General features: G+C 71.5%; 50 protein-coding genes (1 of these 50 cut by a window edge). 34 read left to right on the top strand and 16 right to left on the bottom strand.

Going from position 1 to position 57,268, the window contains the following annotated elements:
- Window positions 1-455: 455 nt before the first annotated feature.
- On the bottom strand, window positions 456-851 hold the full coding sequence (locus tag ABZ621_RS31335) for a hypothetical protein (RefSeq protein WP_360609933.1): 396 nt from the start codon (window positions 849-851) through the stop codon (window positions 456-458).
- A gap of 348 nt (window positions 852-1,199) precedes the next feature.
- On the opposite strand from ABZ621_RS31335, the gene ABZ621_RS31340 reads away from it, so the two are divergent.
- Window positions 1,200-1,382 carry a hypothetical protein gene (locus tag ABZ621_RS31340; protein WP_360609822.1) on the top strand — a complete coding sequence of 61 codons (183 nt, stop codon included), beginning with the start codon at window positions 1,200-1,202 and terminating at the stop codon, window positions 1,380-1,382.
- Between the two features lie 215 nt (window positions 1,383-1,597).
- Here ABZ621_RS31340 and ABZ621_RS31345 read toward each other — a convergent pair whose 3' ends face one another.
- Complete coding sequence (locus tag ABZ621_RS31345) at window positions 1,598-1,975, bottom strand: nuclear transport factor 2 family protein (protein ID WP_360609823.1); 378 nt, start codon at window positions 1,973-1,975, stop codon at window positions 1,598-1,600.
- Between the two features lie 537 nt (window positions 1,976-2,512).
- On the opposite strand from ABZ621_RS31345, the gene ABZ621_RS31350 reads away from it, so the two are divergent.
- Both ABZ621_RS31350 and ABZ621_RS31355 read left to right on the top strand, forming a co-directional pair.
- Window positions 2,513-2,746, top strand: a complete 234-nt coding sequence (locus ABZ621_RS31350; RefSeq protein ID WP_360609824.1) for a heavy metal-binding domain-containing protein — start codon at window positions 2,513-2,515, stop codon at window positions 2,744-2,746.
- Window positions 2,747-3,614: 868 nt separating this feature from the next.
- On the top strand, window positions 3,615-5,069 hold the full coding sequence (locus ABZ621_RS31355) for an FAD-dependent oxidoreductase (protein ID WP_360609825.1): 1,455 nt from the start codon (window positions 3,615-3,617) through the stop codon (window positions 5,067-5,069).
- Between the two features lie 194 nt (window positions 5,070-5,263).
- On the opposite strand, the gene ABZ621_RS31360 is transcribed toward ABZ621_RS31355, so the two are convergent.
- Window positions 5,264-6,256, bottom strand: a complete 993-nt coding sequence (locus tag ABZ621_RS31360) for a hypothetical protein (RefSeq protein ID WP_360609826.1) — start codon at window positions 6,254-6,256, stop codon at window positions 5,264-5,266.
- Between the two features lie 303 nt (window positions 6,257-6,559).
- Between ABZ621_RS31360 and ABZ621_RS31365 the strand changes: the two genes are divergently transcribed.
- Together ABZ621_RS31365 and ABZ621_RS31370 are read left to right on the top strand one after the other, a co-directional pair.
- Window positions 6,560-7,651, top strand: coding sequence for a S8 family serine peptidase (locus tag ABZ621_RS31365; protein ID WP_360609827.1), 1,092 nt, complete (start codon window positions 6,560-6,562; stop codon window positions 7,649-7,651).
- 35 nt (window positions 7,652-7,686) lie between these two features.
- Entirely contained in the window at window positions 7,687-7,845 is a 159-nt protein-coding gene (locus tag ABZ621_RS31370; RefSeq protein ID WP_360609828.1) for a hypothetical protein, read from the top strand.
- Window positions 7,846-7,947: 102 nt separating this feature from the next.
- Here ABZ621_RS31370 and ABZ621_RS31375 read toward each other — a convergent pair whose 3' ends face one another.
- The 4 genes from ABZ621_RS31375 to ABZ621_RS31390 form a co-directional block, all read right to left on the bottom strand.
- The gene (locus tag ABZ621_RS31375; protein WP_360609829.1) at window positions 7,948-8,274 is read right to left on the bottom strand and encodes a hypothetical protein; all 327 of its coding nucleotides are present in this window, start codon (window positions 8,272-8,274) and stop codon (window positions 7,948-7,950) included.
- A gap of 642 nt (window positions 8,275-8,916) precedes the next feature.
- Entirely contained in the window at window positions 8,917-11,817 is a 2,901-nt protein-coding gene (locus tag ABZ621_RS31380; protein WP_360609830.1) for an RICIN domain-containing protein, read from the bottom strand.
- Between the two features lie 872 nt (window positions 11,818-12,689).
- Entirely contained in the window at window positions 12,690-15,479 is a 2,790-nt protein-coding gene (locus tag ABZ621_RS31385) for a GH32 C-terminal domain-containing protein (RefSeq protein WP_360609831.1), read from the bottom strand.
- Between the two features lie 200 nt (window positions 15,480-15,679).
- The gene (locus ABZ621_RS31390) at window positions 15,680-18,616 is read right to left on the bottom strand and encodes a GH32 C-terminal domain-containing protein (protein ID WP_360609832.1); all 2,937 of its coding nucleotides are present in this window, start codon (window positions 18,614-18,616) and stop codon (window positions 15,680-15,682) included.
- Window positions 18,617-18,885: 269 nt separating this feature from the next.
- On the opposite strand from ABZ621_RS31390, the gene ABZ621_RS31395 reads away from it, so the two are divergent.
- The 11 genes from ABZ621_RS31395 to ABZ621_RS31445 all read left to right on the top strand — a co-directional run bounded on the left by ABZ621_RS31395 (window position 18,886) and on the right by ABZ621_RS31445 (window position 35,070).
- A complete protein-coding gene (locus tag ABZ621_RS31395) occupies window positions 18,886-19,920 on the top strand; it encodes a LacI family DNA-binding transcriptional regulator (protein ID WP_360609833.1) in 1,035 nt (344 codons plus the stop codon).
- Window positions 19,921-20,069: 149 nt separating this feature from the next.
- Complete coding sequence (locus ABZ621_RS31400; RefSeq protein ID WP_360609834.1) at window positions 20,070-21,371, top strand: sugar ABC transporter substrate-binding protein; 1,302 nt, start codon at window positions 20,070-20,072, stop codon at window positions 21,369-21,371.
- Between the two features lie 65 nt (window positions 21,372-21,436).
- Window positions 21,437-22,372: a sugar ABC transporter permease gene (locus ABZ621_RS31405; RefSeq protein WP_360609835.1), complete on the top strand. Its 936-nt coding sequence runs from the start codon at window positions 21,437-21,439 to the stop codon at window positions 22,370-22,372.
- Window position 22,373: 1 nt separating this feature from the next.
- Window positions 22,374-23,246, top strand: a complete 873-nt coding sequence (locus tag ABZ621_RS31410) for a carbohydrate ABC transporter permease (protein WP_360609836.1) — start codon at window positions 22,374-22,376, stop codon at window positions 23,244-23,246.
- Between the two features lie 77 nt (window positions 23,247-23,323).
- On the top strand, window positions 23,324-24,790 hold the full coding sequence (locus ABZ621_RS31415; protein WP_360609837.1) for a glycoside hydrolase family 32 protein: 1,467 nt from the start codon (window positions 23,324-23,326) through the stop codon (window positions 24,788-24,790).
- Between the two features lie 227 nt (window positions 24,791-25,017).
- Window positions 25,018-25,995, top strand: coding sequence for a carbohydrate kinase (locus ABZ621_RS31420; protein WP_360609838.1), 978 nt, complete (start codon window positions 25,018-25,020; stop codon window positions 25,993-25,995).
- Window positions 25,996-26,229: 234 nt separating this feature from the next.
- Complete coding sequence (locus tag ABZ621_RS31425; RefSeq protein ID WP_360609839.1) at window positions 26,230-26,820, top strand: TIGR04222 domain-containing membrane protein; 591 nt, start codon at window positions 26,230-26,232, stop codon at window positions 26,818-26,820.
- A gap of 710 nt (window positions 26,821-27,530) precedes the next feature.
- The gene (locus ABZ621_RS31430) at window positions 27,531-29,120 is read left to right on the top strand and encodes an AbfB domain-containing protein (protein ID WP_360609840.1); all 1,590 of its coding nucleotides are present in this window, start codon (window positions 27,531-27,533) and stop codon (window positions 29,118-29,120) included.
- A gap of 78 nt (window positions 29,121-29,198) precedes the next feature.
- The gene (locus ABZ621_RS31435) at window positions 29,199-30,290 is read left to right on the top strand and encodes an ALF repeat-containing protein (RefSeq protein WP_360609841.1); all 1,092 of its coding nucleotides are present in this window, start codon (window positions 29,199-29,201) and stop codon (window positions 30,288-30,290) included.
- A gap of 266 nt (window positions 30,291-30,556) precedes the next feature.
- Window positions 30,557-34,486 (top strand): hypothetical protein, encoded by a 3,930-nt coding sequence (locus tag ABZ621_RS31440; RefSeq protein ID WP_360609842.1) that lies wholly within the window; start codon window positions 30,557-30,559, stop codon window positions 34,484-34,486.
- Between the two features lie 2 nt (window positions 34,487-34,488).
- The gene (locus ABZ621_RS31445; RefSeq protein WP_360609843.1) at window positions 34,489-35,070 is read left to right on the top strand and encodes a hypothetical protein; all 582 of its coding nucleotides are present in this window, start codon (window positions 34,489-34,491) and stop codon (window positions 35,068-35,070) included.
- An 832-nt stretch (window positions 35,071-35,902) separates the two neighbouring features.
- On the opposite strand, the gene ABZ621_RS31450 is transcribed toward ABZ621_RS31445, so the two are convergent.
- Window positions 35,903-36,208: a hypothetical protein gene (locus ABZ621_RS31450; RefSeq protein ID WP_360609934.1), complete on the bottom strand. Its 306-nt coding sequence runs from the start codon at window positions 36,206-36,208 to the stop codon at window positions 35,903-35,905.
- A gap of 552 nt (window positions 36,209-36,760) precedes the next feature.
- Here ABZ621_RS31450 and ABZ621_RS31455 point away from each other — a divergent pair.
- The gene (locus ABZ621_RS31455; protein ID WP_360609844.1) at window positions 36,761-37,042 is read left to right on the top strand and encodes a hypothetical protein; all 282 of its coding nucleotides are present in this window, start codon (window positions 36,761-36,763) and stop codon (window positions 37,040-37,042) included.
- A gap of 298 nt (window positions 37,043-37,340) precedes the next feature.
- Here ABZ621_RS31455 and ABZ621_RS31460 read toward each other — a convergent pair whose 3' ends face one another.
- Together ABZ621_RS31460 and ABZ621_RS31465 are read right to left on the bottom strand one after the other, a co-directional pair.
- The gene (locus tag ABZ621_RS31460; protein ID WP_360609845.1) at window positions 37,341-38,930 is read right to left on the bottom strand and encodes an MFS transporter; all 1,590 of its coding nucleotides are present in this window, start codon (window positions 38,928-38,930) and stop codon (window positions 37,341-37,343) included.
- Between the two features lie 245 nt (window positions 38,931-39,175).
- Window positions 39,176-39,649, bottom strand: a complete 474-nt coding sequence (locus ABZ621_RS31465) for a MarR family transcriptional regulator (RefSeq protein ID WP_360609846.1) — start codon at window positions 39,647-39,649, stop codon at window positions 39,176-39,178.
- 754 nt (window positions 39,650-40,403) lie between these two features.
- Here ABZ621_RS31465 and ABZ621_RS31470 point away from each other — a divergent pair.
- Window positions 40,404-41,213, top strand: a complete 810-nt coding sequence (locus ABZ621_RS31470; RefSeq protein WP_360609847.1) for an alpha/beta hydrolase — start codon at window positions 40,404-40,406, stop codon at window positions 41,211-41,213.
- Window positions 41,214-41,320: 107 nt separating this feature from the next.
- On the top strand, window positions 41,321-42,127 hold the full coding sequence (locus ABZ621_RS31475; protein ID WP_360609848.1) for a helix-turn-helix domain-containing protein: 807 nt from the start codon (window positions 41,321-41,323) through the stop codon (window positions 42,125-42,127).
- Here ABZ621_RS31475 and ABZ621_RS31480 read toward each other — a convergent pair.
- Window positions 42,121-42,765 carry an NAD(P)H-binding protein gene (locus ABZ621_RS31480; RefSeq protein ID WP_360609849.1) on the bottom strand — a complete coding sequence of 215 codons (645 nt, stop codon included), beginning with the start codon at window positions 42,763-42,765 and terminating at the stop codon, window positions 42,121-42,123. The genes ABZ621_RS31475 and ABZ621_RS31480 overlap by 7 nt on opposite strands.
- Before the next feature lie 192 nt (window positions 42,766-42,957).
- Here ABZ621_RS31480 and ABZ621_RS31485 point away from each other — a divergent pair, with 192 nt between their 5' ends.
- Window positions 42,958-43,398 (top strand): Rrf2 family transcriptional regulator, encoded by a 441-nt coding sequence (locus ABZ621_RS31485; RefSeq protein WP_360609850.1) that lies wholly within the window; start codon window positions 42,958-42,960, stop codon window positions 43,396-43,398.
- A gap of 285 nt (window positions 43,399-43,683) precedes the next feature.
- On the opposite strand, the gene ABZ621_RS31490 is transcribed toward ABZ621_RS31485, so the two are convergent.
- The 3 genes from ABZ621_RS31490 to ABZ621_RS31500 form a co-directional block, all read right to left on the bottom strand.
- Window positions 43,684-44,004 carry a hypothetical protein gene (locus ABZ621_RS31490; RefSeq protein WP_360609851.1) on the bottom strand — a complete coding sequence of 107 codons (321 nt, stop codon included), beginning with the start codon at window positions 44,002-44,004 and terminating at the stop codon, window positions 43,684-43,686.
- A gap of 132 nt (window positions 44,005-44,136) precedes the next feature.
- Complete coding sequence (locus ABZ621_RS31495) at window positions 44,137-44,625, bottom strand: hypothetical protein (protein ID WP_360609852.1); 489 nt, start codon at window positions 44,623-44,625, stop codon at window positions 44,137-44,139.
- The gene (locus ABZ621_RS31500) at window positions 44,625-45,185 is read right to left on the bottom strand and encodes a matrixin family metalloprotease (protein WP_360609853.1); all 561 of its coding nucleotides are present in this window, start codon (window positions 45,183-45,185) and stop codon (window positions 44,625-44,627) included. Before ABZ621_RS31500 ends, ABZ621_RS31495 begins: the two co-directional genes overlap by 1 nt.
- 415 nt (window positions 45,186-45,600) lie before the next feature.
- On the opposite strand from ABZ621_RS31500, the gene ABZ621_RS31505 reads away from it, so the two are divergent.
- The gene (locus tag ABZ621_RS31505; protein ID WP_360609854.1) at window positions 45,601-45,852 is read left to right on the top strand and encodes a DUF1214 domain-containing protein; all 252 of its coding nucleotides are present in this window, start codon (window positions 45,601-45,603) and stop codon (window positions 45,850-45,852) included.
- Window positions 45,853-45,973: 121 nt separating this feature from the next.
- Here ABZ621_RS31505 and ABZ621_RS31510 read toward each other — a convergent pair whose 3' ends face one another.
- Window positions 45,974-46,429 carry a MarR family transcriptional regulator gene (locus ABZ621_RS31510; RefSeq protein WP_360609855.1) on the bottom strand — a complete coding sequence of 152 codons (456 nt, stop codon included), beginning with the start codon at window positions 46,427-46,429 and terminating at the stop codon, window positions 45,974-45,976.
- Window positions 46,430-46,508: 79 nt separating this feature from the next.
- Here ABZ621_RS31510 and ABZ621_RS31515 point away from each other — a divergent pair, with 79 nt between their 5' ends.
- The 8 genes from ABZ621_RS31515 (at window position 46,509) to ABZ621_RS31550 (ending at window position 51,611) form a co-directional block, all read left to right on the top strand.
- Window positions 46,509-47,171, top strand: coding sequence for a class I SAM-dependent methyltransferase (locus ABZ621_RS31515; RefSeq protein WP_360609856.1), 663 nt, complete (start codon window positions 46,509-46,511; stop codon window positions 47,169-47,171).
- Window positions 47,168-47,584 carry a spore germination protein GerW family protein gene (locus tag ABZ621_RS31520; RefSeq protein WP_360609857.1) on the top strand — a complete coding sequence of 139 codons (417 nt, stop codon included), beginning with the start codon at window positions 47,168-47,170 and terminating at the stop codon, window positions 47,582-47,584. The genes ABZ621_RS31515 and ABZ621_RS31520 overlap by 4 nt, the downstream gene beginning before the upstream one ends.
- Before the next feature lie 145 nt (window positions 47,585-47,729).
- On the top strand, window positions 47,730-48,251 hold the full coding sequence (locus ABZ621_RS31525) for a DUF5994 family protein (protein WP_360609858.1): 522 nt from the start codon (window positions 47,730-47,732) through the stop codon (window positions 48,249-48,251).
- Window positions 48,252-48,551: 300 nt separating this feature from the next.
- Window positions 48,552-48,755 carry a cold-shock protein gene (locus ABZ621_RS31530; protein WP_360609859.1) on the top strand — a complete coding sequence of 68 codons (204 nt, stop codon included), beginning with the start codon at window positions 48,552-48,554 and terminating at the stop codon, window positions 48,753-48,755.
- A 279-nt stretch (window positions 48,756-49,034) separates the two neighbouring features.
- Window positions 49,035-50,378 carry a DEAD/DEAH box helicase gene (locus ABZ621_RS31535; RefSeq protein ID WP_360609860.1) on the top strand — a complete coding sequence of 448 codons (1,344 nt, stop codon included), beginning with the start codon at window positions 49,035-49,037 and terminating at the stop codon, window positions 50,376-50,378.
- A 103-nt stretch (window positions 50,379-50,481) separates the two neighbouring features.
- A complete protein-coding gene (locus ABZ621_RS31540; protein ID WP_360609935.1) occupies window positions 50,482-50,673 on the top strand; it encodes a CBS domain-containing protein in 192 nt (63 codons plus the stop codon).
- A gap of 58 nt (window positions 50,674-50,731) precedes the next feature.
- Window positions 50,732-51,040 (top strand): SCO5918 family protein, encoded by a 309-nt coding sequence (locus ABZ621_RS31545; RefSeq protein ID WP_360609861.1) that lies wholly within the window; start codon window positions 50,732-50,734, stop codon window positions 51,038-51,040.
- 232 nt (window positions 51,041-51,272) lie between these two features.
- Entirely contained in the window at window positions 51,273-51,611 is a 339-nt protein-coding gene (locus ABZ621_RS31550; protein ID WP_360609862.1) for a MerR family transcriptional regulator, read from the top strand.
- A 625-nt stretch (window positions 51,612-52,236) separates the two neighbouring features.
- Here the strand turns inward: ABZ621_RS31550 and ABZ621_RS31555 are convergent.
- The gene (locus tag ABZ621_RS31555) at window positions 52,237-52,773 is read right to left on the bottom strand and encodes a hypothetical protein (RefSeq protein ID WP_360609863.1); all 537 of its coding nucleotides are present in this window, start codon (window positions 52,771-52,773) and stop codon (window positions 52,237-52,239) included.
- A gap of 51 nt (window positions 52,774-52,824) precedes the next feature.
- Here ABZ621_RS31555 and ABZ621_RS31560 point away from each other — a divergent pair, with 51 nt between their 5' ends.
- The 5 genes from ABZ621_RS31560 to ABZ621_RS31580 form a co-directional block, all read left to right on the top strand.
- The gene (locus ABZ621_RS31560; protein WP_360609864.1) at window positions 52,825-52,947 is read left to right on the top strand and encodes a hypothetical protein; all 123 of its coding nucleotides are present in this window, start codon (window positions 52,825-52,827) and stop codon (window positions 52,945-52,947) included.
- A 46-nt stretch (window positions 52,948-52,993) separates the two neighbouring features.
- Window positions 52,994-53,689, top strand: a complete 696-nt coding sequence (locus tag ABZ621_RS31565) for a TetR/AcrR family transcriptional regulator (RefSeq protein ID WP_360609865.1) — start codon at window positions 52,994-52,996, stop codon at window positions 53,687-53,689.
- A gap of 192 nt (window positions 53,690-53,881) precedes the next feature.
- The gene (locus ABZ621_RS31570; protein WP_360609866.1) at window positions 53,882-55,021 is read left to right on the top strand and encodes an FAD-dependent monooxygenase; all 1,140 of its coding nucleotides are present in this window, start codon (window positions 53,882-53,884) and stop codon (window positions 55,019-55,021) included.
- Between the two features lie 230 nt (window positions 55,022-55,251).
- Window positions 55,252-55,593, top strand: coding sequence for a hypothetical protein (locus tag ABZ621_RS31575; RefSeq protein WP_360609867.1), 342 nt, complete (start codon window positions 55,252-55,254; stop codon window positions 55,591-55,593).
- Window positions 55,594-55,990: 397 nt separating this feature from the next.
- Window positions 55,991-57,268, top strand: partial view of a polysaccharide lyase family 1 protein gene (locus ABZ621_RS31580; protein WP_360609868.1) — the 5' portion only. The gene runs 60 nt beyond the window's last position; only the first 1,278 of its 1,338 coding nucleotides appear in the window; its start codon is at window positions 55,991-55,993; its stop codon lies beyond the right edge, outside the window.

A 57,268-nucleotide genomic window follows, 5' to 3' on the forward strand; every position in this document is an offset into this window, starting at 1 on the left:
GGCCGGACGAACTCCCACTCGGCATCTGACAGTTCATGGCGACGTATCACCTCACCATGATCCACCAGGCAAGATCGTTTGAAGACATCGCCTAGGCAGCTCGGGGTTGCGGCGGCCGCGCGCTGGCCGCGTCACTCCGAACCCACGGCCCGCGATTCACGGACAGGGTGCCGGCGGGAGGCCCGCCGCCCCGTGCGGCCACCCGGCGCTGCCGGTGTCGCCTGACGCAGCGCTCGCCGGAAGCCAGATGCCAGATGCCAGATGCCAGGCCATCGTGAGAAGGAGTGCAATCCGACCGACCGGGAGTCAATCGTTGCCGTGTTCTGGATCCGGTATCGCCCGTACCCGTCGAAGACGGCCGCCAAGGAAGCGGTACGCGCCGTTCTGCACGGGCATCCGTAGGGAACCGAGCTGACCGGGGAGGACTCCGACCTCGTGCGCGACCTGCGGCCCCGTCAACCGATCAGGGACGCGGACGGTTTGTCGATCGCAACGAGGCGGAGCGCTGGCGCGCATGGCGGGAGGACCGTGCGGTGCTTGCCTTGCCGGCTCAGGCGGAGAACCGCAGGCGGCCGCGGGTGTAAACCGATCCCCCCCACCCAGGACGTTTCATAGGCCGTCACCTGTGCTCCCCGGGCGCGGCTGGTTGGACGGTGGAACCGAGGATCTTCGACGCGCGGGTGCGGCGGGTCTCCTCCTTCTTCTGCGCCCTGCCGAAGGTGGAACGGACTCGTGGTCTCGCGGGCGGCGCCGTCGATGATCCGGGCGACGGTGGTCGGCTGCCACTTCCCGCCGCGCTTCGACGGCAGCTCGCGCACGTTGAGCCGGCGGCAGACGGCGTGGACGCCCAGGCCCTCCTCCGTCGTGCCACTTCGAGATCAGGTTCTCGATCTCCTTCTCGTCTTCGTGGTCGACGAGCATGCCGTCGACGGTCTGCTGCCCGGAGCGAGGTGCGCCGTACGCGTAGCCGCCTTGCTCGCCCTTGGTGGTGCGGCCCCGTCGCGCAGGCGCTTGCGGATCAGGGTGAGCTCGCGGGCGAGGCGGTCGAGATTCGGGGCGGCAGTCGTGCTCCTGGGCGGGCAGGCCGTAGCCGCCGACAGCCTGGCCGCCGGCCGAGACGAGCAGGAACGTCGTCCATCCTCGCTCCGCCGGCCATCAGACCCGGGCAGCATCAGATCCCGACACAACGAGAGGGGGACGTGCTGGAGTGGGTGCCGTTCCGTGGACTGTTCGCCTGGGTCGACAAGGTCACCGAGATCGGAGGGGAGCGGCTCAAGAAGCGAGGTGCCGAGACCGACCGCCGTCGAAGGGACACCCGCAACCGGGTGAGCACGGTGGTGAGCAACCACGATGGCCGTCCCCGTACTCACCGCAGCCGCTGACAGCAGCGACTCAAGCGACCGAAGAACCACCACCCCACCGCCAGAACCCGACTTCACCACCCACACCCGAAGACGAACGCCGGTAGACCGAGCCCATCCCCCGCGGGAGCGGGGCGCGCACACGAGGCCGCTCGCCGTGCTGGTGCCGTCGCCGGGGTCACCCTCGCGCGGGCGGGAAGCAGGCGCCAGGAGAAGGACAGCGTCAGAAGGACAACTCAGGGGGCGGACGGCTCGATCTCCCCCGCGAAGACGATGACCTGGTCGATGAGGCTCCGCCGCAGATGGACGACGTCCGTTCCCGCCAGCCGGGGGCCTCCATCAGGCGTGGTGAAGACCCACCGGTACCGGGCCCACTCGTCAGGCATGTCCACCGCTGAGCAGCGCACCATCGTTCCGGTCCCCGCCGGGTGTCGCCGGAGGTCGAGCACGAAGCGCTCGACCGCCTCGATTCCTTCGCTGCGGCCCAACGGCCCCCAGAAGACCACGTCCGAGGTCAGGGCCTGGGAGAGCAGGTCCGTCACATAGCTGTCGTCCGAGGCGTTGAACGCGGAGATGAACGTGTCGATCGCGGAGCGTGCGGTCTCTTCCTGCATGCCCCAGTAATACCAGCCGTTCCGCGCACTCTCGTCCCACGAGCCGCCTTCCGATCACGGTGAATCATCCCGGCCGCAGCGCTACAGACCATCCCGCGTGTGAGGGACCGGGCCCGACCGACAGAACCGCGCGCTACCGTGCGCCGAGGAAACGAGCGCGGCTTCGCTCAGTACACCCCCCCCGTTGAGCGCCTGGCTCGTTGTCATAGGCCCGAGCCTGGCGCGCCGAGCCAGGCCTCTCACGCTGAGGCCCTGATCCACCCGCAGGCACCGCAGAAGGCGCTTCAAAATCTCCAGTTCTTCTCCGGCAGCCTGCTCCCCAGTGTCCCTTTCGACGGGGCCGCACTACCGGCTGCGCGGACCGGCACCGCCGCGATGGCAACCATGACCAGCGTGTTGTTTCGGCCTCCGAGTTGTGGGCGGCAATCCCGAAGGCTGGGAAGCGCACGGCGATGTGGCCAGTTCGATCCTAGGGTCTTTCCGGAAACGGGAGCGAGACTTGGCCCCATGTCGAGAGAGCGCAACTTCCCTGTGCCGTTGAGCACTGTCGAGGCCTTTCGGCAACCCGATCGGGTCCGTGACACATTCGTCGTGTGGAGCGACTACAGCGTGAGCGTCGCCGAGGCGTTCTCGACTCTCAGCAGGGTGGCGCACGAGCGTGGAGCCCACGAGGTGGTGGGGGTCCGGCTGATCCGGGCTCAGAGCCACCATGCCGTCAGCACGGAATTCGATCTCGTGGCCTATGGAACCGCTGTGGTGTACGAGCCGTAGTCCCGCCCTGCGAGAACGTCCGGGCCGACGCCCGTCACGATGCATTGTGGCCGCCGCGATCAGGGCAGGGCACGAAGCCCCAGGCCGAAGATCAGGGGCGGGCGACTCCCGCAGTGAGGCAGGCGGTCAGCCCCGTCCCAGAATCACGGACAGGGCAGACCGGGACCATCCCCACCAGCGAGGGGAGCAGGCTCCCTGAGCGGCAGTTCTGCCCGACAGCGGCCTCCTCCCAAGCAACTTCACCTGACAGCGACGCGGGCGACGACCCAAACGACTGTTTCATGGCGAGTGCCCCGCCGGAATGGTGAGTACGGTGGCGAGCCCCCCGCCGGCAAACGGCCCTACGCAACACGACCACAACCACAACCAAGGCCAAGGCCAGGGACCACCGGCATCCCGAACGACCGACAGCCCGCACGATCAACCCGAGCATCCAGTCCCGTGCGAGCGCGGAAAGCAGACGGTGGAAACGTCGGCGTCGAGGAGCGTCGCGCAGGGTGCGCCGGGTGCAAAGGATCAGGATGCCCATGCCCATGCCCATGCGGGCATGCGGGTGCTGAGGATCTGCTGGGTCTGGCTGGAGCGCAGCGGCTTCAGGGCGGTGGGCAGCGCGCGGGTCTGAGATGTTCGCGCAGCACAGGGCGGCGACGGTGATCCGTAGCCGATACGAGGCACGGACGGGCTCCTGGCGGGCAGGGAAGTGGCGGACCGGCAGGACGGCGGTGCACATCGCCCGTGATGGCGCCCGAGACGGCGGCGGCATGCGCCGCGCGATCGCTGATCGGGAGTCCGCTCCGCGTGAGCGGGGCCGTTGCGGGGGAGGCTTCCGCGACACGGACGACGGGAAGGGTCTGGTGTGGTGCGGCGAATGAAGGCGGATGTCGCGGTGGCGGGCAATGGTGTCCTCGGCTTGTCGCTCGCGGTGGAACTGAAACGCCGCGCCCCAGGGCTCCGGGTGGTGGTGGTCGGCCCGGCCTCACGGCCGGGCGGGGCGACGACCGCGGCCGGGGCGATGCTCAACTGCTTCGCCGAGGTCACCGACACCACGCACCGCCATCCGGCCTCCCGCGCCAAGTTCGCGATGGCACGGACGGCACTGGACGCCTGGCCCGACTGGCTCGCCGCCCTCGGCGACGGCGACGGGAAGGGACCCTCCGCGGTCTCGCCGGGCACGTTCGTGGTGCTGGGCGCCCAGGCCACCGCGACCGCCGTACGGAACTTCGACGCGGTCCAGGAGGCGTTGAAGGAGCACGCGGAACCGCACCAAGAAGTCCAGGCCGCCGACATCCCCGGCCTGCGGCCCGTGCCCCACGAACGCCCTGTCCGCGCCCTGTACCTGGAACGCGAGGGTGCCGTCGACGCCCGCGCCGTCCTCCAGGCGCTGGAAGACGCCGGCCGCCGTCTGGGGGTCACCGTCACCGACGGTCGCACCACCCACCTGCTGGCCGCCCACGGCCGGTGCACCGGCATGCGCCTGGACGACGGCACCGAGATCGCCGCGGGGGCCGTGGTCGTGGCCGCAGGCACAGCCTCCGGTCCCCTCCTCGATCAGCTGCTCCCCGACCGGACCCCGCCGATGCTGCACGGCACGGGATGCGCCGTGCGCACCCTGCGCCACACGGGGCCCGGCTTCGACCGGGTGATCCGCACCCCCACCCGCTCCGGTGCGTGCGGCATGCACCTGGTGCCCCTGGGCGGTGGCGTGGAGTACCTCGGGGCGACCAACGTCGTCTGTTTCGACCCACCCCCCGGCCCACGCCTCGGCGTCACCCAGTTCCTGCTGCGCTTCGCCACCGAACAGTTCGACACCCGCCTCGGCATGTCGTCCGTCCAGGGCTGGCACTACGCCGGCCGCCCCGTCCCCCTGGACCGCTTCCCGCTCCTGGGCCCGACCGGAATCGACGGCCTGTACGCGGCGACCGGCACCTACCGCGACGGATTCCACAGCTCGCCCGTCATCGCCCGCCACCTGGCCGACACCATCCTGAACCCAGGCCCCCTGCCCGAACTCCTGGCTCCCTTCGCCCCGGTGCGCGGCCCCATCGAAACGATGACGGTCGAGGAGTCCATCGACCTGTTCGTGTCCGACGAGGTCGAGACGGCCGCCGAGTACGGAATGCGCCTGCCGTACTTCCTCGACACCGACCCCATCGCCACCCGTGCCCGCAACCAGGCACACGAGGCCCTCGAACGGCTCGAACCACCGGTCGCGCTACCCCCCGAGATCCTCACCGCGGTCCACGCCGCGCCTCCCACACACCTCCGCCACCTCAACACCTACCTGCGGACCTCCCGCACAACCGGTCCGGTGCCGTCGCCGTAGAAGCCGAAGCACGCCTTGCTGTTCGCCGGGCGGTCCCAGCGGGGGCGGGAGGCGATCGGGCCCATCCCCACGGCCGCGGGGAACAGAAGCCGCCGCGGCCATCGGAGCAACCGGCGGGGCTATCCCTACGGGCGTGGGGAGCAGACTCTCCGACCAGCGGTTCTCCCCGCCGGCACTGGCGCCCCTGGAACGGATCAGGAGAGCACCCACTGGGGCGGGTGCCCCGGGTCGGCCGGGCAGGTGAAGACGTGCAGGTCTCGGTCACGGCCGAAGCGGAGCCGCGTGGGCTGGGCGACGGACTGGCCGCCCCTGATCGAGGCCATCCCCTGCAGGGACGGATCGCGGTCTTCCAGCGGCATCCAGCTGTGCGAGTCGGGGTCCATCTCGTCGCCCCCGGCCGTCAGCAGGAGCCGCATCGGGGCCCTGCAGGACGCGCAGGCGATGTCCATCGGGCCCGTGGACGCCCAGCTGGGAAAGCCGCCGACCCGCCAGCCGGGCGGGATCGAGAGAGCGCCCTGGTAGTCAGGTGCGTCGCGGCCGCCTTCAGCCGTCTGGGCATCGTCCCAGGCGTCGATGCGGGCGATCAGAGCCGCGGGCAAGGTGTCGTCCTCCGCCCACGGATACGTGTCCACCTCCTCAGGGTGCACGACACAGGGTTCGGGGAGTTCGTCCTCCCACCGCAGCAACGGCACTTCAGGCGCGGCAGCCAGGAAGCGGTCCGCTCGCTCCGTCCGCGCGGCCAGCCTCCACCGCAGGAGGTATCGGCGCTCGAGGTGCGGCCCGTGGGTGCGCGGGCAGCGGAAGAGCTGCACCAGGTCAGCGCCGCCGGGACCGGCGGCAAGGCCGGGGACGTCCCGGCCGAAGAACTGGGCAAGCCCCACGAAGGGGGTCGGCCCGCCCTCCCCCAGGCTGCCGGCGCCGAGCCACGCGCGGCTCCGAGGCCACACGCCGGCCCGGGCGGCGCGGATCTCCTCTGGCGCGTACCCCTCGGTCTCCGGCTGGTGCGACTCGCTGCAGACCGGCCACGGCTCGTCGCTGGGCCACAGCAACGGCCCGCCGACATGGCTGTCGTGCCGCCCGGGCCGCCCCGGCCGCGGGTGCAGGCGGGTCGTCCGCCCTCGGTATGCCGCCAGCTCCGGGAACACGGCCTCCACGGCGACCGGTCTCGCCGGCGTTGTCCTGGTCATGGACGGAACGTACGCGGCCGGAAACACACCACGCGAACCGGTTACGCGATCCCTCCCGCGAGGACAGCATGCCCGGCCAAACCAGCGCCCCCGGGCCAAGCACGACCACAGTCCCCCCGACAACCACTCACCCAGCACGGACCGATGGTCCACAGCAAGCCGTGCCCGGCGGCGACTTCTCCCTCGCGCAACTTGAGTACGCTGGTCAGTTCGCTGCCGACCTCCCACATCGTGGGAATCTGACCCATGAGGAGCCTGTCTGCGGTTCGTTTCGCTTCCCGATGCAGGTGAGCGAACTGGGAGATGTGGCCGAACGTACGCCGCGGCGTCGACTGCCTCAGCGGCAGCCCCGTCGTACCCGGCCTCAGCCTGGAAGACCCGAGCATCCACGGCACACCGGCCGCCGGGATCATCGGCGCCCGCGACGACGACCAGGGACTGGTCGGGATCGCGCCGGGCACGCCGCTGTGGTCGGTCAAGGTCGCCGACGACACGGGCTTCATCTCCGACGCGTCGTTCATGTGCGCCATGGACTGGCTCGTGGCCACCCGCACCGACGCCGACCCGGACAACGACATCGTCATCGCCAACATGAGCTTCAGCTCCGACCCCGTCGACGCCCCGCTCTCGGACCTGGACGACAACGCCTGCGGCACGGTCGACCAGGACGCCGCCCACCTGGCCGTCTGCAACCTCGTCGCCCGAGGCATCACACCGGTCGCCGCCGCCGGCAACGACCGCGCCGACCTCGCCCGGGTCACCCCCGCGGCATACGACGAGGTGCTCACGGCCACCGCGATGGCCGACTACGACGGGAAACCGGGCGGAACGGAGAAGCCGCCGGTCTGCTACGGCGTGGACGAAGGCTTCTTCGGCGAGGCGGACGACCTCGCTGCCCTGGAGTTCAGCAACTTCGCCCGCTCCTCCGCCGACCAACGGCACACCGTCGCCGCCCCCGGAGTGTGCATGGAAGCCGCCGCCCCGCTGCCCTTCCACCACAGCGTCAACATCGGCACCAGCTTCGGCTCGCCCGCCACCGCCGGCGTCCTCGCCCTGTGCGTCCACACCGGACGCTGCGATACATCGAACCCCGCCCACAACCTGCGAACCCTCGTCGACGACACCCGTGCCTACAACAACAGGAACCCACGCCACGGCTTCTTCGGCGACCCGCACAGCCCGATCCCCGGCCATTACTACGGCCCCTCATCGCAGCCGACCGCTACTGACGACGAGCACCTCGCCCCCATCGTGTGGCGCCCACTCTGCGACCGCCCTGGCACCCCAGCCGAGGGCGGCGCCCTGCACCACATGCAGGTCCTCGACGACTACGGGCTCGGGCGGCGCTCGCGGACGCGGCCGACCGGACCGCCGCGGCGGTCCCGAAGGCGGTAGGCGGCGGAGCCGAGACGCTCGCGCCGTTCCACGACGTGCTGTTCGCACGGGGCGATCTCGACCTGCTGATGATCGGAGCCTTCGGGACGTCCGCGTACGTCATGACGGCAAAGACCAGGCGTCGGCAGGGACTCAAGGCCCGGATGGAGCGGTACCCGGCCGTTCGCGGCATCAAGATTCCCTCCGAGGTCTGAGGGGCGTCCGGTGCCATTCCCAAGATCCACACGACTCGGTGTTGGCTGACGTTCGACCTCGCACCTCTCCTCCGGACCTGACGGACGCCGGCAATCCACGGCTCAGCTCCCAGGGCCCTGACCGGCGGTAGTGAGCCTGGTGGTGGCTAGCGGCGAGGGCTGGGGCTTCGATCCGGAGTAGGGCACGGCGGGCTCGCCGGCGGCAGCCCAGTGGGCCTCACCGCCGGTGCGGGCACGGAGCGACTTGACCTCGCACCGCCCGCACGACGGGCCCAGCGTCCAGCCGGCGCACTCGGCGCGCCATTCGCTGGCCGCCTCCGGGGGCTTGCCGCACTCGGTGCACACGGCCATCACCCGACGGGCCTTCTCCCGTGCGACGCTGAGCCGCGCCTCCCCCGGCGGCAGGGCGAGCGAGGGGGTGGCGGGCAAGGCGGTGATACGGCGCGGAGACCACGGCGCCTGCACTGGTGCGAACCGGCCCTTCGAACGGAGCGGCCAGGATGGGGGCAGGTCCGCGCCCTCGTCCGTCCCTCCCCCCTCTACCTGAGGGGACGGACGGACGGAGTTCTCGGTGTCCGGGCGGGAGAACTGAGCGGACAGACTGAGCGGGAGCTCGCGAACCTGCAGTTCAGCCTTCACATCCGGGGCAGAAATCCGGCCCCGCGGGGCGAAGTCTGACCCCACGGGCCAGATGCCCGACCCACCCCCTCCAGACCGGAATTCTGACCCGCCCCTCCAGCACTGCCGCCACCCCCTGCCCGGTCTCCCCGTCCCGGTCCGCCCGCCGGGCCCAGGCCAGTTCCCGTTCCGCGTCCGGACCGCGGCCGCCGACCGCTCGGCGGCCGGACGAATCTCGTCGCTGTTCACCGGAGCCCGGGTCTCCCGCCGTGCCGTCTCGTCGAGCTGCCCGAGGACGATGGACGCGGTCTCGTGGCTTGCCGAGCGACGGGGAGGGACGCTCGCGTCGCCGGCCGGGGCGGTCGAGATCCTGTACGTCCGTCCCGCCCGGCTTACGGGCGCCACTCCCGCTGCCCCTCTCTCAGGAGGAGGCGCGCGTCGGCGGCGTCGCGGTCAGAGGGGGACGATCGTCCATTCCTGACCGGCCGTTCCGTCGGCGGGGAGCTGCACGATTCCGGTGCCGGCTTCTGTCGAGCCGTTCGCCACGCCCGCGTACAGGCCGCTGGATCCGTTGACCAGGTGGTAGTGGCCGCTCGTCGCGGAGGGCACCAGCTTCCACCACTGGTTGGGGCTGTCGGTGTCCGTCCACTGGTCCAGCGCCTGACCGGGGGCCGTGGAAGCACCGGGGTTGTCGAGAACCTTGCCGCTGTGGACGTTGGAGAGGCGGAACGATCCGTCGTAGTTCGGCCGCAGCCGCCACTGCTGGTTGGCTCGGCCCGACCACGTCCACTGGATGACCGGAGCTCCGTTGCCCGTGGATTCGTTCGCCACATCGAGCACCTTGCCGCTGGCCCGGTTCACGACGCGGTAGGTGCCGGTGAGCATGCCGACGGTGATCTGGGTGCGGGTTCCCGCGGTGAGGGTGAGCTTCCGGACGTGGTCCCCGAGCGGGGAGGACTCCACCGGCGCCGTGGTGGACAGCGAGGTGATGCCACGGCGGCAGACGAAGTCGAGGCTCTGGCTGATGTCGGAGACGAGGGTGACGGTGGCGGTGTGGGCCGCGGTGTCCCAGGTGAGACTCTCGACGAGGACCCGGTTGCGCCCCCGGACACCCCGGATCGTTCCCTTCGCCAGCTGGTCGGGCAGCGCCGGAAGGATCTCCAGCAGACCCGGCCGGGTGTAGAGAAGTGCTTCGGCGATGATCGCGGGCAGGGCGTTGGCGGCGTCGCTGTTGTAGGTGTGCAGGTCAGGGTTGTGGGAGGTGACCAGGGAGCGGAAGACCATGTTGCTGCCCAGGACCTTGCGGATGTTGTCGTATACGCCCGCGCCGTCCTTCAGGCGGCTCCAGGCCAGCGCGCGGTGAAGACTGCCGTGGGCCGCGTAGTTCTCGTCGCCGCGGATCCTGAGCGCCTTGCGCGCGCTGAACACCAGGTCGGGCTTCTCCTCCGGATTGATCTCGTGCAGGGGCCAGGCCCCGTAGAGGTGCTGGGCGTGCCGGTGGTTGTAGCGGTCGTGGAGGCCGGGCCAGGACCACTCGGCCAGCGCGCCGTCGCCGTTGACGGTGTAGTCGGGCAGTTTGGCGAGGAGGGCGGTCCAACGGGCCACACCCTGGCCACTGCCCTGCTCCACGTTCAGCGTGTTCGCCGCGTCGATGGCGGCCTGAAGGGCGTGACGGCCCGCCATGATGTCGCCGGTGGCGTTGGTGGAGAGCATGTGGCCGGTGTTGGAGGGGGAGTTCTCCATCGAGAACGACGGGACGAAGACCACCTTGCCGCTCGATTCGGTCCGGGTGAGGAAGTCCTCGTAGAACAGGGCGAGCTCCATGAGCGCCGGTCCGAGCTTGTCCCGGAGGAACGCGGCGTCTCCGGTCACCTGGTAGTACTCGAGAAGCGGGTACAGCATCCAGTCGGCGCCCCCGGTCCAGCACTGGCCGGGGAAGTCACCGCCGTTGAAGTGGAGCATGTGGCCGTGTTCGCCGTCGGTGCGGGACGGCGCCAGGAACCCTCGTGCGCCGTACAGGTGGGCGGCGTTCGTGCGCCAGTCGTCGAGCTGTCCCAGGACCAGGTCGAAGAACCCCTGCATGGCTGTGCCGTGGCTCAGGATGTTGCCGCCGGCGACCTGGAGGTTGACGTTGGCGTCCGTGGTGAAGTCGTCGGCCCACGCTCCGTTCCAGCTGCCGGCCCACACTCCTGTCAGTCGCGGGGGCAGGACGCCGCTGGAACTGACGAAGAGGTATCGCCCACTGTCGTACATCCGCTCGAGCAGCGCGATGTCGACCGTCCACCGGTCGTTGTTCTGCCGTGTCGTGAGCTCCGAGGTGGAGAGCAGCCGGTCGGCCGCGGAGACGCCGAGGTCGAGGCTGGATCCGTCGAACATGGCCTGGTGGAGTGGTGCGTGGCGCCCGAGCAGGGTGGCGTAGTCGGCGGAGAGCGCGCCCAGTGCGGCATGCAGCGGCTTGGCGTTCCAGTCACCCGCCTTCTCGTAGCGGCCGAGCTTGGTCAGCAGCACCACCTTGGCGGCCCGCGAGACGACGAGCGCCCCACCGGCGGCGGACACCTGGGCCCCGCCCCCCGTGACCACGACCCTCGTGACGCCCTCGTAGCCGAAAGCCCCCTGCCCTGAGGGATACGTGGCGCGCAGAGTGAGGTAGCCCTGGCCGCCGGAGACGGAGGCGCTGGTCGTGAAGCCGACGTTTCCGGGGACGCCCTCCAGTGCGGTGTTGACCGTGACCGTCGTGTCGACCGTCCTCCCGGGGGCGGGCAGCAGCTCGTGGACGACGACCTTGTCGGCGCGCGAGACGAAGACCCGCCGCCGCCAGACACCGGCACTGTCGGACCAGGAGTGCGTGACCTCGCCGGTACGGAAGTCGGTGACCCTCGCGTAGTCGTTGGAGGTGGTCGCGCCCGGCGTGCTCAGCTGCAGCTCGTACCCCGGGTGGAACGTCTGCGTCCAGCGGAGGTCCCAGCCCTCCGCGAACTCCCCTGCCGCACCCCAGTAGTCACCGGCCAGCGCCCGGTCCCGCACGCCCTCCAGACGGTCCGCGATCACGGGCGGCTTCACGTCACGGGTTCCGTTGGGCAGGACGAAACGGTGGTGGTTCAGGATGATCTTTTCCAGCTGTGGCGACCCGTGGAGTACCGCGCCGTACTCGCCGTTGCCGGTGACGAAACCGTCCGTCCACGCCCACGCCGGCACGGTGTCGTACATGCCGCGCTGCGGCAACGCCACCTGGGGCGGCACGGCGGCCGCGGCCGCCGGCGCCAGGATGCCACCGGGGAGCGCGACCGCGCCCGCGGTCAGGGCTGCCGCCGCGATGAACCCTCTGCGGCCAAGAGGGATGTCGGGAGAGGACACGACGAAACTCCTTCGATGAGCAGAAAAGCGGGGGGGCACGCCGAGTCGCCCGGCGAGCGACATGGACCGCGTACGGTGTCCCGTCTGTCTCGGCCCCTACCGAATGGGAACGTAAACATCGGCGTGCCGGGCCAGTGCAGCACGCACCTCTCCAGCGCGTCAATAACCGTGCGCCCCCCTGCCGTTCCTCGACGCGGCGGCCCTCGCACGGCACCGAGCAGAGCCTGCAGGCGCTCCTGCCGACCAAGGGCCTACCTCCTGGAGCACCGGCGCGCCCCCTGCCCGCTCGCGCAGGGCAGGGCTGACCAGAAGGTTGGGGATCGAGCGAACGGCAGTAGCGACTGCAGTCGACCCGGACGGCCTGCACTGGTGAAAGGCGTGCCAGGTCGCCGGTGACGGGAGCCGACAGCGGCGGGTTGCGTGCGTCGCCGCCGCGGTAGCCACGACCAAAGCCCTCATCGACCAGGAGATCGGCCAGGACACCCGCGCCTGGGTCACCGAACACCCCCGCCTCCTCGGCTGGCCCACCTGGCACGGCGACACCGACCAGCCCACACCCTCCGCGGCAGCCTCCCGCTGACACTGAGGCAGCGTGCCCCCACCGTGCCTTTCGGAGGCGTCTTCGCGTACGTGGCTCCGCCGGCCCGCGGCCGCCCCACGTGTGGCCGCCGCGGGCGCGGGACGCAGCGGCGCGAGCAGGGCGTCGCGATGCCGGGGACGGGACCGTCCCCGTGTGTGTGGGGAGCAGACGGGAGTAGTCGTACGCGGTCGGGCCGACGGCAACGGCCCGGTCCCCCGGCGAGGCCGGGGAACCGGGCGTCGTGGGTGCCCGGAGCTGCTGAGCAGCCCGTGGACACGGTGAGGCTAGTCGGTCACTGGGTCATGGTTCCCATCTTCCAGACGGTCATGGACTTGACGGTGCTGCCGTCGCCGAAGAGGCGCAGGCCGAGGGAGTCCTGGCGGAAGGGGTAGGCGCGGGTGGTGAGGGACTTGTGGTTGTTCGCGTACGCCTCGATCATCGAGCGGTCGAGGAACACGTCGAGGGTCAGGGTTCCGTCGGAGAGGGGCAGCGGGCCCTTGTGGACGCCGAAGCCGGGCTCGGCGCTGGAGTTGTTCCCGGACCGGGTCCGGTCGACGCCGAGCTGTCCCGCCGGGGCGTCGTAGAAGATGCGGGTCCGTTCCTCGTCTCCGGGGCTGCGGAGCACGTCGAGGCCGAACGTGCCGGCGCTGCCTCGCTCCAGGGTCAGCTTGACGTGGAGCATGTCCCCCTTGATGCCGGACAAGCGGGTGTTGGCGTCGGCGAGGGAGGTGGGTTCGCTGATGTTCAGGAGCGGCTCGCCGGTGTGGAGGCGGGAGACCTCCTCCACGGGGCGGAAGCCGAGGTCTCCGTCGGGCCGCATGGACAGCTCGATGGGGAGGCCGGCGTTGTGGGCCCATCCGGCGTCGTAGTGGGCGCGTTCGGTGCGCCGGTCCTGGGCGATGCTGAAGACGAGGGACCGTCCCTTGTCGTCCACCGTTCCGCTGGGGCCGGTGAAGTGGTCGCCGTAGTCCATGAGCCGGGGCTCGGTGGTGTCGGGGGTCCAGCGGCGAGCCTGGGCGTCCCAGGTGCCGACCCAGTAGTAGACGTACTTGCTGCTGTACTCGCCGGGACCGGCCGGGAAGGCCGGGTTGATCAGCAGGGCCCGGCGCTCGCGGCCCTGGGCGTCCTTGCCGATGGGCAGGAAGGTGGGCAGTTCCCAGACCTGGCCGGTCTTGGGGTGGGCCGCCACGTCGCCGACCATGAGGGGTCCGGAGTAGGTCCAGTCGGTGAGGTTCTTGGAGGTGTAGAGCAGGGCGGTGCCGCCGATGTCGGTGCCCGAGGTGGTCTGGACGCCGGAGCCCATCAGCTGGAACCAGGTGTCTCCCTCCTTCCAGACGAAGGGGTCGCGGAAGTCGCCGAAGCGGACCTTGCGTCCGGCGCCGACGTTCAGGTCGGCGGTCTGGCTGGTGACGAGGGTGGGGTGCATCTTCCACTCGGCCAGGTCGCTGTCGGCCGGGTCGACGGGGCGGGCGAGGCCGGTGGCCTGGTTGGGGCGCTGGGCGTCGTTGCCGGCCGTGAACAGCAGGACGGGCACGCCGTTCTCGTCGTAGGCCGCGTCGCCGGACCAGACTCCGTCGGGAGCCACGCTGTCCTCGGTGGGTGCGAGGGCGACGGGCAGGTCGCGCCAGTGGACCAGGTCCTCGCTCACCGCGTGTCCCCAGGCGATGTTGTGCCAGTAGGGGCCGTGGGAGTTGTGCTGGTAGAAGAGGTGGTACTTGCCCTTGTACTGGATGGGGGCGTGGGGTTCGTTCATCCAGTGGTTCGGGGCGGTGAAGTGGTAGCCGGGGCGGTAGCGGTCGCCGTCGTAGCGGGAACGGTCCATCTCCATCCGCGCCTCGGGCGTGGCGCCCCCGGTGAAGGTCTGCACGTCCTTCTGGTGGCCGGCCGTGACGGACGCCGGGGTGAGGGCGCTGTTGTGGATCTTCACCTCGTCGATGAGGCCGTTGAACATGTTGACGGCGAAGGTGCCGTTGATGATGGCGGGCTGGTTGTGGCGTCCGATGATCAGGGGAACGTCGGCCTTGGCCAGGCGGGCGTGGGTGGGGATGGCGGTCCGGGCGACCTGCTCGCCGTTGAGGAAGAGCGTGATCGCGCCCTCGCTCGGGGCGAAGACGGCCGACAGGTGTGCCCACGTGCCCGCGGCCAGGGCCGCCGGCTTCGGGACGGTCACCTCGTACCACGCGTCGCCGGTTCCGATGCCGAACTGCCACCTGCCGTGCCTGCCGACGCCGAGGGAGAAGCCCCGCTTGGCTGCCTTGTCCTGCTGGTTGACGACGACGGACGGCTTGCCGTCGTCTCCCCACTCGAACGCGCGCGGTGCGACCCACGCCTCGACGCTCATGCCGTCGGTCGGCAGCTGCGTCTGCGCCGCGGCGCGGGTGACCCAGGTGGAGTAGCCGTCGAACAGCAGGGCGCCGGAGAGCACGCCGTCGGCTTCGTCCTTCGGTCGCCACAGCGGGTCGCTGTCGGGCTTGTACTGCGCGTCGGTGAAGACGTAGCTGATCGGGTCGGCGGCCTGGCTGACCTTTTCCCGGGTCGTGGTGCCCTGGCCTTCGGTGAAGTCCCAGTGTGCGGCGAGTCCCCGCTGGGAGGGATCGGGGGCGGGGTCGGTGCCGACGCGGACGTCGTCGAGGTTGACGTGGCCCCATCCCCCGGTGGCCTTGTCGACGACCGTGATCCGCAGCTGCTCGCCGAGGTGCTCGCGGGCGTCCCAGGTGACGCGGCGGTACGCCTCGTCGTCCGTTCCGGTGGCCTTGTGCAGGACGGTTCCGTCCAGGGTGGTCAGAGCGGCGTAGAGATCGCTCTCGTTACGGCCGCCGGAGACCAGGACGCTGACCATGCCGGTGCCCGTCAGGGTGAACGGCTCGGACGTCACCGTCCCGGTGGCGGCGTCACCGCCGCCGGCGAAGCCCCACAGGTGGTGGGAGCCCTGCTGGTTGAAGCAGCAGCCCCAGCCCCAGCCGGGGTCGTCGGTGACGGCTCCGTTGAACGCGGTTCCGGTGGTGGTCCAGCCGGTGAGGTCGCCGGTCTCGAAGCCGGGGTTGGACAGGGTGGTCTCGGTCGCGCTGGCGGTCTGTGTCATCAGGGGTGATGTCAGACCGAGGCATATCGCGAGGGCGAGCAGCAGCCGCAGGAGACCGCGGCTGGTCGCCGTTCTGGATGGTGCACGGGTTCGCATGCGAACCTCCGTCGTTGTGGGGTGGTTTGATCGGGCGGAGTGGACGCCGGCCCTCGGCTCGGCACAGCCCGGGGCCGGCCCGTAGGGGGTGGTGGGCCGCGGGGTCAGGAGCGCCGGACGGGGACGTTGACGTCGGCGACGTTGATGTGGCCCCAGCCTCCGTCGGCCCGGTCGACGACCTCGACGTAGATCCGGTCGCCGATGTGGGCGGAGAGGTCGAGGACGACGCGGCGGTACTGCTCCGTGCTGCGGCCCGTGGCCTTGGCCAGCACCTTGCCGTCGTCGGCGCGGACGGCGGCCGCGTAGAGGCGGTCGGGGTCGTCGCCGCCGGACACGAGCAGGTCGACCAGGCCGTCCCCGCCGAGGACGACGGTGGCGGAGCGCAGGACGCCGGTGGCGCCGTCGCCGCCTCCGGAGGGGTTGAAGCCCCACAGGTGGTGACCGGTCGGGTCGTTCTCGGTCTCGGCCTGGTAGAAGGGCCCGCCCCAGCCCCAGTCGGTCCGGGTGGTCACGTTGGCGTCACTGAAGGTCGTGCCGGACACGACGGTCCATCCGGTGAGGTCGCCGGTGGCGAAGTCGTGGTTGGGCAGTGCGTCGACGTTCGCCGGTCGCGGCGGGTCGTACGCGGCGGGCGCGGCCGGCGTGTCGTAGGCGCCGTTCATGCGCCAGACGTCCAGGGACACCACGTGGGCCGGTCCGCCGTCGCTGGTCAGGCGCAGACCGGTGGCGTCCTCGCGGGTGGGGTAGACACGGCTGGTGATGCTGTTGGTGCCGTTGACGTACGCCTCCAGCATCGACCGGTCGAGCAGGACCCTGAGCGCGAGGCGGCCGCCGTCGAGGTCCACGCTGCCGCCGTGGACGCCCTTGCGGACGTCCGGGTCGAGGCTGGAGCGGCCGCGGTCGATCAGGAAGCGCCGCTCGGACGTGTCGTAGGTCAGCAGGGTCTCTTCGGTTCCGTCGGCGCTGGCCCGGACCGCCAGGGTGATCGTCCTGGCGCCGCGCGGCTCGATGACGGCGCTGACGTCCAGCAGGTCCCCCGTGACCCCGGCGAGCCGCCGGTTGGCTTCCGCCACCGACGTCTGCCGGATGCGGGCCAGCCGCGCGCCCCGCAGGCCGGTGGCCTCGGCGATCGGTTCGATGCCGAGCGTGCCGTCCGGGCGCAGGGAGACGGACACGGGCATGCCGGCGTTGTGCGCCCAGCCGGACTGGGCGTGCTGCTGCTCGGTGCGGCGGTCCTGGGTGATGCTGAAGACCACGGAGCGGCCGTCGGGGGTGACGAAGCCGGACGGGCCGGTGAAGTGCTCGCCGAAGTCGAACTCGCGGGGCTCGTCGTGGTCGGGCACGAAGCGGTGGGCGCGCTTGTCGAAGGTGCCGATCCAGTAGTACGTGTGCTTGACGGCGTTCGGGTTGAACCCCTCCCACCACGGACAGATCAGCAGGATGTGCTTGCCGGTGCGCCGGCCCCGGGGGCCGGGGAGCGGGAGGAGCACCGGCAGCTCCCACACCTCACCGGGCTCCGGCACCGTGGCGAGGTCGTTCCGGTGCAGCGGGCCCTGGTAGGTCCAGGGTCCTTCGGGCCGGCGGGCGGTGTAGAGGAGCGCGGTTCCGCCGTGCTTGCGGGTGATCTGCGCGCCTTCGTAGTCGACGATGCCGCTGCCGACGAGCTGGTACCAGACGCCGTCCTCCTCCCAGACGAACGGGTCGCGGAAGTTCTCCGCCCACGCGGTTCCCGGGCCGGCCGGCAGGTGCGCCGGGGCTTCGGTGACCGGCTGGGGGCGCATCGTCCAGGTGGGCAGGTCGGTGTCGCCGTCGGCCTGGTAGGTGGACACGGCGAGTCCGGTGCGCTGGCGGTGGGGCAGCCGGTCGTCGCCGCCGGTGAAGAAGAGGACCGGTCCGCGGTCGCCGTCGACGCAGGCGGATCCCGACCAGATGCCGTCCGGGCCGGCCGAGTCCGCGGCGGGGGCGAGGGCGATGGGGAGGTCGCGCCAGTGCACCATGTCGGTGCTGACGGCGTGTCCCCAGTGGATCTGGCCCCAGAAGGGTCCGAGCGGGTCGTGCTGGTAGAAGATGTGGTACTTGCCCTTGAAGTACACGGGTGCGTGCGGTTCGTTCATCCAGTGCCAGGGCGGCAGCATGTGGAACTGGGGACGGTGCCGGTCGCCGTCGAAGCGGGACCTGTGGGGGGTCAGGTCCGGGCGGGGTACGTGGTGGCCGGGCAGTGCGGCGATCGTCTCGGCGTGCTCGCGCCGGGCGGTCGCGTCGTCCAGGGCACCCGGGCGGATGGCGAGGCTGTCCATCAGGCCCATGTACATGTTGGCCTGGAACTCGCCGTTGAGCAGCGTCGGGCGGTTGTGCTTCCCGATGAGGAGGGGTTCGCCGGGCGCCGGCTCGGGGGCCTTGTCGGGGGTGGCGGCGGTGCCGATCAGGCAGCCGTCGAGGTAGAGGCGCAGCTGGTGGGCGGAGGGGTCGTAGGTGGCGGCGACGTGGCTCCACCGGCCCTTGGCCGCCGCCCGGTCCTCGGCGCCCTTGACCTCGATCATGTCGGTGCCGAAGCCCAGCTGGAAGGCGATCCGGCCGAAGCGGCGCAGACCGAGCAGGAAGCCCGTCCTGGCGCCCGGGTCGTGCTGGTTGACCAGGGCCTGGGGCTTGCCGTCGATGCCGTGCTCGTAGGCGTACGGGGCGATCCAGACGTCGACGGTCACGCCGGCGGCGAGGTCGAGCCTGCCGGGTCCCTCGGCCGTGACGGCGGTGGAGTAGCCGTCGAAGTACAGGGCCCGGCCGCGGACCCCACGGCGGCGGACCGGACCGCTGTCGGGCTTGTAGCGGGCGTCGTTGAAGACGTAGTCCACCGGGGTGGCCGATCCGGAGACCGCCTCGCGGGCGACCGGGCCGGATCGCTCGTCGAAGTCCCAGCGGGCGATGGGCTCTTGAGGACCCGGCCGGCCGCCGCCGGCGGCGGCGAAGGCGGGGGCGAACGACAGCGGTGCGACGGCACCGCCGACCGCGGCGGATACGACCCTCAGGGCGGTTCTTCTTCTCATGCTGCCTCCTGGGCTGCGTGACAGACGGCGATCTGACGGCCTGCCAATTCGATTTAGGTGATGGGTCGGCATGGTTCGGGCGCCGTCGCCGCTAAAGCAAGAGCTAACGCATACGAATTTCGACTTCGCGCTACCTAGAGATGCTCAAACCATCACATAAAGTCACCGTTACGCAGGCGAGATGTCCGGGGTGTTGACAGCGCATGACGGGTGAAGCACTCTCATCGCATCCTGCTAATCCGATTTAGCCGAGCGGAGCTGATCCACCGATGTCCGAACGCCGCGTGACCATGGCCGACGTCGCCCGCGAAGCGGGCGTATCGCCGACGACCGCGTCGTTCGCCCTGTCCGGCCGCACCGACATGCGCATCTCCGACGCCTCCCGGGAACGGGTCCTGGAAGCGGCCAGACACCTCGGCTACCGTCCGAACGTCACCGCGCGCAGCCTGCGGACGAAGTCCACGCAGACCATCGGGTTCGTCTCGGACCGGATCACCACCACGCCGTTCGCCGGCGACGTCATCCGCGGCGCCATGGAGGCCGCCCGCGAGCGCGACCACCTGCTGTTCATCACCGAGGCAGGCGGCGACCGCGCGGCCGAGTCCTCGCTGGTGCACGCGCTGCTGGACCGCCAGGTCGACGCGGTGATCTACGCGACCATGTTCACCCGGTACGTCACTCCCCCCAAGGAGCTGTTCGGGCGCCGCGTGGTGCTGCTGAACTGCCTGGCCCCGGGCTTCGACGCGCCGTCCGTCGTCCCGGACGAACTGGAGGCCGGGCGGGACGCGGCCCGCGCCCTGCTCGCGGCCGGTCACACCGAGGGCGTCTGGGCGATCGGCGGCCACCAGGCCGTCCCCGCCACCCCCGAGGGGATCATCGCCGGCAACGAGCGCATGCGCGGCCTGGAAGAAGTGCTGCGCGAGAACGGCGCCCACCTGGACGGCGTCATCGAGTGCGACTGGGACACGCTGGACGGCTACCGCGAGGTGTCCGCCCTGCTGGCGGCGGGGACCCGGCCGCGCGCCCTGGTGTGCCTGGCCGACCGGGTGTCCTTCGGCGCCTACCAGGCACTCGGCGAGGCCGGGCTGTCGGTGCCCGGCGACGTGTCGGTGATCTCGTTCGACGACCAGGACATCGCCTCCGTGCTGCGGCCGGCGCTCACCACGCTGAAGCTGCCGCACTACCGGCTCGGCCGCCTCGCCGTGGAGCTGATCCTCCGCGACGGGCCGCTCGAGACGGCCGTACACCGCGTGCCCATGCCGCTGCGGGAGCGTGCCTCCCTCGGCGCTCCCGCCGGGGAGTGACACCGGCACCCGAAGACAGCCGTCCCGCCGACCGCAACGGCGATTCCGAAGCGGGCGGCGGGACGGCCACCAAGAACAGCGACCGACGCAACCGGTCGCCCAGGGCGGGTCCTGCAAGACCCGCCTCCGTGAGATGGAGGAACCTCGTGGTGTTCAGAACCAGGCGCCTCGCCTTTGCGAGTGTAGCCGCCGCGGCGGCCACCGCGCTCGTCGCCGGATGCGCGTCCGGAACCGGCGGGAGCTCGTCCGGGGCCAGCGGTGACACGCTGACGCTGTGGACGCACAACGCCGGCAACTCGGCCGAGCTGGATGTCGTCAAGAAGATCATCAAGGACTTCAACGGCTCCCAGGGCAAGTACAAGGTCGAGCTGCAGTCGTTCCCGCAGACCGACTACAACAACTCCGTCGTGGCCGCCGCCTCGGCGCGCAAGCTGCCCTGTCTGCTCGACGTGGACGGCCCCAACGTGGCGAACTGGGCCTGGGGCGGCTACCTCGCTCCCATCGACGTCACCGGCGGCCAGGTCCCGGTCGAGGACCAGCTCGCCAGCACCGTGGGCACCTATCAGGACAAGCTCTACTCCTTCGGTTTCTACGACGTCGCCCTGGCCTTCTTCGCCCGCAAGTCCGTCCTGAACGAGCACGGCATCCGCATCCCCACCATGGACAAGCCCTGGACCAAGGACGAGTTCGACGCCGGCCTGGCCAAGCTGAAGAAGAGCGGCAAGTTCGCCTACCCGCTGGAAATGGGCACCGGCGGCAGCGGCGAGTGGTGGCCGTACGCGTACTCCCCGCAGCTGCAGAGCTTCGGCGGTGACCTGATCGACCGCAACGGCTACAAGACCGCCTCCGGCACCCTGGACGGCGAGGAGTCCGTGCAGTGGGGCAACTGGTTCCAGTCGCTGGTGACCAAGGGGTACATGGCGAAGAAGTCCGGTGCCGACCCCAACAAGGACTTCCTGGCCGGCAAGAGCGCCATCCAGTGGGACGGCAGCTGGAACGCCACCAAGAACGCCGAGAAGCTCGGCGACGACCTGGCGATCATCCCGCCCGTCGACTTCGGCAAGGGCCCCAGGATCGGCGGCGCCTCCTGGCAGTGGGCCATGAGCTCCACCTGCTCCAACAAGGAGGGCGCGCAGGAGTGGCTGAAGTTCTCCCGCCAGACCAAATACTTCGTCGATTACGCCAAGGCGACCAGCACCATCCCCGCCACCAACGAGGCCGCGACGCAGATCAAGGACTACCAGCCGGGCGGAGAGTTCGCCGTGCTCGTCCAGTTCGCCCAGAAGTACGCGACGGTCCGCCCCGCCACCCCGGCCTACCCCTACATCTCCACCGAGTTCCAGAAGGCGGCCCAGGACATCCTCGCCGGCGCCGACCCGAAGAACGCCCTCGGGCAGGCCGCGAAGAACATCGACAACAACCTGAAGACGAACAACAACTACGCAGGCTGACCGCCCCGGTCCGGTTCGGGCCCCCGACCGCACCGCCCGAACCGGACCGGCTCCCTGGAGATACCGTGACCACCAAGACCGCAGCCCCCAAGCGGCTGCGTCCGGTCCGGCGAACCCGCACGAACAACGCCCGTCGCCGTGAGAGCCTCACCGCCCTCGGCATGGCCACCCCGGCCGTCGTGCTGCTGATCGTCTTCCTCGTCGTACCGGTCGCCCTCGCCTTCGCCCTGGCCTTCACCGACGCGAGACTCATCTCGCCCACCCCGGCCCGCTTCGTCGGCCTGAGGAACTTCACCCAGCTCTTCCAAGACCCCGTCTTCTACAAGTCCCTGCGCAACACGGTGTACTTCGCCGTGGTCGTCGTCCCGCTCCAGGCCGGCCTCGCCCTGGTCCTGGCCCTGCTGGTCAACGCGAAGGTGCGGGGCATCAACTTCTTCCGCACCGTCTACTTCCTGCCGGTCGTCACCTCGATGGTCGTGGTGTCCCTCCTGTGGACCTTCCTCTACCGGAAGGACGGCCTGGTCAACCACGTCATCCAGACGCTCACCCTCGGCCACTTCCAGGGCCCGGACTGGCTGGGCGACCCGGCCACCGCGATGCCCGCCATCATCCTCATGTCGGTGTGGCAGGGCGTCGGCTTCCACATGATCATCTGGCTGGCCGGCCTGCAGACCATCCCCGCCGAACTGTACGAGGCCGCGGAACTCGACGGAACCACCACCTGGCAGCGCTTCCGCCACGTCACCTGGCCGGGACTGCGCTCCACGCGCACCTTCGTGCTCGTCACCATCACGATCGCGGCGTTCAGCCTCTTCACCCAGATCAGGGTGATGACCCAGGGCGGCCCGCTCGACTCCACCACCACCGTCGTCTTCCAGGCGGTGCGCACCGGCTACGACCAGCAGCAGACCGCCTACGCGGCGGCCATCTCGCTGATCTTCTTCGTACTCGTCCTGACCGTGTCGCTCGTCCAGCGGTTCCTGACCCGGGAGAAGGACTGACATGACCTCCCTCCTCAAGCGACTCGGCGGTCACGCCGGCCGCGTCGTCCTGGCCCTGGTCTTCGCGCTCCCGCTCGTCTTCATGCTGGTCTCGTCGTTCAAGACGGACGACCAGATCTTCGGCGACCTGGGCTCGGTGAGCGCCTTCCTGCCGGTCGGAGCCCTCTCGCTGGACAACTACACCGGCATGTTCGACCGGGTCCCCGCGGCACGGTTCCTGCTGAACTCGGTACTGATCTCGTCGATCACCGTGGTCCTCGGCATCATCGTCAACAGCCTGGCCGCCTTCGCGCTCGCCCGGATGCGGTGGTCAGGGCGCAAGGTCGTCCTGACCACGGTCATCGCCACCCTGATCGTGCCCTTCGAGACCTTCGCGCTGCCGCTCGTGTGGTGGGTCAACCAGCTGCCGCTGCTGCGCGTGAACGGCTTCCAGCTGGAGTGGACCACCGGCTGGATGGACACCTACCAGGTGCAGATCCTGCCGTTCGTCGCCAACGCCTTCTCGATCTTCTTCTTCCACCAGTTCTTCCAGAGCATCCCCAAGGAACTCGACGAAGCGGCGGTCATGGACGGCGCCGGCTGGTTCACCGTCTACCGGCGCATCGTGATGCCGTTGTCCGGCCCGGCCGTCGCCACCGTCGCCATCCTCACCTTCCTGCCCGCCTGGAACTCCTACCTGTGGCCGCTCATGGTCGTCCAGAGCGAGGAACTGCGCCCGGTGATGGTCGGCATCTCCTACTTCTTCCAGCTCAACGTGGGCTGGGGCCAGATCATGGCCTACTCCTCCATGATCACCGTGCCGATCCTCGCCCTGTTCGTGGCGTTCCAGAAGTCGTTCGTCAACAGCATCGCCTCCACCGGCGTCAAGGGCTGACCCTCCGCCCCGCACCGACGGCTCCGCCACGCCCTCACGACTTCCGTGTGCTCCGCACGCCCTGAGAAAGGCCCCGTGTGTCCGCGTCGCCTACCGACCCCCACCTGCCCGCCGTCCACCTGCGGCCGCCCCGCAACTGGATCAACGACCCCAACGGTCTCGTCTTCCACGACGGCCACTACCACATCTTCTTCCAGTACAACCCGCACGGCCCCCAGCACGCCCACATGCACTGGGGCCACTACCGCAGCCCCGACCTGCTCACCTGGGAACCCCTCCCCGTCGCCCTCGCCCCCACGCCCGGCGGCCACGACGCCGACGGCTGCTTCTCCGGCAACGCCGTCTCCGTCGACGACCGCATGGTGGCCTTCTACTCCGCCCACCGCCACGACCGCTGGTGGCAGCCGGTCACCACGGCCGAGTCCTACGACGACGGCCACACCTGGACCAAACGCCCCCACCCGCTCATCCCCGAACCCCCCGCCGGCACCACCATGTACCGGGACCCGTATGTCTGGCGGCAGGACGAGCGTTGGCGGATGCTGGTCGGCTCCGCCCTCGACGACGGCCGTGCCGCGGCGCTGCTGTACGAGTCCGACGACCTGGAGCGCTGGACGTACCGCGGCCCGTTCCACACCAGCGGTGCTGACGCCGGCACGGGGCCGATCGGCTGGGAGTGCCCCCAGTACGCCACCTTCGGCGACCGAAGCGCCCTGATCCTCAGCGACTGGACCCCGCAGGGTGGCCCCAGCCACACCAGCGTCGTCATCGGCCGGGAGAACGAAGGACGTTTCGAAGCGGCCACGCCCCTGATGCCGCTGGACCACGGCCCCGACTTCTACGCCCCCGCGCTGCTGAAGGCCCCCGGCGAAGACCGCTGGCTCATGTGGGGATGGGCCTGGGAGGCCCGGGACGACGCCTGGGCGCACGAAGCGGGCTGGGCAGGCGTCCTCACCCTCCCCCGCGAGGTCGGCCTCGCCGCCGACGGCGCGGTCGTCCAGCGCCCCGCCCGCGAACTGCTGGCCCTGCGCGGCCCGCGGATCCTGCACGGAACCGGGCACGTCACACGGACCGAACCGCTCGAACTCGGCCAGGTCGGCCGCACCTTCGACCTCACCGCCGCCCTCGTCCCGGACACCACCGGTACGAGCGGGCTGCGCCTGGTCACCTCGGCCGACGGTTCCGAGTACCTCGACATCAGCCTCGACCCCACGGCGGGCCGCCTCGTCGTCGACCGCGACCACGCCTCACGGGACACCCGGGCCCAGGGCGGTACGTACACCGCGCCGTGCCCGGCCGCGGCACGCGCCCACGCCCGCGTCGAGCTCCGCGTGATCGTGGACCGCTCGATAGCGGAGGTGTACCTGGCCGACGAACAGGTCCTCACCCTGCGGTTCTACCCGTCCACCGACGGAACGTGGCGGCTGCAGGCCCGGACGACAGGGACAGGGCGCAGCGAGTTCGCCGTTTCGGCCTGGAACCTGACCGCAACTGGTCATCTGCGGGAAGCGCAGCCGGCGGGCCGGGGCACGCAGGGCGCTTGATCAGGGGGCGCAAGCCCGGGACGCCGGCCCGGTGCGCGGCCCACCCTCTCGTCCTCACACCTGAAAGACCGGCCCAGCCGCACGCGGACAGGCCGTGCGCCCGCGCACCGCACCGTGTGCGGCACCTACGTCCACCGCAGTACCCCACGCCTCCGCGGCGTCCCGGGCTGCGTTCCGTGGCGCGGGGCGACAGCCCCGCGCCCCTCCCTGAGAGGCAGAAAGTCACCATGGCTCGACCCGGGTCTCCCGGCAGCGTCGACGTCCTCGGCGAGTGCGTCGCCGACATCTTCGAGGACCACGATCGGTCCGATCCCGACGGGCTGGTCCTGCGGGCGCTGCCGGGAGGGGGCCCGGCCAACACCGCCGTCGCTCTCGCCCGGCTCGGCACCCCCACCCGCTTCCTCGGACGCCTCTCCGACGACGCGTTCGGCGCCCTCTTCCGCGCCCGTCTCCGCGCCTCCGGCGTCGACCTGCGCGCCAGTGTGACCGCCTCCGAGCCCAGCACGCTTGCCGTCGCCGACCTCGACGCGTCCGGCCAGGCCGCCTACACCTTCTACGCCGACGGCGCCGCCGACTGGCAGTGGACCGACAGCGAACTCGCCTCGACGCGGAACGACGAAGCGGTCTGCCTGCACACAGGCTCCCTCGCCCTCGTCCGCCGGCCCGGCGGCGGTCGCATCGAGGACCACCTCGCGCGGGTACGCCGGCACGCCACCGTGTCCATCGACCCCAACGTCCGCCCCCTGCTCGTGGCGCCCTCCGCCTACCGCGAACGGCTCCCTCACTGGTGCGCCGTCGCCGACATACTCCGCCTCAGCGAGGACGACTGCGCCCTCCTCGCCCCGGACACCCGTCTCGACGAGGCGTGCGACACCTGGCATGAAGCCGGGGCCCGCCTCGTCGTCATCACCCTCGGCAAGAACGGCGCCCTCGCGTCGCTCGACGGCACGCGCGTCACCGTCACGGCCCCTCCTGTCACCGTGGTCGACACCGTCGGCGCGGGGGACTCCTTCACCGCAGGCCTCCTTCACCGTCTCGCCGCCCTCGGACACCTTGGCGGCCGACTCGACACACTGACCCTCGACGACGCTGCCGACGCCTGCTCCTTCGCCGCCCACGCTGCCGCCCTGACCTGCTCGGTCCCCGGTGCGAATCCACCCTGGAAACAAGGAACAGCCCTGCGATCGGCGTCGAGCAGCACCTGACGCGTGAGGTGCGCGGCAGGGCGAAAGGCACGGCGGCCGAGGTCCCGTCCCCTCATCCCCTCTGAGGAAGCGCCACGACTGACTTCTGGGCTCGGAGGCCGCTGTCTCTGGCGTCCTGAAGCTCAGAAGAAGCTCTGAACGTGGGTTGAGGCCGGCCGGTGCGGCAGTGTCGGCGCGATCATGGGGGCCACACCCGTCCGACGGATCCGTACGGGTGTGAGAGGGGGACACGGGATGACGGGGATGTTCCGGCGCGGAGGAGCGGACCGTGGCGGCGAGGGCCTGGACCCGTACGAGTACGCGTACCTGGCCGGCGGGGGTCTACGGGTCGCGGAGAGTGCGGTTGTGTCCCTCACCGAGCGCGGGACGCTCTCCCTGGGCGCAGCCCGCCTGCGTGTCATCGGCGAGGAACGCCCCGAACACCCAGTGGAGCGCGCCGTCATCGTCGCCTGCCCGCGTAGCAAGCCGGTTCGGGAGGTGATCGAGGCCGTCAGGCACTCTTCCGAGGTCGACGACGTCGCTCGCCGCCTCGTCTCCCTGGGCCTGGTGCGCCGATGGGGACGGAAGCCCACCCGAGCAGGACGGCGATGTCTCGCGGCCGCGGCCTCGGCGGGGCAGGTACCCGCGTACGCGCTTCACGGCCCCGCCGCCTTCGTTCCCGGCTCCGCCCGACGCGGGCCGCTCGCCGCCCACCCCGTACCTGACGGCCTCGGACGCACCCTGATCCGCATGGGCAAAGCCCTCGACGACGACGGCCGCGGTCACGGCACGGACAGCGGTGCGGAGGGAGGTGGTTTCGGCGGAGGCGGTGGTGGCGGCGACTGACAGCGGAACCGCTACGGGGTTTCCATCCGCAGCCGTGACGAGCGGGCGGCCCTCGCCCCCGCACCAGTACCGGCCTTCCCCGTCGCTTTCGTCGAAACAGGCACGCGGACGCGAGGACGAACGCGTCGAGGTGGCCGAGGACCTGTTCAGCACCGGTGGCTGTCCGGCGGATCGTGTGCGCGTGCGGCCGACTGCGCCGCCAAAGCGGAATTTGCCCCACCGTATGCGACATGCGCCACTGCGTCAGGAAGATCATTGCGTGGGTCGGCATGCGCGGGTTAGGTTCGTTATGAACAGCGTGACCGGGCAGCGTGCCGGAGGGGATCGACGAGGCACTGACCATGCTTCGCCGGACCGGGCGCCCCAGGGTGTTTCATCAGTGCAGCAGGGGGAATTGTGAGACGTCGCCGGAGTGGATCTCCGAATCATCGCGCGGCGGCGTGCCTTTCCCGCTGACACTTCGGTGTTCCTCCGACACACCGTCGTCGTTCTTCCTCGCCTCCGGGATTGTGATGGACCGTCACGTCCCTTGATGGCTGAGCGACTTCACGTCCCGGCTCACCTCGTTCCACATGGCGGCGCACACGACCGACCACCGCGACGACCACGCGGTACCCGCTGCCGTTTTTCTCATGTACAGCCGCCGCCGACTCGGCGGCAGAGGGGGTTTTCGCACGACCATGAACAGCAAGAACAGCACTCCCGCGCGTATGCGGCGCATTGTGACGCGCGGCCTCACGACCGCCACCGCCCTCGCGGCCGTCACCGGTGCCGTCGCGCCGGGGGCCGTCGCCGACAGCACCCCCGCGACAGCGGACGTCGCCGCCCGCGCCGCGGGCATCGGGACGACCGACGACCAGCGTGTCGAGGCCGCGGCCGTGGTCCGGCTCGACCCCACCGCCGACGTGCTCCTGCTCAGCGACTACGACTTCATCCACGCGCTGTGGCAGAAGGCCAGCGACGCGGGAGAGAAGCTGGACGCGGTGCGCACCGCCGCCGAGCAGGCCATGGCCAGCACCGTCGAGGACGACCACGTGCGGTTCATCGCGACCGGCATCCACGAGGCGTACAAACTCGACCAGCAGCGCGAGCGGGAGAAGGCCGAGGCCGAGCGGGCGAACCGGCTGGCCAAGTCCCAGCTCCTGCTCGCCATCGGCATCCCCAGCACCCCGGAGCTCCTCGCCCTCGGCGACGACAACTTCATCCGGGCCGTCGCCCGGCACACCGCGTCCGGTCCCGAAGTGCGGGCCGCGGCACTGCAGGCACTGCTCGGCGAGGCGGCGGACTGGCACGAGTTCATCGTCAACGGCGCCCGCGAGGCCCACAAGCGCGACGTGGCCAACGAGTTGAAGGAGCTGGAGGAGAAGAACCGCAAGGAGGCCGAGCGCCGCAACGAGGAGGAGGCCCGCAAGAGCGCCGCCGCCCTGTTCCGCGTCACGCCCTCCCCGGCCATGCTCGCGCTGAGCGACGACAACTTCATCCGCGAGCTCCTGCGCCTGGCCCCCGCCGACCTGAAGGGCTCCGAGCTCTACGCCGAGGCGCAGCGCGCCACGCTCAGCTCCGACCCGGCCGTGTGGAAGGCGTACATCCACACCGGCGCCGACGCCGCGTACAAGCGCGACGACGAGAACCGGCGCAAGCAGCTCGCGGAGGCGAACCGCAAGCTCGCCCTGCAGATCCAGGCCGCGGCGGAGAACAGCGGGGTCAACCCGCATCTCGCCGCCGCCGCCAAGAAGGCGCTGGCCGGCAGTGACGAGGCCGTCACCCACTTCCTGAAGGCCGACACCCAGTACCGGCTCAAGCGCCAGACCCTGAAGGTGCGCGGCAACGGCGACGTCGCCCGCCAGTCCAGCGCCGACCGCGGGAAGGTCGTCCTCAGCGACTCGATCGGCTCCGCGAGCTCCCTGGCCGACCGCGAGGACGCCACCTGGGTGGTCGTTCCGTCCCTCGCGAGCCGGCCCGGCTGCTACTCCTTCGAGTCCGTTCGCAAGCCCGGCCACTACCTGAAGAGCGGCAAGGCGGAGAAGGACGGTCTTCGCGTGGAGGTCGCCGCCGACGACCGCAGCGCGGCGTTCCGGAACAGTGCCACGTGGTGTGCGCGCAAGGCCCCCATGCCGGAGAGGTTCGGTGGCATGTACTTCACGCAGCCCGCCGGCACGGCCACGAACTGGCTCGGGCCCACGACGACGGCCGTCTACGCGCGCTCCAAGATGACGTTCGACCTGCCCGGCGGCAAGCCGGGCGAGGCCCAGCCGGTCCTCATGGCGATCTGGCGCATCTCCGCACCGCTGGCGCCCTGACCCGAGGGACGAACGACGGGGGGAGCGAGAGTGATGACAGGATCCGCCGGTCACGGCGTGAGACGTCGGAGTTGGGCCGTGTCCGGACTGGTGGTCGGCGTGCTGGCCGCCGGCGGCGTGTGCGCCGACCCGGCAGCCGTCCCTGCGCACGCCGTGGCGGTGGCCGCCGACCCGGCCGGGCCCGAACCGGCGGGAGCCGGTCAGCCGGCGCTGGTGGCGGCCGCCGCGGCGGAAGAGGCACGGGCGCGCGTCCTGCGGCTGGCCAAGTCGGGGCTGCCCGCGGAGATCCGTACGTCGGCGTGGAACGCGCTGCGCAGTACGCGCGGCGACGCGGCGATCGCGGACTGGCTGGCCCCCGGGGGCGGCTACGACGCGGCGAAGCGGCGCCTGCGTGACGCCCGGTCGCGCAACCGGGCGTTCTGCGAGCGGGTGGTGAGCACGCATCCGGCGGGCTTCTCCCCCGCGGTGCGGTCGGCCGCCGAGCGGGCGCTGAAGGGTACCGACGCCGATCGGGCCGCGTTCGTGAGGACCGGGTACGCGGAGGCGCAGCAGCGCGACCGCGCCATGCGGGCGGCCGACGCGGAGCACCGTCTGGAGATCGCCGAGCGGGACCGCGCGTTCGTACGGGCCCTCGCGGAGGGCGACCCCGGGGAGCAGGTGCGGGTGGCGGCGCAGTGGGCGCTGCGGCCCGGCTCCACGGACGCGGACGTCGCGGAGTTCTTCGGCTACGGCTGGGCGACGGGCGCGGCACTGGACGTGGAGGGGTACCGGCTGCGGGTGGCGGACGACGAGGTGCGTCGCCACCACCTGCTGGCGCAGCTGATCGTGCAGGCGGTGGCCGCCGAGGAGGCGTTGAAGTCCTCGGCGGACGCGGCGAAGGCGCGTGCCGAGGCCGAAGCGGCCTGGCAGGCGGTCGCCGGTCACGCGGACCGTGCGCGGCAGGCGTGGCTGGCCGAGGAGGACGCGGCCAGGACGCAGGCGGAGAGCTGGCAGAACATCGCCAGGCTGGCCGAGCAGAGCGCCGACGGCCTCTGGGAGAAGATCTCCGCACCCGCCGGGGCCCGTCAGGGCGACTGGGCCAAGGAGCGGACGGAGGCCGGTGAGACGGCCGCCTTCTGGAAGGGCATGGCCGACCGGGCCCGGGACGGCGAGAACCGCGTCAAGGGCTGACGCCACGGGCCCGGCGCGCACTTCGCCGGGCCCATACCGCCGCCGATGCCGGGCCCGTACCGTCCCGACGCCGGGCCCGTACCGCCGCCGATGCCGGAGCCGTGACTCCGGCCCGTTCCCCCTGCCCGCGCATCGAGGGCAGGGGGATTTCTTTGCCGCTTTTCTTTACCGACCAATTCGTTGAATTTTCTTTACCGATCGATTCGTTGAAGGGGTTTCCCGTGAAGGGAACGTTCCGGCCGCGGGCCGGAAGAAGGCGCGGACGTGTGCCCGGCCTGATGGGCAGGGCGGTCTCCACCGTGATGGCGCTGGCCGTCCTGGGCGGTGTGGCCGGGGAAGCCGGCGCCGCGACCCGGACCGGGGCGGACGCCACGGTCTCCTCCGGCCGACTGCCGGCCGGGCTGCCGGCCGGGCTGCCGAAGCCGGCCGCCACGGCGGCGCCCGCGCCGCGCACCGCGCTGGACGACATCAGTGCGGCACGCGATCGGCAACTGGTCGAGGACTTCGCGGAGTTCGACGAGGAGGAGGAAGTCCGCGAAGCCGCGAGGAAGGCGTTGGCGAGCACGGATCCTCACGCGATCCGGGACTTCCTGGAGCGTGGTGAGGCCGAGGCGCGGCAGCGCGCCAAGGACGAACGGGACGCGGCCGACATCACCAACCGTCGCCGGATCGAGGCGATGCGCGGTACGGGCGGCCCGTTCTTCAACGCGGAGGTCGAGCGGGCCCTGAAGGGCGCGGCCAAGGACCGGGCCGACTTCCTGGCGTTCGGCGCCGACATCGCGCGGCAGCGGGACAAGGCCACCGAACAGAACGAGCAGCAGCGCGCGGCGGAGAACCGCAAGCGGGTGGAGATGCTCGCCGCGGTCGGCGGTCCGGAGGTGAAGCGGGCCGCGCAGGCCGCGCTGGCCACGGGCGACGAAAAGGTCATCGCCGAGTTCCTGGAGACGGGCTACCTGGTCGCCGCGCAGAAGGACGCGGACGACCGGGCGGCACACGAGAAGGCCCAGAAGGAGGCGCTGGAGGCGGCGCAGCGGCTGCGTGAGCTGGCCGAGAACACCGCCCGCGCCGCCGAGGCCCGTACCAAGCTGATCGCCGCCCACGGCAACGCGGTGAAGGCGCTGAAGACCTCGGCGAACGCGATGAACTCGGCGGCCGCGCAGTCCCGTGAGGCCGACCGGATGCTCGCCGCCGACCGCGCCGGGAAGCGGCTGTCCGACTACGCGCCGGTGAAGACGGAGATCGCCCGGCAGGTCGGTATCGCCGAGGACGCCGCGCGGCAGGCGCAGGTGGCGGCGGGCCAGGCCAAGGTGCAGGCCGATGTGCTGGTCCAGACCGGGCTGACGCACGGCGTGCAGTGGTCGGAGGTCGCCTCGGGCATCGCGTCCGCGGCGGACGCGGCGGCCAAGGCGTCGGCGACCGCACAGCACGCCGTGGACGCGACGGCGGCCGACGCGGCCGGGCTCAACTCCAAGAACCAGGCCGAACTGCACGCGCGGCAGGCCGCCAAGTGGCGGGCCAACGCCGAACAGCACGCCAAGGCGGCGGCCCGGCTCGCGGAGGCTGCGGCCAGGCAGGCCGCGATCGCGGCGGACGCGGCGGGCAAGGCCCGTAAGGCGCGGATCGAGGCCGAGCAGGCCGAGAAGCAGGCGTGGGACCATGCGAAGAAGACCCGTGACGCGCGGATCGAGGCGCAGCGCCAGGCCAGGATCGCGGCCGAGCAGCGGGCGATAGCCGAGCGCGAGCGTGACCTCGCCGCGGCCGCGCGGGCACGGGCCGAACGGGAACGCGACGCGGCCGCCCAGGCACGGGCGCGTGCCGAGGCCGAGGCGCGGACCGCCTCCGCGAAGCGGGCCGACGCGCAGGCCGCCGCGGCCGTGGCCGCGGAGAAGCGGGCCACCGCGCAGACGCAGGAGGGCATCGCCGCCAAGGCGGACGAGCTGGCCCGGGGCGAGGAGACCAAGGCCCGCGACGCCCGCAACAAGGCGGTGACGGCCGAACGCGCCCACAAGGCGGAGGAGGCCCGGGCGAAGGCGACCGAGGCGCTGGCCGCCAAGGCGAAGGGCACCGAGCACGCGGAGGCCGCGCGCACGGCGGCCACCGAGGCGCGCTCCGCCGCGAACGCCGCCGGTACGGCGGCCGGTACGGCCCGGGGCGCGGCCGACCAGGCATCCGGCGCCGCGGTGCGCGCGCGTTCGGCGGCCATCGAGGCGGCCGGTGCGGCCGGGCGGGCGCGGGCGGCGGCCGCCGAGGCCACCGCGCACGCCGCGCGGGCCGACGCAGCCGCCGGCCGGGCCGAAGCCGCGGCCTTCGCGGCGAACGCGGCGGCGAACCGGGCCGAGTCCGAGGCTGCCGCCACCCGGGCCGCGGCGCACCGGGCCGACGCGAAGGCCGCCGAGGCCACCGCGCAGGAGGCGCGCGCCGGCGTCGCCGCCCACGAAGCGGCCCGGCTGGCCGGCCTCGCCGCGGTCCACGCCAACCAGGCCCTGCAGGCCGCCAACCGCACCCGGGACGAAGCCGAAGGCGCCACCCGTGAAGCGGCGATGGCGCGCCTCCAGGCCACCGTCGCCCTGCAGGCCGCCGGGTCCGCCCGCACCACCGCCGCCGGCATCGCCGACCCGGCGAACACCGCGATCCTCCTCACCGCACCGTTCACCGGCGCGGACGTGAACGCCGACTTCGCCACCGAGGTGGCCAAGGCGTCCCTGACCATGGGGCAGGAAGAGACCGCCAAGGCCGAGGCGCGGGCGACCGAGGCGGTCAAGGCCGCCGAGGCGGCCGAAGCCGCGGCGGCGCGCGCCAACGCCCAGGTGGCGCCCGCGTTCAAGGCGGCGGCAGCGGCGGCCCGTTCCTCCGCGGACGCGGCGCGCTCGTCGGCGGCCGCGATGAAGTCCGCCGCCCAGGCCGCCGAGGACGGCGCCAAGGCCCGGGCCGCCGCGGCACGGGCCCACCAGGCCGACGCCCAGGCGCAGGCCGACGCGAAGCTCGCCCGCCAGGCCGCCGACCAGGCCTTCGCGGACGCGGCGGCGGCACGCACCGCGGCGACCCGGGCCGAGGCCGAGGCGCAGCGGGCACGGGGCGCCGCCGCCGAAGCGGAGAACCACGCGGCGGCCGCCGCGGGCGCCGCCACCCTGGCCGAGAAGGAAGCCGGCCTCGCGCAGACCGCGGCGACCCGGGCGGAGAAGGACGCCGCCGACGCCGCCGAGCTCGCGGACTCCGCCGAGAAGCACGCCACCTCGGCCGAGACCGCCGCCAAGAACGCCGGCACCCATGCCAAGGAGGCCGAGGCGGCGGCCGAGCGGGCCGAGGAGTACCAGCGCGAGCAGGAACGCAAGGCCCGCGAGGAGGCCGCCAGGAGCAAGGAGAAGGGGGACGGCTACTCCCTGGAGGAGGCCGAGCGCAAGGCGCTCGAAGCGGCGGGCATCAGCGTCGCGGAGTACGAGGCGGCCAAGGCACTCGCGCAGCAGGACCTGCTCGACTACCTGATGGACAACGGCGCGGAGCTGCTGGTCGAACTCGCCGCCGAGGAGATCAAGGAGTGCTGGGACGACCCCGACATCCCGACCTGTCTGTGGGCGATCGTCACCAACCTGCCCTGGGCGAAGGCCGCCAAGGTGGTCAGCAAGCTCCCGAAGCTCGGGAAGATCATCCTCGGCATCGACGACTTCCTCGACAAGTCGGCGCGGGCGAAGAAGCTCGTCGACAAGGGCGAGGAGATCCTCGACGACGTCTGGAAGAAGCTTCCGGCGTGCGTGACGGACAAGAAGAAGAACGGTCCGGCGCGGAGTGCCGCGCTGTCGGCGGGTGCCGCGCGCGGGGCGTTCGCCACGAGGTCCGGCGGCGGCGACGCGGAGAACATTGGCCTCAAGCGCGAGGAGTACATCGCTAAGCTGGTCGGCGGAACGGTGGCCAAGGACGACAAGGGCCAGGACATCAAGATCGTCATGCCCAACGTGGGATCCAGCGGTCTCGACGTCATCGGGCCGAACGGCGAGTACATCTACGTCGGCGGCGGCGCCAAGGCCGCCAATCCTGCCAAGTTCGGAAAGGCCCTCAAGATCAACAAGTACGCGGCCGACGAGGCCGGTGTGAAGGCGGTCTACTACCTGGCCGACAACACCCCGGAGTCGGCGATCAAGCAGGCCAAGAAGGTCTTCGGAGACGACAATGTCCACATCTTCACGCTGCCGAGCTGCTAGCCATGACTGACGGATTCATCCGGTGGTACCGGGAGTCGGCGGCCACACCGGTCCTCGCCGAGCAGGCGGAGGTCTTCGGGGCGCACGGCCTCGCACTCGCGCACCCGGCGCGGGGCGCGGCCGTCGTGCTCGACGTCGAGGGCGACGGTGTCCCCATGAGCGGGGAGGAGCTGGGCCGCCTGCTCGGCCTGCGCATCGCGTCCCTCACCGTGAACTGGTGGTTCTCCGCCGACGTCGACGTGACCGACGAGTTCCTGTACGAACCGCTCGGCTGCGAGATCCAGACCTTGTGGCTGGACGGCCTCACCCCCGAGCAGACCGACGCGGTCGAGGCGGCCGTCATCGCGGCGACGACGGCACTGCCGGTCCCGACCCGCGCCGTGATCGTCGACCGGCAGGGCGCCAGTGACCCCGCCGAGTGGGACTCGGCCGTGCTCTACGACGGGGACAGGACACCGGTCTTCCCGGACCGGGTCCTCGCACGCGACCCGCTCACGCGGACGCTCCTGCGGTCGCGGCCCGAGCTGAGAAGCGAGCAGGCCGATGGAGACCTGACACTGCTCACTCCCGCCCGTCCGCTCTGACGCCCGGGGAGGCCGCCGCACGGCGAACCCCCGAAGGAAGGCCCCGCCGGTCCCCTGACCCGCGGGGCCTTCCCGTGCACCGAAGCCGACGCGCGGGCATCCGACGCCCGTACGCTCGCTCTCCGGGAACGGGGCCGCGAGCCGCTCGTACCGGCCGGCAGGGCATCGGGCTGGACGGCCCCTCGGTACGGTTGACGACACACCCGCTCGTGCGCGGCGGCAGGAACCGGAAGACTCTTCCTGCGGGTCGGGCATCGCTTCTCGCGGGGCGAGCCGAGGCGCCGGATGCGGGACGACGTCCGTGGTGTGCTCGGCCCGGTCGGCCCGGTCGGCCGCAAGAACTCCTGGCAACTGTCCGAGTTCGTCGGGCACTCCACGCCGGACGGACTGCGGCGTCTCCTGGCGAAAGGCCGGCGGGAAGCCGTCGAGGACCGCGATGACCTGCAGGATTACAGTGCCGAACACCTCGGCGCCGACGACCGCGTCCCAACGGCGGATACCCGCCCACCGCAGCATCACCAGGCCGGACGAACTCGCCTGCTTCCTGGCTGCGGCGCCCTTGCAGGCAACCCGCGCCGCCCTCGTACGCGCGCCCAACCAGCTCACCGCCGAGGCCGAAGAGCTATGCCAACGACGGCAGTTGCCGACGCCGGAGCCGTCCCCCTCCGCAGGGAGGCCAGGAGGCAGCACCCTCGGCCCGTGCTCCGGCCCGGGGACCGCGGTGCGATCCGGCGGCGCCCGCCAGGCCGATGCCGCGCGCTGCGGGCACACAGCGGAAAGGGCGTACCCCCGGGCGGCAGCCCGGGGGTACGCCCTTCTGCGGCGCCTGCCGTCAGGAGGAGTGGACCTGGATCTCACCGATCCCCGAGCCAAGGCTCGAACAGTGCGCGGTCGACTGGCCGGAGTCGCCCGGCTCGAGGCGGATCTGTTCACCGTCCGCGTCGGGCGACCAGCCACAGATCAAGTGGACCCAGAAGGTGATGGGCTCGCTCCCGACATTGGTGCACAGTGCCCAGCCGGTGTAGTCGTCGATGTTGTGCTTGCCCTTCTCGCACGAGAGCCCGTGAGGGTCCGCGGCGGGGGCGGCCACGGCGGCGGGCGCCGCGGCGGACAGAGCGAGGGCGAAGGCTGCGGACACGGCGAGGGCGGCGCGCACAGCGGCGCCCGCCTTCCTGTTGTTCTTCAAAGTGTTTCTCTCCGTGAGGTCGGACGACTTCCTTGCCCCACTCTGCCGCCCCCAAACCGGACCAAAACTACGCCCGGCTTCACCGTCCGTGAGCGAAAGGATTCGGCACACCGGGAGAAGTCGCACGCGGCCCTGTGGAAGTCACGGACACTCTGTCGCGTACTTCTCGTTGAAGCCGGCTGGCGTTGCGGCAGTCTTGGACGAATCGCCGGCAGATGCAGGGAGCCAGGTTCAGGGTCGCGTCCGCGTCGCCGGTGTTGCGGTAGGTGAGGGCGCGGGTCGTGGGCTCGTTGCTCGCCTGCTCGGCCCGACCGAGGGCCGGCGGTCCGGGGTGGAGGTCCAGGGGGAGTCGCTCCAAGGCCCCACCACGCGAGAGCCGCTATCCGGAATGTCGGATTCTCACCTTTCTGTGGCGTAAATTGCCCATCCCGGAGCCGATTCCTCCGAGGTACGTTCCACACGCGCCCTGCGCAGACGGTGCGGGACGCCGACCAAGGGGGAACCATGACGTTCAAGGCCAAGCCGCTCGGCATCGCCGCATCCGCCCTGCTCGGACTGAGCCTGGTGCTGGGGGGCGCGGGCACCGCGTCCGCCGACGTCGGGTGCGGCGACGTGTGGGACAGCGAGATCCGATCGTACGAGGTCACCTTCAGCTACGAGGGCGAGTGGGTGTCGGACGAAGGGGTGACCATGTACCGGTACTCCGGGACGGTCAACGGCAGCGTGCAGAACGCGTACGAGACCAACTACCAGGGTTCCAGCATGACGCTCAACATCCCCTGCTGACAGCCGCGAAAGGCCCCCGCCCGCAGGCTCGACGAGGTGGCGCGGGTGGCGGGGCCATCCACCAGATGCCCGGGGCTGTCGGGGTCCGCACCGGGCCAGGAATCGATGACGGCGGCGGTGCGGAGGACTTGCCCGACGCCTCCGGTCCGATCGCACGGCGCCTGGACGGTACGGACTCGCCGCCGAGGGAGCCCCGGCCGCAACGGCGTTCAGTGGGCGGACACCGCCCGCTCGCTGCGAGGGATCCGTTCCCACGGACCCCTCGCAGCGGTTCGGCCGGGCGGGAGGCCCGTCGGCCTCAGTGACGGGCCGCGCGGGGAAAGCGACGTATGCCGGCCGCGGAGAGGAGCGCCGCGAGGACGCACAGGGTGCCGGCGACCAGGACGGAGGTGTGCACGCCGTTCATGAACGCCTGGTGACTGCCGTCGGCGACAGCCACCCTGAGCGGGGCGGGCATCCCCTCGGAGACGGGGGCGATGCCCATGGCGACCGCTTCCTTCGCGTCGCGCAGCCCCTCGGCCATGGGCAAGGGCACGCCGGCGGTGACCAGTTCGCCTTGAAGGGTGGAGTCGACGCGGCCGGAGATGAGTGACACGAGGACGGAGGTGCCCAGCGCTCCGCCGATCTGGAGGGCCGTCGCCTGGAGGCCGCCGGCCACGCCGCCGTCCTTGACGGGCGCGTTGCCGACGATGGCGTCGGAAGAGGACGCCATGACCATGCCCATGCCGAGACCGAGCGCGACGAACGGCGGCCACAGTGCCGTGTACGAGGAGTGTGCGCTCCATCCGAGCATGGCGAAGCAGGCGACCGCCTGCAGGGCCATGCCGAGCGGCATGGTCAGCCGGGGCCCGAAGCGGTCGGTGAGCGCGGCACCCAGCGGGGAGGCGATGACGGAGGCGAGGCTGAGAGGCAGGGTGCGGACGCCCGCTTCGACGGGGGTCATGCCGCGCACGTTCTGGAGGTAGATCATCACGAAGAAGATCACCCCGAGCAGGACGAAGAAGTTGAGCGCGGTGATGACCGCGCCGATGGCGAGCACACGGTTGCGGAAGAGACGCATGGGCAGCAGAGGCGAGACCACTCGGGTCTCCCACAGACCGAACAGCAGCAGGACCACCACCCCGCCGACGACGCAGCCCAGGGTGCCGGCCGTCGTCCAGCCCCAGGTCTCCCCCTTGACGACGCCGAAGACGACGGCGAGCAGCCCGAGAGCGAGGAGCACGACGCCGACCAGGTCGAACTTCTCGCCGACGGCCGCGGAGTTCTTGCTCTGGGGCAGGACCAGGGCGCTGAAGACGAGGGCGACGACGCCGATGGGGGCGTTGATGTAGAAGACCGATTCCCAGGTGACGTGTTCGACGAGCAGGCCGCCGACGATGGGGCCGAGGGCTGTGGAGACGGAGGAGACCATGGCCCAGATGCCGACGGCCATGCCGAACTTCTTCGGGGGGAAGACGGCGCGCAGCAGGGCGAGGGTGTTGGGCATCAGCAGCGCGCCGAAGAAGCCCTGGACGGCCCGGAAGGCGATGACGCCCTCGATGGAACCCGCCAGTCCGATCGCGACGGAGGCCGCGGTGAAGCCGGCGACGCCGACGAGGTAGAAGGTGCGCCGCCCGAAGCGGTCACCGAGCTTGCCCCCGAGGATCAGCGTCGCGGCGAGGGCCAGCAGGTACGCGTTGGTGACCCACTGGAGATCCGCCGTGGAGGCCCCCAGGTCACGGCCGATCTCGGGATTGGCGATCGCCACGACGGAACCGTCGAGGCCGACCATGAACAGCCCGAAGGCCACGGCGACGAGGGTCAGCCACGGATTGGCCCGCGGGCCGCGCGGACGGCCGGCCGACGGCGCGGCGGGGTGGGCTGGGGCAGTGGAAGCGACAGCGCGCATGACGAATGCAGGTCCTTGTGCATCAGGGAGGGAGGTGCGGAATACGAGTGCGCGGAAAGGCGCGCGGACGTGGGGCACTCCACCCCGGCCACGCGCCTGCCGGGCACCCCGCGACGGGGCGGGAGTGCCGTGCCCGGCGGGCGCGCATGGGCGAGACGGCCGACGAGCGGCCGCTGATCGGGGCAGGAGGAGTCCACTGACGGCACGACTCGCGCGCCCGCCCCTTCAGGAGCGGCGCGCGTGAGTCACGCCGCGGAGCGGCGCAGGCGCTCGTCGAGCGCCTGGAGGGCACCGAGCGCGGAGCCGAGGGCGTCCAGTTCGCCGTCGGTCATGGCGCGCAGGGCCCGGGCCACATGGGCGCTCATCACCTGGTCGACCTCGGCGATCTCCCGCTGGGCGGTCGAAGTGAGGTGCAGATGCGCGACGCGCTTGTCCGTGGCGTCCTGTCGGCGCTCGATCAGGTCCTGCTCGGTCAACTGCCGCACCAGCGCGCTGACGTTGTTCGGCTTCATCAGCAACGCTTCGGCGGCCTCACGCACGGTGATCCCGTCGTGGGCAGCGACATGGCGCAGCAGAGCGAGCTGCGCCTCCGGCGGCTTGGGGATCGCGGCGTCCCGGTCGACCTGCCGCTCCAGGCTCCGGGCCAGCGCGGGCAGGCACGACGCGAGCGCGGTGGCCACGCGGTCGATGCCCGGTTCGGGCGCGCTGGTCGGGAGCATGCCTCCACCGTAAGGATGACCACATACCTATGTCAACATACCTAGCTCGCTTCGGCGCGAACTGAGTAGCCGTAGCGGACGGCCCCGGACCTGTACCTGGAGGAGGAGCCGGTCGCCAGCGGTCCCTACCGTGCGGCGCTCGCCCACCAGGAGCAGGGGTCACCGTGGCTGCACCCGGTGATGATGGAGGAGGCGGGGGCAGGGGGGTTCGATGCCGAGACCGCCGCCCGGATCATCGGTTCGCCGGGCATCCGGGTGCAGTCGACGTCGACGTGCCGGCCCGGCACGGATACCGAAGCGCGTGTCGAACGCGCCCTGCCCGGCGGGTACGCCCGCCTCAACCTCGGGCGCGGCGCCCTGGCCGACCTCTCCTGGTGTCGGCGGAGATCGCCCGGCACGGTGAGCGGATCGGCCCCAGCCCGCAGGTAAGGACCGGAGCGGACGACCGCAGGCTGGTGGCGGGTCTCAGGGCGCGGACCTCGGGGGCCTCCGGGAGGTGCTGACCCGGCTCGACGACGCGGGCTGCACCCGCTCGGCCGGACCGGCTCCCCCGACGATGTCGACGGCGTCGTCATGGCCGGCCGCAACTGCCCCTCCCCCGCACCCCGCCGGCCCTCTGTTTCTCGGATCATGCACGGAGCCGGATGACGAGGTCCGGCTTCCTCGGAAGTCCTTCGGAATTCCTGGTGATCGTCGGACCCGTGACGACATTTGTACAAGACCGAGGGCCGGCAGCCCGGGCATCCTCCCGTGTATGGGGATCTTCGACGGCAAGCATGTGCACGGGATGTACGTGGCCCACGACGGCCCGCGGGAGGCACCACCGCTGGTGCTCATCCACGGATCGGGGGTCTCGGGCAGCTCCTGGGGCCCGGTGGTGCCGGCACTGGCAAGCCGGCATCACGTCATCCGGATCGACCTCCCGGGCCACGGCCAGTCCGCGCCCGCGCCGTCGTACGACGTGCGTGAACAGGCAGCGGGCGTGGCCGCGGTGCTCGATGGGCTCGGCCTCCGTACGGTCACCGTGGCCGGGCACTCCAGCGGCGGATACATCGCCACCGCGCTCACCGAACAGCGCCCGGACCTGGTGGGTTCGCTCGCGCTGATCAGCAGTGGCCCGAGTCCCGACGCCGTCCTTCCGCAGCCCGTCTTCCTTCGGGCTCTGATCGCCCCGCCGCTCGGCCCGTTCCTCTGGAGAGTCCGTTCCGACGCGATGCTCCGACGCGGGGTGACCGTGGTGTGCCACCGCCCGGTGGACGTCCCGGACGACCTGGTCGCCGATGTACGGGGCATTGGCTACCGCACGTTCAGGACGGTGCTGCGCGAGAACGGCGCGTACATCGCCGAGAGGCGCCTTCCCGCGCGCCTGACCGCACTCGACGTCCCGGTTCTGGTGATCTTCGGCGCTGCCGATCCCCGCTGGGATCCGTCTTCGGTGCACCAGTACGACACGGTGCCGAACTCGCGCATCGAGCAGCTGCCCGACGTCGGTCACTTCCCCATGCTCGAAGCTCCGGAGGCGACCGCCGAGTTGCTGCTGCACTTCGCGGCGACGGCCCGCTGACACCCATCGCCTACCCTGGTGCTGTGAGGTCCTCCGAACCACCACCCGACTGGGCGTCGGTGGAGGTCGCCGTGCCCCGGCGGCCGGGACGGCTGCCGGGAGTCAGCATGGCCGGGTTCCGCCAACGCACTCCGGCGCACGTGGACATCTCCATGGTCGCGCACCCGTCGGTCACTCTCTTCGTGGACCTCAGCGACGAAGAGAGCCTCCTCTACGACGCCGACGGCCGGCACGATCGCGGCAGCACGGTCATGGGACTGGCACCGGGCGACGTTCGGCTCGGAGGCCGGGGGGCCGGGGGGATCGAGTGCCTCCAGATCCGGTTGTCGCCGGTCCTTGCGGTTGCGGTGCTCGGCGCGTCGGCCGACCTCAGCGGGACGATGGTCTCCCTGGAGGACGTCTGGGGCCGCGACGCCGGGCGGACCGAGGAGAGGCTGCGGGCCGCCGCGTCGTGGGACGAGCGGTTCACGCTCGCCGTGGATGCCCTTGGCCGACGGATGAGCGCCCGCCCGAGGCTCGATCCCGAGGTGGCCGCTGCCTGGGGGATCATGCTCACCAGTCGGGGACGGGTGCGCGTCGACAGCCTGGCCGACGAGGTGGGCTGGAGCCGTAAACGACTGTGGGCCCGCTTCCGGTCCCAGATCGGCCTCACCCCCAAGCATGCCGCCCGCCTGGTGCGCTTCGACCACGCCGCCCACCTCCTCGCGGCGGGTGACGCCGCCGCCCAGGTGGCGGCCGCGAGCGGCTACGTCGACCAGGCCCACCTCCACCGCGAGGTCAAGGCGTTCACCGGACTGACACCGACCGGCGTGGCCGCCGCGCCGTGGCTCGCCATCGATGACGTCGCATGGCCGACCTCGCTCGCGGACCTGACACCGTCTCCCGCCGGAGACGGCCCGCGGCGGGCTCAGTAGCCGAGGGTGAAGCGGGTCCGGTGGTGGGCCGGGGTGTCGATCTCGTCGAGGAAGGCGATGGCGTAGTCGGCGCCGGAGATGAAGGACCTGCCTTCGGTGTCGGCGACCAGGACGTCGCCGCCGAGGCGGAAGGTGCCGGTGCGCTCGCCGGGAACCCAGGCGCCGAACTCGGCGGCCGGGCTGAGGTAGAACCAGTCCGCGTCGGCCTCGGTGGCCCGGAGCGCTTCGAGGACCTGCGCGTGCGAGCTCGCCTCGGGCTTGTAGGCGTCGGGAAAGCCGGGGGTGTCGATCAGTCGCGGTCCGCCCTCGGCGACGTGCAGGCTGCCGGCGCCGCCGACCACGCCGATCCGGGCGCCGCCCGCGGCGGCCGCCGTGAGGAGCGAGGGGGTGAGCGGGGGCAGGAAGGGCCGGTCGTCGACGCTGCCGCGGACCGCCACGACGAACACATCGGACTTGGCGGCCAGGTCGCGCACGAGGGCGTCGTCGTCGATCGAACCGGCGATCGGGGTGACCCCCGGACGGGCATCGGCGGAGCCGTCGCGGTTCACCGCGAGGACCGTGTGCCCGCGACGCAGGGCCTCGTCGATGATGTGGCCGCCTGCGTATCCAGTGGCGCCGAAGACGGTGAGGGTGGCCATGGGTTCTCCCTTGGTGAGGTGCGGGGTGAGGTGGGTGTCCAGGCGTGGCGGAAGGCGGGGCGGTCCGCGGCGGGTGCCCGTCGTTCCTCTGCCGGTCGCCGTCGCCACGAGGTATTCGTAACCGTGGCGATGACGAATATAACTGTAACAGCCGCGCATACGATTCCCGGGTGTGAGCCGTACCATGGACACATGGCCCAGCCCACGAACACGCAGTTCGCGGTCGGCGTCCACCTGCTCACCCTGCTGGCCGGCGATCCCGGCCGATGGCGGGACTCGCAGTCGCTGGCCGTCAGCCCCGCGACCAACCCGGCACACGTGCGCCGCGTCCTCGGCCGCCTGCGCGCCGCCGGACTCGTCCGCTCCCAGCCCGGACCCCACGGCGGCTGGATGCTCACCCGCGAGGCCGAGGCGATCGATCTGTCACAGGTCTGGATCGCGCTCAACCACGAGGACCCGGTCCTGGGCGTGCACGTTCCCCAGCCCGACTGCGAGGTCGGCCAGCGCGTCCACCGCAACCTCCTCGCCCTGGACCGACGGGCACGCGACGCCATGCTCGCCGAGCTGACCCGCACCACCGTCGCCGACGTCCTGCGCGAGGATGCCGTCGCGCCCACGGCAGTCGGCGTCTGAACTCACAGGCGTCACGTGCGGCACGTTCACCGCCCGTGCCCACGCGATGCCGGCCGCGGCACCGCGCGCGCCCTGGTGGCGGATCGCGCCCGCAGGGAGGCCGTCGCCGCCTCCTGCGTCTCGGGAGCGTCCGCCTCCTTCACCTTCATGGCACCACGAGTCGGGGAGACCTACGCCGCCACCCCTACCCCTGGCTCCGTCGCGCAGCCGGCCACCGCCGTCTCGATCAGCAGGCCGCCGGACACAGGTCGGCGCGGCGCGGAGTGAGCCCCCTTGCCGCGAGCCCTACGGCTTCTCCCCGCCGACGAGTCCGGCGACGACGTCGGCGGCGGACCCCGGAGCGGGCGACCCCTGCGGCAGGTGGATCCGCGCGAGCAGCCGTCCGTCCGGGACTTGGAGACGCAGGGTCGTGACCGTTCCGCTTTCGAGGCCCGTGGTGACCAAGCCCTTCGAACGCCGCACAGCCCTGATGCCGGACCAGGGGTACGCGCTCTGCGCCCCCGCGGGCGGGCCGCACAGGACGCCTCCCTCGAACACGTACAGCCGGTCCCTCCTCGGCACCTGGCGCCTCGCGTACGCCCACAGGCCCACTACCAGGGCGGACACGGCTCCGCCGAGCCTGAACGTCCGACGAGGGGCCGGCCCGGGCCCGGCGGGCGTGAGGTGTCCCTCTCGGTCGGCTCGGCCGGGGTGCCGGCGACCGCTCGTCGACCGGCAGGGCGATGAACGGCCCCCGCCCTACGGACCGGTGGTCGTATCGGTGCAGGGCGCCTCGACGAAGCCCCGCTCGATCTCCTGCTTCCAGTGCGCGCCCACGGTGTCCGCGTCCGCGGCCGCCGGGACGGCCCGGGTGAAGCGGGCGAGCCACACGTCTTCCTCCGGGCCCATCACCGACACCTCGTACCGGCCCCCGGCCTCGACCTGTGCCGCCGCGCCCTCGGGGAGGCCGATCTCCGTCTCGGCCGGAAGCGCCCCCTTGAACACGGCCAGCGTGCGGGCCTTGAAGGTCTGCACGCCCGTGGCGTTGCCCTTGTCGACGAACCGGCCGCGCTCGACGACATCGACCAGGGCGAGGGTCTGGGCCCGGGCGGCCTCCGCCGCATCCGAGGTCGTCGCCGCGCACAGCGACTCCACCCGCGTCCGATCGCTTTGCTGGAGGAAGTAAGCGCCGGCGCCGGCCGCGAGGACTGCGAGGCCGGCGGCGCCGAGTGCGATCTTGTTCATCATCAGCCCCACAGCTTCTTGTAGTTGGCCTTGTCGACGTCGGGAATCCAGGTGATCTCGTAGCCGGGCGGCGGAGCGTTCTTCCACATCAGGGAGATGATCGTGTCGCTCTTGTGGCACAGGCCCAAGGCGTGCCCGAGTTCATGGAGCGCCACGTACCTGAGCCGCTCCTTGGAGGCGCCACGGAGCTTCTGCTTGTTGAAGATGACGTAGTCCGTCGCGCCGATCGAGCCGTGCCGCTCGTAGCGGCCCAGGGGCGCCCGGTCTCCCGTCCCGAGGTTGGCGTCCTTGAACTCGACGTCGTTCGAGGTGATCGCGGAGTCCTCCACGATCTTGATCTTCGAGCCGCGGTACTGCCACGTCTTGACGGCGAAGGTGCGGGCGTCGTCATAGGACGTGTTGTCGGTCCAGCGGATCTCGCCGTCGTCGACGGCCGAGTTGCCTTTCGTCTCCCTCACCCCGTCGAGACACGGGGCGGGCTGGACAGCGGCGTAGGCCGGCGTCGGCGGGCCGGCCGACAGCATCAGGGTCGTCATGGCGAGCAGGCGGGGTAACCGATGCATCCTCACAATACGTAGCGTAATGGTTACTCATTGCCGCCTGGCGTGCACTCGCCAGCACCCGCACCATCGCTGCATCCGTCGTCGTTGGTGGCCGAACTCGACGGTCAGGAGTCGGAGCCGGGGTCGGGGCCAGCCTCGCGTGGTGACCGCTGCCCTCTGAGGCCGGCCGTCCGTGCGGTCTTCGAAAGGGCCGCACGGAGGGGTGGGGAGCCGTGGCGCAGGTGGCCGTGGTCACTTTCGACAGGTTCGACGAGCTGGACGGTTTCCCTGCGTCCCGCAACCGAGGGAAGAGGCCGTACGCGATCCGCGACTCTTCGCGGGCGGACGAGCGGCAGCTCTCGGGCGGGACATGCGACATTTCCCCTCCGCGCCCAGCCTCGGACGGAACCGGCTTCCTCGATGTGAAGGGGTCCCTGTGGCTGCGAACGACTCCGTGCCGCCCGATTCCCCGGCCCTCTCCAGCCTCCCCGGCACCGTCGAGACGAACGCCGACGGCACCACCGACCTGTGGTTCGGCCCCACCGCCCCGGCAGGCCGCGAGGCCAACTGGATCCAGACCGTCCCCGGCAAGGCGTGGTTCGCCATGCTCCGCCTCTACGGCCCCCTGGAGCCGTGGTTCGACAAGACCTGGCGCCCGGGTGAGTTCGAGCCGGCCCACCAGGTCTGAGCCCGGCGGAAGGGGGGAGGTGCCGTGGGCGACGCGATCCGACCGATACCGGCCTCGGCGGTGGGCATCGCGGTCGGTCCGGCAGCCGGGCTGGAGGAAGGCGCGGCTGCCACCCGGCCGGTCACTCGGGGCCGTCTCCCCCGACGGCCCTGAGCCGCCCCGTCACCTGCGCCAGGGTCGCGGTGAACGTGTCGAGCCGATCGGCGGGCACGTCGGCGAACAGGAGGTCGGCGAGTTCGTCGCGGCCGCCCCGCAGCGCCGACGTGGTCGAGCGCCCCTCGTCCGTGAGGGAGACCAGCGTGGCCCGCCGGTCGGTGGGGTGCGGCTCTCGGACCACCAGCCCGTCCTCCTGCAGCGCGTCGAGCAGCCCGGTCACGTTCCGAGGGGTGACTCCCAGCCGGGTCGCGAGGGCCCGCTGTGTCACGGGCCCGTCCTGGAACAGGGCCCAGAGAACCCCCGCGCGCGCCGGGGTCAGCCCCTTCTCGGCCATCCCCCGCTGCGTGATCGCGCCCAGGACCTCGGCCAGATCGAAGAGCCGGTCGAGCGAAGCCCTGGCGGGAACGGGCTCTTCCGACATATCGTGAATCGACTTCACTGTGTAGCACCTCCGCATACTAGAGTAGCCCTCGGGGGCTGCCGCAGAGGAGACGGTCGCCGTGACACAACCGATCAAGCCGCACCCGCTCTTCGCCCGCTTCTACGCCAAGATCGCCGGCCCGGCCCTGGAGAAGGCGGGCATCGCCGAACACCGCAGTCGGCTCCTGGCCGGCCTGGCCGGCGAGGTCATCGAGATCGGAGCGGGCAACGGCCTGAACTTCCCCCACTACCCACCCGAGGTGACACGGCTCGTCGCCGTCGAACCGGAACCGAACCTCCGCGCACTGGCCCAGGACCGGGCCTCCGCCACCTCCCTCCCGACCGAGACGTGCGAGGCCCGAGCGGAGCGGCTTCCCTTCCCCGACGCCACCTTCGACGCGGCCGTGGTGTGCCTGACGCTCTGCTCCATCGCCGACCCGCACGCGGCCCTCGCCGAGCTCCACCGGGTCCTGCGGCCCGACGGAGAGCTCCGCTTCTTCGAACACGTCCAGGCCCGCTCGCCCGCGACGCGGCGCGTCCAGCGCGCCCTCGACGCCACCGTCTGGCCACGACTGATGGGCGGCTGCCACACCGGCCGCGACACCCAGACGGCCATCGCCGCCGCCGGTTTCACCATGACCACCGTCGACCGCTTCGACTTCCCGGAGACCAGGATCCCGATGCCGACCGGCGCCCACATCCTCGGCACCGCCGTACGCAGCGCCGACGGAGGCACCCGATGACCGCCCCGGACGACAGGATCCGGCCCACCTCACCGGCGGAGTCGACCGTCGCCCGCGCCTCCGCCGACCTGCTGGAACACCTGGCGGACAGACTCGGCGCACGCGCCTCCGCGCAGGCCGTCTACGGCGAGCCCGTCACCAGGGGCGACGTCACCGTCATCCCCGTCGCCGAGATCGCCTACGGATTCGGCGGGGGCGTCGGCCTCGACGCCACGGCGGCCAAGACCGGCGAAGGCGGAGGGGGCGGAGGCGGAGCCGCAGCCCGACCCCGCGGTTTCATCGTGATCACAGACGGCACAGCCACCTACAGGCCCATCAGGGATCCCTGGACGACCGTCGTCGTGCCACTCGCCGCGCTCGTGACCGGTGCGGCCGCCTCCCGGCTCGCCCGGCGGTGGGCCAAGCGGGGTTGACCTTCGGGTGACCCGCTCCGGTCCCGACGCGGAGTACGTTGGAGGTACCGGGAGCATTCCGTACGCCCGCCTCCACGCGGGCGTCGTTTCCGGCGATCGATACGCCGGGGCACTCTCACGGGCCCCGGGGACAGGCCCCGGCCTCATGACCCGCACGATCGACCTCACCGGCCAGGTGCGCCTGGCCCTGACACCGAAGACCTCCCTCGCCGGCCTGCTGGACGGCGCCTGGTGGCCGCGCTCGCACGAGCTCGCCGCCGAACTCCCTTCGCTGGTGGAGGCGTTGGAGGTGCGCTGGGGGCGCATCACGCGCCTCACGGCCAATCCCGCGCCCTGGCCCGCCGTCCCGTACGCGGTCCCCGTCCGCGGACACACCGTGCACGTCGGCTGGTTCCCCGAACAGGCCCCGGACAGGATGATCCTGCTGTCGTACAGCCTTCACCGGTGTGACCTGCTCGTGGTCCCTCCCGAGACCGAACCCGCCCCCGCCGCACGGCTGATGGCCGCCGCGTCCGCCCCCGGCAACGTCCACGACACCGACGCGGTCATGTCCGCGGAGGCCACGCAGAGTGCTCCCGGGGAGACACCGACACCGAAGGACACCCGCCCGGCGAGGCCGGCCGTCGGGGCCCGCATGCTCCCCCTGCCGCGTCGGATGTGGAGGTGACCGACGACAGGCGGGGGCGGAGCCAATATCTGTCTGCGCGACATGAGAATTCGGCAGGCGGCGCGGCGAGGATTACTGCCGCACAAAAGAAGTGGAGACATTTTCACGGCGTTCCGGGGCGAAGTCGTGCTACTGTCGATTTCAGTTGCAGTTGTGGTTCCCGAACTTCAAGTGCCCCCGCAGTCCCTCAAGGGACCGGGAGCACTTCTTTTCGTCTCCGGATTCTCCGGCGGGGCAATCATCTCGGCGACATGGTTTCCGCGCAGTGCGGACGCCGATGATCCTCGAAGGAGATACATCATGAGCACGGGTACCGTGAAGTGGTTCAACGCGGAAAAGGGCTTCGGCTTCATCGAGCAGGACGGTGGCGGCCCCGACGTGTTCGCCCACTACTCGAACATCGCCTCCCAGGGCTTCCGTGAGCTGCAGGAAGGCCAGAAGGTCAGCTTCGACATCGCGCAGGGCCAGAAGGGCCCGACGGCGGAGAACATCGTCACCGTCTGACCCTGACACACCGCAGCAGGGGCCCGCATCCTTCGGGGTGCGGGCCCCTGCTGCGTACGCCCGACGAGAATCCTTCCGAGCGGCTCCGTTCCCGGACCGCCGCGGCCTGCGGTCCGGTCACCGCTTCCGCTTCGTGCCGCCCCATCCGCCGATCCCCCTTTCGGGCAGCTTTCCGGCGGCTCAGCTTTCATGCCCTATTCGAAGCCGTCGGGAAATCGTACGTTCCGTTCCTTCGCCGCGGAAATTCCTTGACGTGCCTCGTACCGAGGAAGGTCCCGCATGAACAGCACGAACCCGGCCGTCCGCCGCACCACCCCGGGCCACGGGGAACCCACCCGCGGGCGGCACGAGACCGCTCTCCCCGACACGACCGCCGTCGCGCTGCCGGCGGTCGGGGCGTTCGCCGACCTCGACCTGCCGGGCCGCCTCCTCGCCGCGCTCGAAGCCGAAGGCGTCACCGCGCCGTTCCCCATCCAGAGCGCGACCCTCCCGAACGCCCTCGCGGGCCGGGACGTGCTGGGGCGCGGCCGGACCGGCTCCGGCAAGACGCTGGCCTTCGGCCTCGCCCTGGTGGCCCGTACGGCCGGCACCCGCGCCGCGCCCAGGCGACCCCTCGCCCTCGTCCTCGTCCCCACCCGTGAACTGGCGCAGCAGGTGACCGACGCGCTGACGCCGTACGCCCACGCCGTCGGGTCGAGGCTGGCCACGGTCGTCGGCGGAATGCCCCTCAGCAAACAGACGTACGCCCTCAGGAAGGGCACCGAGATCGTCGTCGCCACCCCGGGCCGGCTCACGGACCTCGTCGCCCGGGGCGACTGCCTGCTGGACCGGGTCTCCGTCACCGTCCTGGACGAGGCGGACCAGATGACCGACATGGGGTTCGCGCCCCAGATCGCCGAACTCCTCGACCGGGTGCCCGCCGCAGGCCAGCGGCTGCTCTTCTCGGCCACCCTGGACCGCTCCGTCGACCGGCTCGTCGACCGCTACCTGTCGGACCCCGTCGTGCACTGTGTCGATCCCGCCGCCGGGGCCGTCACGGCGATGGAGCACCACGTCCTGCACGTCCACCCCGACGACAAACAGGCCGCGACCGCCGAGATCGCCTCCCGTGCCGGGCGCGTGATCATGTTCCTCGACACCAAGCACGCCGTCGACCGGCTGACCGGGAACCTGCTCGCCCACGGGGTGCTCGCCGCCGCGCTGCACGGCGGCAAGTCCCAGCCTCAGCGCTCCCGCACGCTCGCCCGGTTCAAGAGCGGGCAGGTGCCGGTGCTCGTCGCCACGAGCATCGCCGCCCGGGGCATCCACGTCGACGGCCTCGATCTCGTCGTCAACGTCGATCCGCCCGCCGACCCCAAGGACTACCTCCACCGCAGCGGCCGCACCGCCCGGGCCGGGAACCCCGGCAGCGTCGTCACCCTGGTCACACCGGACCAGCGCCGTGCCACCGCCCGCCTCATGTCCGAAGCCGGCGTCCGGCCCCGGATCACCCCGATCCGCCCCGGCGAGGCGGAACTGCACCGCATCACGGGCGCGCGGACCCCCTCGGGCGGCCATGTCCCCGGCCCCTCCCCGCGACGGACGGCACCCGCCCGGACCTCGCACCTGATCCAGCACCCATGACTTCCCCTACCCCCCGAAGGAGCCGCTTGTGACACCGACACCGACACAGCCCCTGACCCAGCCGTCCGCCCAGACGACGGCCGAACCGCACGTCTGGGCGGACATGACCGTCGAGGTCGCCCTGGCGGTCATGAGCGGGGCCCGTACCGCCCACCTGGCCATCCTGGACGCCGACGGCCGGCGTACCGGCCTCGTCACCCGGGCCCAGCTCGCCGGTTTCCGCGCCAGTGCCGCGTACACCGACCGGGTACGCCTGAGCGAACTCGCCCCGGCGGGAACCACGCCCCGCCCTTGACCCCCCGCGCCGGGAACGCCCACCCGACGCGCCCCTTCCCTTCCCCCTGTGAGGTCCCATGCGCTGCGTGATCGCCCGTTTCCCGTTCGAGCTGACGAAGAGTGGTGTCCTGGAGGCGATGAAGGGCGTCGTGCCCGAACCCGTCTCCGGCCCGTTCGTGACCATCGGCCGCCGCAACTACCCCGCCAAGCAGGTGGGCGCGGTCGTCACGCGCCAGGACCGCCGCGACTTCGGCGTCGACGAGGTCCTGCGGGCCATGACCCGGCTCGGCTTCACGTGCGGCACCCGTCCGGCCGCCTCCGCCCCGGCCGTCACCGACGAGGTCCGGCGGGCCTCGGACCGTCTGGGCGCACCCCCGGCGGCCTGACGGCCGGAGGACCGGTGCCGCGAGGCGGAAGCCCCGCCCGTTCACCGGTCCGTCCACGGCCCACCCCACCGTCCGCTCTCCGCTCTCCGCTCTCCACCCGAAGACGATTCCCCTCGTACGCCGCTCCCGGCATCCACGGTGCCCGGTACCTGCGGCGCGGACGGCGGCGTTACCCTCGGTGAACGAGCCGGACCACCGGCCGTGTACCGGAAGGTTCGCCGGAGAGGTGAGAATGACAGCAGACGATCCGCTCGGTCGGCTCGACGACGACGATTACCCCGCCTACACGATGGGCCGGGCCGCCGAGATGATCGGTACGACACCCGGCTTCCTCCGTGCCCTGGGAGAAGCCCGGCTGATCACCCCGCTCCGCTCCGAGGGCGGCCACCGCCGCTACTCCCGCTACCAGCTGCGCATCGCCGCCCGCGCCCGCGAACTCGTCGACCAGGGCACCCCCATCGAAGCGGCCTGCCGCATCATCGTCCTTGAGGACCAGCTCGAAGAGGCCCAGCGCATCAACGCCGAGTACCGCCGCGCGGCGGGCGAACCCCACCCTCCGACAACCGACTGAACCAGGTCCCCGGAGGGGCCCCTCACGAACGGCCCACCACGGCCCCTTCGGCGGCCCGGTCCCGTTCGCGGCGGGAGGAGGCTGCGGCGCGCCGAGGACGCCAGGGAACCCGCCGGGACTTGTCGGGGATGCCCGCGGTGGATGCCGCGCGGTGAATGAGGGTCAGTTCGGTGACGGAGGTGCGGCGTTCCCTACGGGAGACCGTCGCCGCCGGACATCCCGGGTGCTCGCCGGGTTCGGCGAGCGTCCGTCCCCGGTGTTCACGGCCCAGCCGTACGAATCCGCCCGCTTGTCGCCGGGCGACTGGCTCTCTGCCCTTGGCGCTGTTCCAGAGCGGGTCACCCAGGTGACGCCCCGGAGGCCCGGGCGCACGGTCCGGGCCTCCGGGCACGCCCAGGTGTCCTTCACCTGAACCGGCGGCAGCCTCCGTACGGTGCCGCCGAGATGGCCCGGGCGACGACCACAGACGTATGGCACCACTACGGCCGTGCCCACGCCGAGCAGGACCACACCGTCCCCGACTCCTTCCACTGGGCCCGGAGCCGGAAGGACGGGCCCGGCGCGGAAGACGATCTCGGCTTGCCGTCGGCCTCGGTACCGCGGAGCCTGGATCCGGCGCAGGCCGTCAGGGGCCGCTGTTCCCCTCGAAGGCGCCCAGGTTGATCAGGCTCACCCGCCCGTCCCAGGCGTCCCACCGCACATGCTTTCGCGCGCCCCAGTAGTAGTTGTCGTAGCCCATGAGGTCGCCGTATGCCTCGTCCTCGCTCGCCCGGTCGGGTCTGCCGAAGGCGTCCAGGAGTTCCTCGTAGGACGTCAGGTGAGCGAAGTGGGAAAGATGCGATCCGTAGATCGCGAAGCCGACGACGGTACCGGCTCGAACCTTGTAGGTGAGCTTGTCGGCGCAGTACAAGAATCCATCTGACCGGACAGTGTGGTCGATGACCTCGTCGAGGGTCAGCCTCCCTCCGTCGGCGTCGTAGTACTCGCTGTCGACGTTGGTCCCACCGCGGTATCGGGCGACTATGGAGGACTGGGCCTCGGTGATGGTCCGGCGTGGAACGCCGGCTGCTGGTGCCCCCAGGGCCACGCGGCCCATCTCGACTGTCGCGAGGTCGAGCTGGGGCTGGTACAGCACGTCCAGGTTGTCGAGGATCTCGATCATCGGCAGAGCGTAAACCCGTCAATGGAGTCCGGTGTCGAACGGGAATCCCACGTGGCTCTGGCGGCGCTCGCCCTGGCCTGGCCGGTGGCGTGGCGCGCGTACCGGCCCGGTGCTCCCGTGGCGAAGGAGCCTGCCGTCGGCGCCGGCTCGGCGGACGTGCGGGACGAGCGGTGACGGCACGCACCCCGATCGTGACGAACACGATCGTTACGATCGGGGTATGACTGCGAAGCGAGAACCGATCAGCCGGCGCGAACGACCGTCGAAGCCCGCCCTCACCCGGCGGGGGATCGTCGAGGCGGCGGTGCGGGTGATGCGGTCCGAGGGGCTGGAGAAGGTCACCATGCGGCGCCTGGCCCAGGAACTGGACACCGGACCCGCCTCGCTCTACGTCTACGTGGCCAACACCGCCGAGCTGCACGCCGCCGTCCTGGACGCGCTCCTGGGCGAGGTGGACCTGCCTGCCGACCGGGCCGGTGCCGGCTGGCGCGACGAGCTCGTCGCGGTCCTCACCTCCTACACCCGGCTGCTCTTCGAGCACCCGCAGCTGGCCAGGTCCGCCCTGGTCGCCCGCCCCGGCGGCGCGAACTACCTCGCCCTGCTCGAACGCCTCCTGCTGCTGCTCTCCCGCAGCGGCGCCCCGCGCGAGCAGGTCGCGTGGGGCGTGGACAACCTCCTGCAGTACGCGACCGCCACGGCCGCCGAACACGGCACCCAGGAACGCGACCCGATGAGCCAGGACGACTGGGACGCCCTCACCCGCGCCGCACACGGCGCGGACGAGGCCGAACACCCGATGATCAAGGCGCATCTGCCGGCGCTGCTGTCCGGCACCGAGGACGCCCGGCTGTCCTGGGGCTTCGACCTCGTGATCAACGGCATTCTCCACACCCCCGTCCCGGACACCACCGGCTGACCTCCCGCGCAGCGCCGGGGCTGCGGACTCCCGACCCGGACGGCCTACGCCGCGTCCGGCCCGGCGACTGCACGGCGCGAGACACAGCACACCCCTCGACGAACTTGTTCGCTACGAACACGTTCGTTACGGTGGAGATGTGGCCCCCGAGGACGGCCGCAGCGTCATCCCCCCACCCGTCAGGAGGACCCCATGACCACGCACCACCCCATCGCGATCATCGGCGGAGGCCTCGGCGGCCTCACCGCCGCCCGCGTCCTGCACGCCAACGGCATCGAGGCGGCCGTCTTCGAACGGGAGGCGTCGAGGGAGGCCCGCACCCAGGGCGGCATGCTCGACATCCACGAGGAGAACGGCCAGAAGGCCCTGCGCGCGGCCGACCTCCACGACGGCTTCCTCAAGATCATCCACGAGGGTGGTCAGGCCCTGCGCCTGCTCGGCCCGGACGGCACCGTCCACGTCGCGGAGGAGGACGACGGCACCGGCGGCCGGCCCGAGGTCGACCGCGGCGACCTGCGCGACCTGCTCCTCGACTCCCTCCCGGACGGCACGGTCCACTGGGGCAGGAAGGTCACCGGCGTCCGCGCCCTGGACGGCGGACGCCACGAGGTGGCCTTCGCCGACGGCTCCACGATCACCACGGACCTGCTGATCGGCGCCGACGGCGCCTGGTCACGCGTGCGGCCCCTGCTCTCCGACGCCGTGCCCGCCTACACCGGCATCTCCTTCGTGGAGACCGACCTGCTGGAGGCCGAGACCCGTCATCCGCGCAGTGCGGCCGTCGTCGGCGGGGGGTTCTTCCTCTGCCTCGGCGACGAGCGCGGCCTCCTCGCCCACAAGGAGACCGACGGCAGCCTCCACGTCTACACCGCCCTCAAGGCGGACGAGGGCTGGCTGGACACCGTCGACTTCACCGACCTCCCCGCGGCCAAGCAGGCCGTGCTCGCCCGCTTCGAGGGCTGGGACGACACCCTGCGCGGCCTGATCGCAGACGCGGACACCATGACCCCGCGCCGCATCCACGCCCTGCCCGTCGGCCACCGCTGGGACCGCACACCGGGCGTGACCCTGCTCGGCGACGCCGCCCACGTGATGTCCCCCTTCGCCGGCGAAGGCGCCAACCTCGCCATGTACGACGGCGCCGAACTCGCCGCCGCCATCGCCGCCCACCCCGGCGACACCGAGGCCGCCCTGACCGCCTACGAGGAAGCCCTCTTCCCCCGCAGCGAAGCCTCCGCCACCGACTCCGCCCAGAGCCTGGACACGATGTTCGGCCCGCAGGGCCTGGAGCAGATGGCGGCCTTCTTCACCACCGCACCGGCAGTTCTGTAGCCTCGCGGCAGCCCGCGATCGGCCGGGGTGCTTCGCACACGGCGGGACCGCACGGCGCGCGACGAAGCGATCGGCGGATCAGAACGAGTCGCCAAGCCGGCATGAACGGACCCGGCTACCGCCCGAACCAGCGGCCCAGACACCCGACCGACAAGCCCGCGAGCACCTGGGACCGCCTCCCGGAGGGTCAGCCGACGAGGATGTCTGCCCGGGGTGAGAGCATTCCCCGCATGGCCGACCCAGACGAAGCGGAAGACTACGTCGAGCATGCCGTCATCGCTCACTATCGACTGGCCGATGACGGCCTCGGCGAGCCAGGCCAACGGGAGGCCGTCCGCCGGTCCCAGTCCCTGCTGACCGAGGCGATCGAGCAAGCCGGAGTCGGCGAGTTCGACGGGAACGAGTACGGAGGCGGCGAAGCGGTCCTCTACGCCTACGGACCGGACGCCGACGCGCTCTTCGCGGTCATGGCACCCATCCTGAAGGACCTGCCGTACCGGCCGGCGCACGTCGTCTTGCGCTACGGCTCCGTCGACGACCCATCGGCTGCCGAGCACCGCGTCGACCTCTGACGAGACAAGTCACCCGCACCCAGCCAGACACGGGCACCCGGGGAAGTGCGTGAACCTACCCCTGGGGACGGAATCAAGCGAACGCCCACACCCGCCAGCACGGCGCGCGGGCTTCCGGGCCGCCTCGCGTTGCGGCGGAGTCATCGAAGCGGCCTGCGACGTAGGCGGCGTCGGCGCGGGACAGCCGTGACCGGGGGCCGGGACCGGGGGCCGGGACCGGGGGCCGGGACCGGGGGCCGGAGCCGGGGCCGGAGCCGGGGGCCTCCTAGGAAACGACCGAGCGCATTTGTTATCGATGTTGACTAATGGGCAGCCGGTCCCTACGGTCGTCGCAGTTCCATGGAGAAAGCGCTTACTGTCCGCCGTTCCCTGTCTGGGGCGGGGAGAAGGAGAGCCCATGAGAAGTGCCCTGAGACCGCGCCGGGCGGGCGCCCGGATCGCCCTCGCCGGTGCACTCGCCGCCGCCCTCACGGCCGTACCGGCCTCGGCACAGCCGGAGTCCGGGCGGTATCCGGACCTGAGCCGCGAGGTCCTCGCGGCGGACGACGGCTGGGCCGCCGCCGAAGGCGGCACCACCGGCGGGTCCGCCGCCGACGCCGCGCACGTGTACACCGTCCGCACCCGCGCCGGGCTGGTCCGTGCGCTCGACGGCGGCAGTGACGTACCGAAGATCATCCGGATCGCCGGGGTCATCGACGCGAACACCGACGACGCCGGACGGCCCCTGTCCTGCGCGGACTACGCCGCCGACGGCTACTCCGTCGCCGACTACCTCGACGCCTACGACCCGCGCGTCTGGGGCGCGGCGAAGCCGTCCGGACCCCAGGAGGAGGCCCGCCGGGCCTCCGCCGCCCGCCAGGCCGAGCGGGTCACCCTCACCGTCGGTTCGAACACCACCCTGATCGGCACAGGCCCCCACTCCGGCCTGCGCGGCGCGGCCCTCCGGATCGAGGACGCCCGGAACGTCATCGTCCGGGACCTGGAGCTCTCCGACGCCTACGACTGCTTCCCCGTCTGGCAGCCCAACTCCGGCGGTCTCGGCGACTGGAAGTCCGCCTACGACACGCTGTGGCTGCGCGGCGCCCGGAACGTCTGGGTCGACCACGTCACCTTCGACGACGGCCGCCGCCCCGACAGCGCCGAACCCGTCTACTTCGGAAGGAACTTCCTCCGGCACGACGGGCTCCTGGACATCACCAACGGCTCCGACCTGGTGACCGTGAGCTGGAGCCGCTTCGAAGGCCACGACAAGGCGATGCTCATCGGCAACGGCGACGGAGTCGTGACCGACCGGGGGAAGCTGCGGGTCACCCTGCACCACAACGAGTTCGCCGACGTCGTACAGCGCGCGCCCCGGGTGCGCTTCGGCCAGGTCCACGTCTACAACAACCGGTACGTGGTCCCCGAGGACGCGCACGACTACCGGTACTCGATCGGTGTCTCCACGGAGTCCGCGCTCGTCGTCGAGAACAACGCCTTCACCACTCCCGCGCACGTCGAGGCCGCCGACCTCGTGAAGAGCTGGAACGGCAGCGCCCTGCTGGCACGCGGGAACGTCTTCAACGGCTATCCGGTGGACCTGCTGACGATCTACAACGCCTACAACTCGGGCAGCGAGCGCGACCTGACGGACCAGGTCGACCGCCTTCCCGAGCTGCACGGCCCGATCGAGGAC

This window comes from Streptomyces sp. NPDC007863 (assembly GCF_040633895.1).
GTDB lineage: Bacteria > Actinomycetota > Actinomycetes > Streptomycetales > Streptomycetaceae > Streptomyces.

What these genes read in the sequence shown, in the direction of transcription:
- ABZ621_RS31345 (WP_360609823.1), bottom strand. Translation starts at nt 1,975, where the DNA reads ATGCAGGAAGAGACCGCACGCTCCGCGATCGACACGTTCATCTCCGCG.
- ABZ621_RS31355 (WP_360609825.1), top strand. Translation starts at nt 3,615, where the DNA reads ATGAAGGCGGATGTCGCGGTGGCGGGCAATGGTGTCCTCGGCTTGTCG.
- ABZ621_RS31360 (WP_360609826.1), bottom strand. Translation starts at nt 6,256, where the DNA reads ATGACCAGGACAACGCCGGCGAGACCGGTCGCCGTGGAGGCCGTGTTC.
- ABZ621_RS31365 (WP_360609827.1), top strand. Translation starts at nt 6,560, where the DNA reads ATGTGGCCGAACGTACGCCGCGGCGTCGACTGCCTCAGCGGCAGCCCC.
- ABZ621_RS31385 (WP_360609831.1), bottom strand. Translation starts at nt 15,479, where the DNA reads ATGACACAGACCGCCAGCGCGACCGAGACCACCCTGTCCAACCCCGGC.
- ABZ621_RS31390 (WP_360609832.1), bottom strand. Translation starts at nt 18,616, where the DNA reads ATGAGAAGAAGAACCGCCCTGAGGGTCGTATCCGCCGCGGTCGGCGGT.
- ABZ621_RS31395 (WP_360609833.1), top strand. Translation starts at nt 18,886, where the DNA reads ATGTCCGAACGCCGCGTGACCATGGCCGACGTCGCCCGCGAAGCGGGC.
- ABZ621_RS31410 (WP_360609836.1), top strand. Translation starts at nt 22,374, where the DNA reads ATGACCTCCCTCCTCAAGCGACTCGGCGGTCACGCCGGCCGCGTCGTC.
- ABZ621_RS31420 (WP_360609838.1), top strand. Translation starts at nt 25,018, where the DNA reads ATGGCTCGACCCGGGTCTCCCGGCAGCGTCGACGTCCTCGGCGAGTGC.
- ABZ621_RS31425 (WP_360609839.1), top strand. Translation starts at nt 26,230, where the DNA reads ATGACGGGGATGTTCCGGCGCGGAGGAGCGGACCGTGGCGGCGAGGGC.
- ABZ621_RS31430 (WP_360609840.1), top strand. Translation starts at nt 27,531, where the DNA reads ATGCGGCGCATTGTGACGCGCGGCCTCACGACCGCCACCGCCCTCGCG.
- ABZ621_RS31445 (WP_360609843.1), top strand. Translation starts at nt 34,489, where the DNA reads ATGACTGACGGATTCATCCGGTGGTACCGGGAGTCGGCGGCCACACCG.
- ABZ621_RS31455 (WP_360609844.1), top strand. Translation starts at nt 36,761, where the DNA reads ATGACGTTCAAGGCCAAGCCGCTCGGCATCGCCGCATCCGCCCTGCTC.
- ABZ621_RS31460 (WP_360609845.1), bottom strand. Translation starts at nt 38,930, where the DNA reads ATGCGCGCTGTCGCTTCCACTGCCCCAGCCCACCCCGCCGCGCCGTCG.
- ABZ621_RS31465 (WP_360609846.1), bottom strand. Translation starts at nt 39,649, where the DNA reads ATGCTCCCGACCAGCGCGCCCGAACCGGGCATCGACCGCGTGGCCACC.
- ABZ621_RS31470 (WP_360609847.1), top strand. Translation starts at nt 40,404, where the DNA reads ATGGGGATCTTCGACGGCAAGCATGTGCACGGGATGTACGTGGCCCAC.
- ABZ621_RS31475 (WP_360609848.1), top strand. Translation starts at nt 41,321, where the DNA reads ATGGCCGGGTTCCGCCAACGCACTCCGGCGCACGTGGACATCTCCATG.
- ABZ621_RS31480 (WP_360609849.1), bottom strand. Translation starts at nt 42,765, where the DNA reads ATGGCCACCCTCACCGTCTTCGGCGCCACTGGATACGCAGGCGGCCAC.
- ABZ621_RS31485 (WP_360609850.1), top strand. Translation starts at nt 42,958, where the DNA reads ATGGCCCAGCCCACGAACACGCAGTTCGCGGTCGGCGTCCACCTGCTC.
- ABZ621_RS31495 (WP_360609852.1), bottom strand. Translation starts at nt 44,625, where the DNA reads ATGATGAACAAGATCGCACTCGGCGCCGCCGGCCTCGCAGTCCTCGCG.
- ABZ621_RS31500 (WP_360609853.1), bottom strand. Translation starts at nt 45,185, where the DNA reads ATGCATCGGTTACCCCGCCTGCTCGCCATGACGACCCTGATGCTGTCG.
- ABZ621_RS31510 (WP_360609855.1), bottom strand. Translation starts at nt 46,429, where the DNA reads ATGTCGGAAGAGCCCGTTCCCGCCAGGGCTTCGCTCGACCGGCTCTTC.
- ABZ621_RS31520 (WP_360609857.1), top strand. Translation starts at nt 47,168, where the DNA reads ATGACCGCCCCGGACGACAGGATCCGGCCCACCTCACCGGCGGAGTCG.
- ABZ621_RS31525 (WP_360609858.1), top strand. Translation starts at nt 47,730, where the DNA reads ATGACCCGCACGATCGACCTCACCGGCCAGGTGCGCCTGGCCCTGACA.
- ABZ621_RS31530 (WP_360609859.1), top strand. Translation starts at nt 48,552, where the DNA reads ATGAGCACGGGTACCGTGAAGTGGTTCAACGCGGAAAAGGGCTTCGGC.
- ABZ621_RS31535 (WP_360609860.1), top strand. Translation starts at nt 49,035, where the DNA reads ATGAACAGCACGAACCCGGCCGTCCGCCGCACCACCCCGGGCCACGGG.
- ABZ621_RS31540 (WP_360609935.1), top strand. Translation starts at nt 50,482, where the DNA reads ATGACCGTCGAGGTCGCCCTGGCGGTCATGAGCGGGGCCCGTACCGCC.
- ABZ621_RS31545 (WP_360609861.1), top strand. Translation starts at nt 50,732, where the DNA reads ATGCGCTGCGTGATCGCCCGTTTCCCGTTCGAGCTGACGAAGAGTGGT.
- ABZ621_RS31550 (WP_360609862.1), top strand. Translation starts at nt 51,273, where the DNA reads ATGACAGCAGACGATCCGCTCGGTCGGCTCGACGACGACGATTACCCC.
- ABZ621_RS31555 (WP_360609863.1), bottom strand. Translation starts at nt 52,773, where the DNA reads ATGATCGAGATCCTCGACAACCTGGACGTGCTGTACCAGCCCCAGCTC.
- ABZ621_RS31565 (WP_360609865.1), top strand. Translation starts at nt 52,994, where the DNA reads ATGACTGCGAAGCGAGAACCGATCAGCCGGCGCGAACGACCGTCGAAG.
- ABZ621_RS31570 (WP_360609866.1), top strand. Translation starts at nt 53,882, where the DNA reads ATGACCACGCACCACCCCATCGCGATCATCGGCGGAGGCCTCGGCGGC.
- ABZ621_RS31575 (WP_360609867.1), top strand. Translation starts at nt 55,252, where the DNA reads ATGGCCGACCCAGACGAAGCGGAAGACTACGTCGAGCATGCCGTCATC.